General features: G+C 37.9%; 56 protein-coding genes (2 of these 56 only partly in view). 8 read left to right on the top strand and 48 right to left on the bottom strand.

Annotated elements, in window-relative coordinates:
• The 6 genes from C9J29_RS15615 to zapA all read right to left on the bottom strand — a co-directional run.
• On the bottom strand, positions 1-1,507 hold the 5' portion of the coding sequence (locus tag C9J29_RS15615) for a long-chain-fatty-acid--CoA ligase (protein WP_008179179.1). Its footprint begins 188 nt before the window's first position; the window shows 1,507 of its 1,695 coding nt (coding positions 1-1,507); its start codon is at positions 1,505-1,507; its stop codon lies beyond the left edge, outside the window.
• 426 nt (positions 1,508-1,933) lie between these two features.
• On the bottom strand, positions 1,934-2,347 hold the full coding sequence (locus C9J29_RS15610; RefSeq protein WP_008179180.1) for a DUF350 domain-containing protein: 414 nt from the start codon (positions 2,345-2,347) through the stop codon (positions 1,934-1,936).
• 22 nt (positions 2,348-2,369) lie between these two features.
• Entirely contained in the window at positions 2,370-4,736 is a 2,367-nt protein-coding gene (locus tag C9J29_RS15605; protein WP_089985734.1) for an endonuclease MutS2, read from the bottom strand.
• Between the two features lie 18 nt (positions 4,737-4,754).
• On the bottom strand, positions 4,755-6,464 hold the full coding sequence (gene polX, locus C9J29_RS15600; protein WP_090002295.1) for a DNA polymerase/3'-5' exonuclease PolX: 1,710 nt from the start codon (positions 6,462-6,464) through the stop codon (positions 4,755-4,757).
• Positions 6,465-6,523: 59 nt separating this feature from the next.
• Entirely contained in the window at positions 6,524-7,063 is a 540-nt protein-coding gene (locus C9J29_RS15595) for a CvpA family protein (protein WP_012295574.1), read from the bottom strand.
• 5 nt (positions 7,064-7,068) lie between these two features.
• Positions 7,069-7,329, bottom strand: coding sequence for a cell division protein ZapA (zapA, locus tag C9J29_RS15590; protein ID WP_008179187.1), 261 nt, complete (start codon positions 7,327-7,329; stop codon positions 7,069-7,071).
• Positions 7,330-7,463: 134 nt separating this feature from the next.
• Here zapA and rnhC point away from each other — a divergent pair, with 134 nt between their 5' ends.
• Entirely contained in the window at positions 7,464-8,390 is a 927-nt protein-coding gene (gene rnhC / locus C9J29_RS15585; protein WP_090002297.1) for a ribonuclease HIII, read from the top strand.
• A 203-nt stretch (positions 8,391-8,593) separates the two neighbouring features.
• Here the strand turns inward: rnhC and pheT are convergent, their stop codons facing one another.
• From pheT to C9J29_RS15570, 3 genes are all read right to left on the bottom strand, one after another.
• The gene (gene pheT / locus C9J29_RS15580; RefSeq protein WP_107922404.1) at positions 8,594-11,011 is read right to left on the bottom strand and encodes a phenylalanine--tRNA ligase subunit beta; all 2,418 of its coding nucleotides are present in this window, start codon (positions 11,009-11,011) and stop codon (positions 8,594-8,596) included.
• Between the two features lie 12 nt (positions 11,012-11,023).
• Positions 11,024-12,061: a phenylalanine--tRNA ligase subunit alpha gene (pheS, locus tag C9J29_RS15575; RefSeq protein WP_089985730.1), complete on the bottom strand. Its 1,038-nt coding sequence runs from the start codon at positions 12,059-12,061 to the stop codon at positions 11,024-11,026.
• 393 nt (positions 12,062-12,454) lie between these two features.
• Positions 12,455-13,219 carry a TrmH family RNA methyltransferase gene (locus tag C9J29_RS15570; protein ID WP_107922403.1) on the bottom strand — a complete coding sequence of 255 codons (765 nt, stop codon included), beginning with the start codon at positions 13,217-13,219 and terminating at the stop codon, positions 12,455-12,457.
• 196 nt (positions 13,220-13,415) lie between these two features.
• On the opposite strand from C9J29_RS15570, the gene C9J29_RS15565 reads away from it, so the two are divergent.
• Positions 13,416-13,811 (top strand): (deoxy)nucleoside triphosphate pyrophosphohydrolase, encoded by a 396-nt coding sequence (locus C9J29_RS15565; RefSeq protein ID WP_107922402.1) that lies wholly within the window; start codon positions 13,416-13,418, stop codon positions 13,809-13,811.
• Between the two features lie 7 nt (positions 13,812-13,818).
• Here the strand turns inward: C9J29_RS15565 and C9J29_RS15560 are convergent, their stop codons facing one another.
• The 3 genes from C9J29_RS15560 to C9J29_RS15550 all read right to left on the bottom strand — a co-directional run bounded on the left by C9J29_RS15560 (position 13,819) and on the right by C9J29_RS15550 (position 17,115).
• Positions 13,819-14,796, bottom strand: coding sequence for a sensor domain-containing diguanylate cyclase (locus C9J29_RS15560; protein WP_008179216.1), 978 nt, complete (start codon positions 14,794-14,796; stop codon positions 13,819-13,821).
• Between the two features lie 27 nt (positions 14,797-14,823).
• On the bottom strand, positions 14,824-15,615 hold the full coding sequence (locus C9J29_RS15555; protein WP_107922401.1) for an alpha/beta fold hydrolase: 792 nt from the start codon (positions 15,613-15,615) through the stop codon (positions 14,824-14,826).
• Between the two features lie 150 nt (positions 15,616-15,765).
• On the bottom strand, positions 15,766-17,115 hold the full coding sequence (locus C9J29_RS15550) for an FAD-binding oxidoreductase (protein ID WP_090002308.1): 1,350 nt from the start codon (positions 17,113-17,115) through the stop codon (positions 15,766-15,768).
• A 163-nt stretch (positions 17,116-17,278) separates the two neighbouring features.
• Here C9J29_RS15550 and C9J29_RS15545 point away from each other — a divergent pair, with 163 nt between their 5' ends.
• From C9J29_RS15545 to C9J29_RS15535, 3 genes are all read left to right on the top strand, one after another.
• Complete coding sequence (locus C9J29_RS15545; RefSeq protein WP_089985724.1) at positions 17,279-18,688, top strand: glycoside hydrolase family 18 protein; 1,410 nt, start codon at positions 17,279-17,281, stop codon at positions 18,686-18,688.
• A 117-nt stretch (positions 18,689-18,805) separates the two neighbouring features.
• Complete coding sequence (locus tag C9J29_RS15540) at positions 18,806-18,973, top strand: YfhD family protein (protein ID WP_107922400.1); 168 nt, start codon at positions 18,806-18,808, stop codon at positions 18,971-18,973.
• A 12-nt stretch (positions 18,974-18,985) separates the two neighbouring features.
• Positions 18,986-19,177, top strand: a complete 192-nt coding sequence (locus C9J29_RS15535; RefSeq protein WP_089985723.1) for an H-type small acid-soluble spore protein — start codon at positions 18,986-18,988, stop codon at positions 19,175-19,177.
• A gap of 50 nt (positions 19,178-19,227) precedes the next feature.
• Here the strand turns inward: C9J29_RS15535 and C9J29_RS15530 are convergent, their stop codons facing one another.
• Both C9J29_RS15530 and C9J29_RS15525 read right to left on the bottom strand, forming a co-directional pair.
• On the bottom strand, positions 19,228-21,378 hold the full coding sequence (locus tag C9J29_RS15530; protein ID WP_255319015.1) for a bifunctional diguanylate cyclase/phosphodiesterase: 2,151 nt from the start codon (positions 21,376-21,378) through the stop codon (positions 19,228-19,230).
• A gap of 190 nt (positions 21,379-21,568) precedes the next feature.
• Positions 21,569-22,159 carry an RNA polymerase sigma factor gene (locus C9J29_RS15525; RefSeq protein ID WP_170844094.1) on the bottom strand — a complete coding sequence of 197 codons (591 nt, stop codon included), beginning with the start codon at positions 22,157-22,159 and terminating at the stop codon, positions 21,569-21,571.
• A 188-nt stretch (positions 22,160-22,347) separates the two neighbouring features.
• Between C9J29_RS15525 and sspI the strand changes: the two genes are divergently transcribed.
• Positions 22,348-22,557 carry a small acid-soluble spore protein SspI gene (gene sspI / locus C9J29_RS15520; protein ID WP_008179231.1) on the top strand — a complete coding sequence of 70 codons (210 nt, stop codon included), beginning with the start codon at positions 22,348-22,350 and terminating at the stop codon, positions 22,555-22,557.
• Positions 22,558-22,635: 78 nt separating this feature from the next.
• On the top strand, positions 22,636-24,015 hold the full coding sequence (locus tag C9J29_RS15515) for an FAD-binding oxidoreductase (protein ID WP_090002310.1): 1,380 nt from the start codon (positions 22,636-22,638) through the stop codon (positions 24,013-24,015).
• A gap of 40 nt (positions 24,016-24,055) precedes the next feature.
• Here C9J29_RS15515 and C9J29_RS15510 read toward each other — a convergent pair whose 3' ends face one another.
• From C9J29_RS15510 to C9J29_RS15455, 12 genes are all read right to left on the bottom strand, one after another.
• Complete coding sequence (locus C9J29_RS15510; RefSeq protein WP_025114512.1) at positions 24,056-24,568, bottom strand: GNAT family N-acetyltransferase; 513 nt, start codon at positions 24,566-24,568, stop codon at positions 24,056-24,058.
• Positions 24,569-24,585: 17 nt separating this feature from the next.
• Positions 24,586-25,293 carry an amino acid ABC transporter permease gene (locus tag C9J29_RS15505; RefSeq protein WP_090002312.1) on the bottom strand — a complete coding sequence of 236 codons (708 nt, stop codon included), beginning with the start codon at positions 25,291-25,293 and terminating at the stop codon, positions 24,586-24,588.
• 11 nt (positions 25,294-25,304) lie between these two features.
• Entirely contained in the window at positions 25,305-26,009 is a 705-nt protein-coding gene (locus tag C9J29_RS15500) for an amino acid ABC transporter permease (protein WP_090002314.1), read from the bottom strand.
• 24 nt (positions 26,010-26,033) lie between these two features.
• Positions 26,034-26,858: a transporter substrate-binding domain-containing protein gene (locus C9J29_RS15495; protein WP_090002316.1), complete on the bottom strand. Its 825-nt coding sequence runs from the start codon at positions 26,856-26,858 to the stop codon at positions 26,034-26,036.
• Between the two features lie 19 nt (positions 26,859-26,877).
• Positions 26,878-27,156 (bottom strand): glutaredoxin family protein, encoded by a 279-nt coding sequence (locus tag C9J29_RS15490; protein WP_008179243.1) that lies wholly within the window; start codon positions 27,154-27,156, stop codon positions 26,878-26,880.
• A 12-nt stretch (positions 27,157-27,168) separates the two neighbouring features.
• Positions 27,169-28,182: an LLM class flavin-dependent oxidoreductase gene (locus C9J29_RS15485; RefSeq protein ID WP_090002318.1), complete on the bottom strand. Its 1,014-nt coding sequence runs from the start codon at positions 28,180-28,182 to the stop codon at positions 27,169-27,171.
• Between the two features lie 46 nt (positions 28,183-28,228).
• A complete protein-coding gene (locus C9J29_RS15480; RefSeq protein ID WP_043990573.1) occupies positions 28,229-29,557 on the bottom strand; it encodes an LLM class flavin-dependent oxidoreductase in 1,329 nt (442 codons plus the stop codon).
• A gap of 185 nt (positions 29,558-29,742) precedes the next feature.
• Positions 29,743-30,639: a LysR family transcriptional regulator gene (locus C9J29_RS15475; protein ID WP_008179249.1), complete on the bottom strand. Its 897-nt coding sequence runs from the start codon at positions 30,637-30,639 to the stop codon at positions 29,743-29,745.
• Between the two features lie 304 nt (positions 30,640-30,943).
• Positions 30,944-31,909, bottom strand: a complete 966-nt coding sequence (gene argF / locus C9J29_RS15470) for an ornithine carbamoyltransferase (RefSeq protein WP_043990574.1) — start codon at positions 31,907-31,909, stop codon at positions 30,944-30,946.
• A gap of 313 nt (positions 31,910-32,222) precedes the next feature.
• Positions 32,223-33,734, bottom strand: coding sequence for a thiol-activated cytolysin family protein (locus tag C9J29_RS15465; RefSeq protein ID WP_107922399.1), 1,512 nt, complete (start codon positions 33,732-33,734; stop codon positions 32,223-32,225).
• 213 nt (positions 33,735-33,947) lie between these two features.
• The gene (locus tag C9J29_RS15460; protein ID WP_008179256.1) at positions 33,948-35,036 is read right to left on the bottom strand and encodes a M42 family metallopeptidase; all 1,089 of its coding nucleotides are present in this window, start codon (positions 35,034-35,036) and stop codon (positions 33,948-33,950) included.
• 97 nt (positions 35,037-35,133) lie between these two features.
• The gene (locus C9J29_RS15455) at positions 35,134-35,619 is read right to left on the bottom strand and encodes a dUTP diphosphatase (RefSeq protein WP_008179258.1); all 486 of its coding nucleotides are present in this window, start codon (positions 35,617-35,619) and stop codon (positions 35,134-35,136) included.
• A 105-nt stretch (positions 35,620-35,724) separates the two neighbouring features.
• Here C9J29_RS15455 and C9J29_RS15450 point away from each other — a divergent pair, with 105 nt between their 5' ends.
• A complete protein-coding gene (locus tag C9J29_RS15450; protein WP_008179260.1) occupies positions 35,725-36,117 on the top strand; it encodes a hypothetical protein in 393 nt (130 codons plus the stop codon).
• Positions 36,118-36,144: 27 nt separating this feature from the next.
• On the opposite strand, the gene C9J29_RS15445 is transcribed toward C9J29_RS15450, so the two are convergent.
• The 22 genes from C9J29_RS15445 to icd form a co-directional block, all read right to left on the bottom strand.
• Positions 36,145-36,408, bottom strand: coding sequence for a DUF1294 domain-containing protein (locus C9J29_RS15445; RefSeq protein ID WP_008179262.1), 264 nt, complete (start codon positions 36,406-36,408; stop codon positions 36,145-36,147).
• Between the two features lie 132 nt (positions 36,409-36,540).
• On the bottom strand, positions 36,541-36,900 hold the full coding sequence (rplT, locus tag C9J29_RS15440) for a 50S ribosomal protein L20 (protein WP_004226314.1): 360 nt from the start codon (positions 36,898-36,900) through the stop codon (positions 36,541-36,543).
• Positions 36,901-36,955: 55 nt separating this feature from the next.
• Positions 36,956-37,156 (bottom strand): 50S ribosomal protein L35, encoded by a 201-nt coding sequence (gene rpmI / locus C9J29_RS15435; RefSeq protein ID WP_004226312.1) that lies wholly within the window; start codon positions 37,154-37,156, stop codon positions 36,956-36,958.
• A 31-nt stretch (positions 37,157-37,187) separates the two neighbouring features.
• Positions 37,188-37,691 carry a translation initiation factor IF-3 gene (infC, locus tag C9J29_RS15430; RefSeq protein ID WP_008179268.1) on the bottom strand — a complete coding sequence of 168 codons (504 nt, stop codon included), beginning with the start codon at positions 37,689-37,691 and terminating at the stop codon, positions 37,188-37,190.
• Positions 37,692-38,105: 414 nt separating this feature from the next.
• Positions 38,106-40,037 (bottom strand): threonine--tRNA ligase, encoded by a 1,932-nt coding sequence (thrS, locus tag C9J29_RS15425; protein ID WP_089985712.1) that lies wholly within the window; start codon positions 40,035-40,037, stop codon positions 38,106-38,108.
• Positions 40,038-40,466: 429 nt separating this feature from the next.
• Positions 40,467-41,396, bottom strand: coding sequence for a primosomal protein DnaI (gene dnaI / locus C9J29_RS15420; protein WP_225316173.1), 930 nt, complete (start codon positions 41,394-41,396; stop codon positions 40,467-40,469).
• A 27-nt stretch (positions 41,397-41,423) separates the two neighbouring features.
• Positions 41,424-42,788 (bottom strand): replication initiation and membrane attachment family protein, encoded by a 1,365-nt coding sequence (locus tag C9J29_RS15415; RefSeq protein ID WP_008176875.1) that lies wholly within the window; start codon positions 42,786-42,788, stop codon positions 41,424-41,426.
• Between the two features lie 16 nt (positions 42,789-42,804).
• Positions 42,805-43,275: a transcriptional regulator NrdR gene (gene nrdR / locus C9J29_RS15410; RefSeq protein WP_008176873.1), complete on the bottom strand. Its 471-nt coding sequence runs from the start codon at positions 43,273-43,275 to the stop codon at positions 42,805-42,807.
• A gap of 182 nt (positions 43,276-43,457) precedes the next feature.
• Positions 43,458-44,480, bottom strand: a complete 1,023-nt coding sequence (locus tag C9J29_RS15405) for a glyceraldehyde-3-phosphate dehydrogenase (RefSeq protein ID WP_008176871.1) — start codon at positions 44,478-44,480, stop codon at positions 43,458-43,460.
• A gap of 205 nt (positions 44,481-44,685) precedes the next feature.
• Positions 44,686-45,279 carry a dephospho-CoA kinase gene (gene coaE, locus C9J29_RS15400; RefSeq protein ID WP_089985710.1) on the bottom strand — a complete coding sequence of 198 codons (594 nt, stop codon included), beginning with the start codon at positions 45,277-45,279 and terminating at the stop codon, positions 44,686-44,688.
• A 13-nt stretch (positions 45,280-45,292) separates the two neighbouring features.
• Positions 45,293-46,165, bottom strand: a complete 873-nt coding sequence (gene mutM / locus C9J29_RS15395; RefSeq protein WP_008176868.1) for a bifunctional DNA-formamidopyrimidine glycosylase/DNA-(apurinic or apyrimidinic site) lyase — start codon at positions 46,163-46,165, stop codon at positions 45,293-45,295.
• Positions 46,166-46,177: 12 nt separating this feature from the next.
• Positions 46,178-48,805: a DNA polymerase I gene (gene polA, locus C9J29_RS15390; RefSeq protein WP_090002322.1), complete on the bottom strand. Its 2,628-nt coding sequence runs from the start codon at positions 48,803-48,805 to the stop codon at positions 46,178-46,180.
• 436 nt (positions 48,806-49,241) lie between these two features.
• On the bottom strand, positions 49,242-49,658 hold the full coding sequence (locus C9J29_RS15385) for a DNA polymerase I (protein WP_225316117.1): 417 nt from the start codon (positions 49,656-49,658) through the stop codon (positions 49,242-49,244).
• 185 nt (positions 49,659-49,843) lie between these two features.
• Positions 49,844-50,854: a protease modulator HflC gene (gene hflC / locus C9J29_RS15380; protein WP_008176863.1), complete on the bottom strand. Its 1,011-nt coding sequence runs from the start codon at positions 50,852-50,854 to the stop codon at positions 49,844-49,846.
• On the bottom strand, positions 50,854-51,816 hold the full coding sequence (gene hflK, locus C9J29_RS15375) for an FtsH protease activity modulator HflK (RefSeq protein ID WP_089985707.1): 963 nt from the start codon (positions 51,814-51,816) through the stop codon (positions 50,854-50,856). The genes hflC and hflK overlap by 1 nt, the downstream gene beginning before the upstream one ends.
• A 99-nt stretch (positions 51,817-51,915) precedes the next feature.
• Positions 51,916-52,629 (bottom strand): LrgB family protein, encoded by a 714-nt coding sequence (locus C9J29_RS15370; protein ID WP_008176859.1) that lies wholly within the window; start codon positions 52,627-52,629, stop codon positions 51,916-51,918.
• On the bottom strand, positions 52,626-52,994 hold the full coding sequence (locus C9J29_RS15365) for a CidA/LrgA family holin-like protein (RefSeq protein WP_036119530.1): 369 nt from the start codon (positions 52,992-52,994) through the stop codon (positions 52,626-52,628). Before C9J29_RS15365 ends, C9J29_RS15370 begins: the two co-directional genes overlap by 4 nt.
• 381 nt (positions 52,995-53,375) lie before the next feature.
• Positions 53,376-54,908, bottom strand: coding sequence for a two-component system histidine kinase PnpS (gene pnpS, locus C9J29_RS15360; protein WP_089985705.1), 1,533 nt, complete (start codon positions 54,906-54,908; stop codon positions 53,376-53,378).
• A complete protein-coding gene (locus C9J29_RS15355) occupies positions 54,905-55,621 on the bottom strand; it encodes a response regulator transcription factor (RefSeq protein ID WP_008176854.1) in 717 nt (238 codons plus the stop codon). Before C9J29_RS15355 ends, pnpS begins: the two co-directional genes overlap by 4 nt.
• A 53-nt stretch (positions 55,622-55,674) precedes the next feature.
• A complete protein-coding gene (locus C9J29_RS15350) occupies positions 55,675-56,115 on the bottom strand; it encodes a MaoC/PaaZ C-terminal domain-containing protein (RefSeq protein WP_008176852.1) in 441 nt (146 codons plus the stop codon).
• 285 nt (positions 56,116-56,400) lie between these two features.
• Positions 56,401-57,339 carry a malate dehydrogenase gene (gene mdh, locus C9J29_RS15345; protein ID WP_008176851.1) on the bottom strand — a complete coding sequence of 313 codons (939 nt, stop codon included), beginning with the start codon at positions 57,337-57,339 and terminating at the stop codon, positions 56,401-56,403.
• Positions 57,340-57,522: 183 nt separating this feature from the next.
• A protein-coding gene (gene icd, locus C9J29_RS15340) for an NADP-dependent isocitrate dehydrogenase (protein WP_025114483.1) crosses the window boundary here: on the bottom strand, positions 57,523-57,671 show its 3' portion. 1,114 nt of this gene lie beyond the right edge of the window; 149 of the gene's 1,263 nt are visible here — the last part of the coding sequence; its start codon lies off the right edge, out of view; the stop codon is at positions 57,523-57,525.

The following is a 57,671-nucleotide window of genomic DNA, read 5'->3' as shown; positions in this document are numbered from 1 at the left end:
AAACGATATAAGCTTTTACCGTTTCTCCTCGATAAGGATCAGGTATACCTGCTACAACGCATTCTTGAATTTCCTCACGCTCGTATAACACTTCTTCAACCTCACGAGGGTATATATTAAAGCCCCCTGCAATAATCATATCTTTTTTACGATCCACTACATAGAAATAGCCTTGCTCATCCATATAGCCAAGATCTCCTGTTAAAAACCAGTCATCTGTAAATGTAGCGGCCGTATCCTCTGGGCGATTCCAATAGCCCTTCATCACTTGTGGTCCTTTAACTGCAATTTCACCAACTTCACCAACTGGCAATTCTTCCGTATCCCCTGTCCGCAAAATAATCGCTTCTGTATTTGGCCAAGGTAATCCTATTGAGCCAATCACCCGCTTGCCCCAAATTGGAGTAGCATGTGTCACTGGTGATGTTTCAGTTAATCCATAACCCTCTACTAATTTTCCACCTGTTACCTCTTCAAACTTCTCTTGCACTTCAATTGGCAATGAAGCAGAGCCACTTAGGCAGGCCTTAATAGATGATAAATCGTAATTAGCAATGTCTGGATGATTTAATAAACCGATGTATAGGGTTGGCGCACCAGGGAAAAGTGTTGGCTTTTGCTTATCAATTGTCTTTAATGCAGTTTCAGCATCAAATTTCGGTAACAGCACCATTTTATTTTGAGTGAAGACTGATAAAAGCATAACAGTTGTCATACCATAGACGTGGAAGAATGGTAGGATACCCATAATGACCTCATCACCGTGCACACATTTATACATCCATGCATCACACATTGTCGTATTGGCGATTAAATTTTTATGGGTTAGCATGACTCCTTTAGGGAATCCGGTTGTTCCACCTGTGTATTGTAGTAATGCTAGGTCTTCTTCAAAATCAAAAGGAATATGATCCATTACCTTGATTGGTGCAGAACGCATTATTTCTGAAAACAAATGATTTTGTCCACTATGTTCAACCTTGACACTAAAGCCATATTGCTTTTTTTGAATAAATGGATAGACTAAATTTTTTGGGAATGGTAAATAATCTTTGATGGCTGTCACAATGACATTTTCTAGGGCGGTTTCTTTTATAATTTTCATCACTCTTGGGTACAAAATATCCATCACAAGAATAACTTTTGCACCCGAATCTGCCATTTGATATTGAAGCTCACGTTCAGTATAAAGTGGATTTGTTTGTACGACAACAGCACCTGCATACATGGCACCGTAGTAAGCGATTACACTTTGAGGCGAGTTAGGTAACATAATTGCCACTCGGTCTCCCTTTTCCACACCTAATGATTGTAAATAGTTTGCGAATCTTAAAGCAGACTCATATAGTTCGGTGTACGTCAAATCCTTCCCCATAAAATGAATCGCTACTTTTGATGGATTCTTCTTATAGGCGCGTGTCAAAAACTCTTGCACTGGAATTTCCTCAAACGTTAAAGACGATGGTACTTCTTCAGGATAATTTGCTAGCCATGGTTTTGCTGTCATACGTCCTCTCCCCTTTGTCCCAAACTTTGTCAATTCTTAATTTTATTATAATGAAAAAGAAATGCACTTTCAAACAGAAAATAGAAAATAAACGCATTTTCGATTAATTATTATGCATTTAACAACATTATTATGACTAATTCTAAATAGGATTTGTATGGGTAGATACGATGAATACTCATTCATTCTCTCGTTTTTCAGATTAGAAATAACCTATATATTGCTATATTTGAAAAACAATTTTTCCTATCAGGGCTTTAATAGGTTTAGTTGAAGCCACCTGCTATAAGCTCAATAAAAAACGCATCCTTTAAAAAGGATGCGTTAATGTGCTTAAATAGTCATCATATAATAGACGCCCACTGCCAAAAATGCGATACAGACAATGATTAGTACCTTTGCTAATTTTTCCATGTCATGACACTCCTATGCAATACTTGCCCCAATTACAAACGATAGACCAACTGAAATGGTAAAGGAAATGAAACCAACTGAGCGATTATCATTGGCAATCTCTTGATCAACATTAAAACGAGGTGTCATAAATTCAAATAAGAAATAGGCAACAATTAACAACGTAAAACCAAAAAGACCCCAGCCAATCATTTCACTTAATGTACTATGACGAGCAATAGAAAAACGAAAAATATTACAAATTCCTAGTATTTTTCCGCCTGTTGCAAGTGCCACAGCAACATTACCTTTTTTAATTTCTTCCCAATTTTTATACTTCGTCACGACTTCGAACAATGCCATCGACACGACTAAACATAACACAACAACACTAAAGTATCCTGCCGTTTCGATAATTGGATATCGCCAAAAGCCAGAATTCAGCATTTTTCTCCGTCCCCTTTATAGCTTATTTCAATTCAACAACTGTGACGCCTAAGCCCCCTTCGCCGGCTTCACCAAAACGGAAGGATTTCACACGCTTATTGTTTTTCAAATAGCTTTGAATACCTTGGCGTAAAGCCCCAGTACCAACACCATGGATAATAGATACCCGACCATAATTCGCAAGTAATGCATCATCAATATACTTTTCTGTTCTTAAAATTGCATCTTCATAGCGCTCTCCACGCAAATCCAATTCTAATTTCACATGGCCATTTCGATTTTTTACACCAGCTGTTCGTACAATAGGCTCTTTTTCAGGTTTAATATACTCCAAATCACTATCAGAGATTTTCATTTTTAAAATTCCCATTTGGACAACCCATTCAGTATTCGATACTTTTTCTAACAAAGTACCTCTTTGACCATAGCTTAACACCTTTACCTCGTCCCCGACAACTAAGTTTTGCGCACGGGCTTTTACTTGTGCAGCTTTTTTTAGTACTTTATTATTTTCAAGCGGTGTTGCTTCTTCCAAACGCTTACGCGCTTCAATTAGCTCATGCTCTTTAACAACTTGGTCGGCATTTTTTCGCATTTCTCTCAGCTCAGCAATAATGCCTTCCGCTTCATGTTTCGCTTCTTCTACAATTTTACGAGCTTTTTCTTTAGCTTTCTTATCAAGTGCCTCTTTACGCTCATCATAGGCTTGTAATTTATCTTGCAGCTCTTTACGTAAGCTCTCTGACTCTAACAATAATGCATGGGAACGCTCTGCATCATCTTCAGATTGACGACGTGTTTCCTCTAATGAAGCAATCATCGATTCAACCTCATGTCGATCTGTTCCTGTGAAGCCTTTAGCACGCTCAATAATGGTTTCAGGGAGCCCTAAGCGACTAGAGATTTCAAATGCATTCGAACGTCCAGGAACACCAATTAGTAGACGATAGGTAGGACTCAATGTTTCTATATCAAATTCTACACTAGCATTGGCAACACCAGGTCGATTATAACCGTATGCTTTGAGCTCAGGGTAGTGAGTCGTTGCCATCACACGTGCACCACGACCATGTACCTCGTCTAAAATAGAAATGGCTAAAGCTGCCCCTTCTTGTGGGTCTGTACCTGCTCCTAACTCATCAAAAAGAACAAGTGACTCATCATCAAATTTTTGTAAGATGTCGACAATATTGACCATATGAGATGAGAATGTTGAAAGCGATTGCTCTATAGATTGCTCATCACCAATATCAGCAAACAATTGTTTAAACACAGCAAGCTGAGATCCATCCAATGCTGGTACTGGTAACCCAGCTTGAGCCATTAATGTACACAAGCCCACTGTTTTTAATGTTACCGTTTTACCACCTGTATTTGGACCCGTAATTACTATTGCCGTAATGTCTTTCCCAAACTCAATATCGTTTGGCACAGCTGTATCTATTGGTAATAGTGGGTGGCGTGCACGAACAAGGCGGATATAGCCATCCTGATTCATTTTAGGCATTGTACACTTATTGGCTTGGCCATACTTGCCTTTAGCTAAAATGACATCGATATCCCCTAATACCTTTACTAAGTTAAATAAATCTGGTGCTACATCTTGCACCATTGCGCTTAATGCTAGTAAAATTCGTTCAACCTCAGCCTGTTCTTTCATTTTCAAACGATGAATTTCATTATTCGCTTGGACAATAGAATCTGGCTCAATGAATAAGGTTTGTCCAGAAGAAGATTGGTCATGAACGATTCCACCATAATGATGACGATATTCTTGCTTAACGGGAATAACAAAGCGATCATTCCGAATTGTAACAAGTGTATCAGATAGCATTTTCGATGCATTACTGCCACGGATTAAGCTCTCCAATTTAGAGCGTACCTTTGCTTCCTCCGAGCGTAAGGATTGGCGAATAGTTCGTAAAGTTGTACTAGCCGAATCTAAAACAGCTCCGTTATCATCAATACAGTTATTAATTTCATGCTGTAATCCCGTTAATACAGGCATTGTTTCCTTTTTGGCGATAAAATGGGGAATTTCAATCACTTCATCGGCTTCCAAATCCTCAATAAAATTGCGAAGAATTCTACTAGCTCGAATTGTACTAGAAATTTCCATTAGCTCTATCGCCGCTAACATGCCTCCTATTTGGGCACGTCTTGCAGATGGTCGAACATCAAATATTCCACCCATCGGTACATTACCTTTTACACGTAAAATGGATAAACCTTCGTCCATTTCTTCTAATAGTTGTACTACTTTATCAAAGTCAGTCTGTGGTACAAGCTCCTCGATGGCTGATTTCCCAATTGAAGAAGTACAATAGGTAGCCACTTGTTGCCGTACTTTATCGTATTCTAGTGTTTTCAATGCGCGTTCTGCAATCACTGAGAACACCTCCTCAACCTATTTATTTCGTCGTATGAACGCCTCAAATTGTTCACGCGTCCATGTATTCACAATCAAATCTTTTGGTATCCATGCTCTATTGGCATAGCGAACTCCAATATCCATAAAACGTAGATGTGCGGTATCATGCGCATCCGTATTAATCGCTATTGGCACACCTGCTGCTAAAGCCATCTCTAAATGTTCAACACATAAATCAAGACGATATGGATTAGCATTTAACTCTAAAATTTTACCATATTCCTTCGCCCAGGCAATTAACTGTTGCATATCAGGATTATAGCCATCACGATCTTCAATAATTCGCCCTGTAGGATGGGCAATCATATGGACATAAGGATTTTGCATAGCTGTCAGTAGACGTGCCATAATTTTTTCCTGTGTTTGTGTAAAACTTGAATGTATAGAAGCAATTACAAAATCTAATTCACGCAAAACTTGATCATCAAAATCTAAGCTACCATCCGGTAATATATCCATTTCTGTCCCTGAAAATAAATGAAATTCTGGGTGAGCTTCATTAAATGCCTCAATTTCCACTCGCTGTTTTTCTATACGCTCTGGTGTTAAACCATTTGCGACTTTTAGAAATTGGGAGTGATCCGTAATAACGCTATATTGATAGCCACGCGCTAGTAATGCCTGGCCCATTTCTGCAACAGAGTATGCACCATCTGACCATGTCGTATGCATATGCAAATCGGCCTTAATATCTTCTAGTCGGACCAATTTTTGGATATCCTCTGTTTTGTCAAATTCTACTGTCCCTGTACGCAAGCTTGGTGGAATCCAAGGTAAATCAAAATGAGCAAAAAATGCCGCTTCATCTTGAAATGTTAGAACAGTTCCATCTTCCTGCTCCACTCCATATTCACTAATTTTTTCACCTCGCGCTTTTGCAAGCTGGCGCATGCGTACATTATGGTCCTTAGAACCTGTAAAATGATGCAAGGCAGTCGCATATTCCGTATCCTTCACTAAGCGAAAATCAACGCTTACTGGCTCATCTAAGTCCAAGATCACCGAAATTTTTGTATCTCCTGCTGCAACGACTTCTTGGATGGCTAATGTATTTAATAATTGTTCACGGACTGCCTCAACCGCTTCTGTTACAACAATAAAATCAATATCTTTACTAGTTTCCACTGCACGACGGAAACTTCCAGCTACAGAAAAACGTTCCACTTCCTCCATACTATCTAGAAGGGCCTCTATTTGTAAAACCACAGGCTCTAGCTGCCAAATGGGTAGACGCTCAGAGCGATTAGCTAAATTGGCAAGTTCCTTTAAAATTTTCTCCTCTGTTTTGGCAGCAAAGCCAGCTAATTCACGTACTTTGCCCGCTTCACAAGCCGCCTTTAAGCTTTCTGCTGAGTCGATGCCTAGCTCTTGGTGAAGCTTGGCTATCTTTTTTCCACCTAAGCCTGGCAACTTTAACAATGGCAATAACCCTTTAGGGACAATCTCTTCAAGTTCCTTAAGCAAACTTGACTCACCTGTTACCATCAAATCCTCAATAACAGCAGCCGTCCCCTTGCCAATTCCTTTTAGTTTTGTCACATCATCCATTTCACTTAATGAACGCTCGTCTCCTTCAAGTGCCGCAGCTGCTTTTCGAAAGGCGGATACCTTGAATGGATTTTCACCTTGTAATTCCATATACAGAGCAATTTTTTCGAGCGTGCGAATAATGGTTTTTTTATTCACCAATAATTCCTCCTATCGTAAAAACACTTCTCTCCAAACAGAGAGAAGTGCATAGTTGACTATTGCATATAAATATACCACCAGTTTTGGAACATCTTTGTAATGACCGGTGTATGCTCTAAAATAAGACCACTTAACAATGACTTCGACATTAAATTTTGTATGCTATCAATCGGTAGCAGTGCGCATACATATAGCAAAATAAACATAATTAAATAGTTTTCAATCATGCCGAATAGCGCTCCAAGCCAACGATTTACTGTGTTCAGTACAGGTAAATAAGCAATAAAATCAAAAATCGATGCCACAATTTGCAATGTTATTTTTACGGCAAAGAAAATTACCGCAAAAGCAATTACACGATAGAATGTGCGGTCTAAATCTAGACTGTCTATCACGACACCAAGACTACCTGTATCAGTAACTCCTGGATACGGAACCCAAAATACAAATTTTTGTGCTAATGGCTTATAATAAATATACGCAACAATTAGGGCTACTATAAAGCTGACAATGTGCATCATTTGTACAATGAAACCACGTTTTGCACCGACACCAATTCCAGCTAACAGTACCACTAATATGATTAAATCTAACATTCTCTTCAACCCTTTAATTTTTTCAATTCTTCTTCCAGCTGCTCCAGCCGCTCTTTTAATAGTAAATGATCATGTACTGTATTTACTGCTGTCAGAACAGCAAGTTTTGTGCTATCAAGTGAGGGATTATGTACGTTCATCTCGCGCATACGGTCATCAACAATCGAAGCAACAAGTCGCATATGGCCAATGGATTCCAAGCCGACCATTTTATATGTATGACCATATATTTCCACAGAAATTTTATTCTTTTCTTGTTTTTCCATAGTCGCACCCTCCTATAAATTCGATACATGCAAGATTTTTTGGCTTGCTAGCACCATCACACAAAAAAGCTATTTATTATCATACCATGAAAGGTATAAAATTGTGAACAATGAGGACAGAAAGGATCGATTAAATGTCAAATATTGTACTTTCCATTTCAACAAATATTCAAAAAGAGGTGATGGCATACTATGCATCCAATTATATTGAACGCAAGGCTGCTGGTGTAATCTTCGCCGCAAAACTACCAGATACCTCCATAACCATGTATAAATCAGGAAAATTAATGTTTCAGGGTGGTGGAGCTGAACGTGAAGCTGCCCGCTGGGGGACCATTGAAAAAACATCGAACTCGAAAGCATCTAGTATTGGAGCAAAGGGTGATACACTACCCGACCAATTTGCAACGATGTCCGTATTAGGCTCAGATGAAACAGGCACTGGTGATTATTTTGGCCCTATTACAGTAGCTGCCGTATATGTACCTGCCTCCAAAATTGAACTGATCAATGAGCTTGGTGTCAAAGATTCAAAATTGTTATCGGATGATTACATGCGGAAAATTGCTCCTGATTTACGCGCAGCTTGCGTTCATAGTGTTCTCGTCTTACGCAATGAAAAATATAACAGCTTACAGGCAAAGGGCTACTCCCAAGGGAAAATGAAAGCCATGATGCATAACAAGGCACTGCAAAACACACTGACAAAAATGGCTCCTGAAAAACCTGAATGTATTTTAATTGATCAGTTTGCAGAACGAGGCGTTTATTACAATTACTTAAAAAACGAACGAGAAATTGTACAGGAAAGCGTGTACTTTTCTACTAAAGCCGAGCAATTACATGTAGCCGTGGCTACAGCATCCATTCTAGCTCGTGCTGCGTTTTTAAAGGAAATGGATCGTCTCAGTGAAATAGCGGGTTTAGAGTTAATGAAAGGGGCCTCCAACAAGGTAGATGTGCAAGCTGCACGTATTTGGCGTAAACAGGGCGAAGAATTTCTACGCTCCATTACAAAATGGCATTTTGCTAATACAGAAAAAGCGAGAAAGATGATTTAAAAAACATGAAGCTCCAAACGAAAAAGATTGTCTAGATGACAGTCTTTTTTCTTTACCAAAATAAAGTAAAGGCGTTATTTCCCATGAGAAAGTCATTATCCTTATGACCGTGTAAGAAAAATGACAAAAGCCATCGAGAGTAAACTTCTCGATGACTTTTGACTAAGTCTGAGACTATCTAGTACGACAGTCTTTTTATAATTTTAGCGTACTTCTGTACCATCGATTGTAGCAATTGCTTTTAGTACTTTATTGTGTGCAGCTACTACTTCTTCGTCTGTTAACGTGCGTTCTGGGTCGAAGTATGTGAGCGAGAATGCTACGGATTTTTTCCCTTGCTCCATTTTCTCACCCTCGTATACGTCAAATACGCGGATATCCTTCAATAATTTCACACCAGCTACATTAATAGCTTTTACGACTTCGCCTGCAGTTGTTGTACGATCCATAATAAGCGCAATATCACGAGACATCGCAGGGAAACGAGGTACTGGTTTGTAGGAAAGTGGCGCTTCTTGATCAGTTGCATTTAATAGAGCAACAAGGTTCATTTCCATAACATACGTATCTTTTACACCCCATGCCTTTTCCTCTGCAGGGTGCAGTCCACCAATAATACCCACTTGCTCGCCATCCAATACTATACTAGCTGTACGACCTGGGTGTAATCCATCAATTTGTGCTTTTTCAAATGAAATGCGATTTCCTAGGCCAAGCTTGCCAATAACACCTTCTATTACACCTTTTAAGACGAAGAAATCTACGGCTTTTTTCTCGCCTTGCCATGCGTGATCTAGCCATTTCCCTGTAAGGACTACTGCAAGATGCTCTTCTTCGAAAGGTTGCCCTTCCTCCGATTGACCAAGGAATACTGAGCCGATTTCATATAGAGCTACACTGTCTGCTTGGCGGGCAACATTATAGGCTGCTGCTTCAATTAAGTGTGGAACTAGGCTTTGTCGTAATGTAGAGCGTTCTTCACTCATAGGCATTAGTAAACGAGTGACTGGTTCAGCTTTCAATGCAAATCGTTGTGACAGCACATCAGATGTTAATGAATACGTCACAGCTTGATACAAGCCAGCACTCTCCATATAATTACGAACAACACGACGATTAGCTTGATAAGCTGTTAAACTACCTACTTGTGTAGCACCCTCTGGTAATGTCGTTGGAATCTCGTCGTAGCCATAAAGACGAGCAATTTCCTCTACGATATCCTCTTCGATTTTAATATCCTGACGACGTGTTGGTGCATCAATAATTAATAAACCATTTGCAGCTTCTACTCCGAATTTTAAGCGCTCTAAAATAGAAAGCATATCCTCTAATGCGATTTTCATGCCTAAACGTTCGTTAATAAAATCTGGTGATACGACAACACGCGCTGGTGTTTTATCTAAATCGTCTACCACACATGTACCTTCCAATACTTCACCACCAGCTAATGCAGCAAGTAATGTTGCAGCACGTTCAGCTGCAGGTAAAACACGATTCGGGTCTACCCCTTTTTCAAAGCGGGCAGATGCATCAGATCGAAGGCCAAGATGACGAGATGTTTGACGCACTGTTAAGTCGTCGAAATAAGCCGATTCAATGACAACAGTCGTTGTAGAATCTGTTACCTCAGAATTAGCACCACCCATTACACCAGCAATAGCAACTGGCTCTTTGCCATTCGTAATAACTAAATCTGACGCTTTTAAGGTACGTTCTTGGTCATCCAAAGTTGTGATTTTCTCACCCTCCGTTGCTTTACGAACAACGATTTCACCTGTTGCTAGACTATCATAGTCAAAGGCATGAAGTGGTTGACCATATTCCATTAACACATAATTCGTTACGTCCACTACGTTATTATGCGGGCGTACACCTGCTGCCATCAAACGATTTTGAAGCCACATTGGTGACTCCCCAATTTTGACGTTTTTCACAACTTTTGCGACGTACATTGGGTTTGCTTGCATATCTTCCACACGAAGCTTTAGTAAATCCTCTGCTTTTTCGCTGGCAGCTTGATAAGAAATATCTGGATACTTTACTTCCTCTGACAGGATAGCACCCACCTCATATGCTACACCTAGCATTGAAAGGGCATCTGATCGATTTGGTGTTAAACCAAGCTCTAGCACTGTATCTCGTAAGCCTAGAATAGCCAGTGCGTCCGTTCCTACTTGCGCATCTTCTGGAAGTACGTAAATGCTCTCAGAGTAAGCTTTAGGTACAAGCTTTCCTTCAATACCTAGCTCTTGTAATGAACAAATCATGCCATTTGATTCATGTCCACGAAGTTTAGCTTTTTTAATTTTAATACCGCCTGGCAAATGGGCACCTGGGCGAGCCACAATTACTTTTTGACCAGCATCTACATTGGGAGCACCACAAATAATTTGTTGAGGCTCTTCTTCACCAACATCCACTTGACAAATATTTAATTTATCGGCTTCTGGATGTTTTTCCTTTGATACCACATATCCGACTACAACTTTTTCCATTGCATTTGCACGATCAATGACTGCGTCTACTTCAATTCCTGAACGTGTAATTTTTTCTGCTAATAGCTCAGGTGCTAAGTCCTGTGTATTGACATAATCTTTTAACCATTCTAATGAAACTAACATGTTTTATCCCCCTTACGCCTCTGTTCGCTCGAATTGTGATAAGAAACGAGTGTCACTCGTATAGAAATGTCGAATATCGTCGACACCATATTTCAACATGGCAATACGCTCTGCACCAATACCAAATGCGAAACCAGAAACTTTCTTCGGATCATAGCCAGCCATTTCTAAGACGTTTGGATGAACCATACCTGCGCCTAGTATTTCAATCCAGCCAGTGCTCTTACATACGTTACATCCTGCACCACCGCATTTAAAGCACGAGATATCCATTTCAACAGATGGTTCTGTGAATGGGAAGAAGCTCGGACGAAGTCGAATTTCACGTTCAGCACCAAACATTTTTTTTGCTAAAGTATCTAAAGTTCCTTTTAGATCACTCATACGAATATTTTCGCCAATTACTAAACCTTCAATTTGCATAAATTGATGTGAGTGCGTGGCATCATCATTATCACGACGGAATACTTTTCCTGGACATATGATACGAATAGATTCACCTTTTTTAGCTTCCATAGTACGAGCCTGTACAGGCGATGTATGAGTACGTAATAATATTTCCTCGGAAATATAGAACGAGTCTTGCATATCACGAGCGGGATGACCCTTTGGTAAATTTAATGCTTCAAAGTTATAGTAGTCCTTCTCTACTTCAGGACCCTCTGCAATTTCATAGCCCATGCCAATAAATAAATCTTCAATTTCCTCAATGACACGTGTCAATGGATGGCGATTCCCTACTTTTATTTCACGTCCAGGTAAAGTAACATCAATCGACTCACTTGCTAATTTTTCAGCAATAGCCGCTTCTTCAAGTACAGCAACTTTTGACTCTAATACTGCCGTTACGTTTTCACGAACATTATTCACTAAAGCACCCATTTTTGGTCGCTCTTCAGCTGATAATTTACCCATTCCTTTTAATAAATCAGTAATAGGTCCTTTTTTCCCTAAATATGCAACACGCACTTCATTTAATTCTTTTAGACTTGCTGCTGCTTCAATTTTAGCAAGTGCTTCTTGCTCTAATTGTTTTAATTGCTCTTCCATGTTAAAACCTCCTTAGAAAATTAACGCCTGTTTTTAGGCATAAAAAAACTCGCCCCTAAAAAAGGGACGAGGACATATTCGCGGTACCACCCTAGTTATTGCAAGGCCAATATCCTTACAATCACTTCATTCACATAACGACTTGATAAAGCCGGCTTACCTTTACAGCATCAAGCTGGTCCCGGTAGCTGCTCGCGGGCTGAATTCAAAATTGCATCGGTACGGCGTTGGCTCTCAATCTCCGGCCACACGCTCCCTGTCGTCCATTCACAATCTTTACTACTTCCCGGTCATAGCATTTCATATTTAAACTTACATTTTAGAATTGATTATACAATAACGATCAGTTGCAAATCAAGGGGCAACTAGCGGAAACCCGCATGATTCTGTCAGTTATTTCACAAAACCATATAAAACTATACCAGTTGCTACAGCTACATTAAGTGATTCAGCCTGACCAAAAATTGGAATGATTATATTTTGGTCTGTCATTGCTAAAAGCTGTGGCTGAATACCACTACCTTCATTCCCCATAATAATCGCAAATGCACCAGTATGCTGAATGTCGCTATATGGCACGGCGTCTTCATCCAATGCCGTACCAAATACTGGAACTCCTTGATCCTGTAAAAAGTCTACACATTCCGTTAACTCTTCACGTACTACAGGGATGTGGAAATGTGAGCCTTGTGCAGCTCGTAACGTTTTAGGGTTGTAGACATCGGCACAGCCCTTCCCTAAAATAACGGCATCTAATCCAACTGCATCGGCTGTACGAATCATCGTCCCAATATTGCCTGGGTCTTGAACAGCATCGATCAATAACACTTTACGCCAGGATGCCTTTACTTCCTCCTCTAATGCAGGCTGTCTACAAATAGCAAAAACACCTTGTGACGTTTCTGTTTCCGCAAATTCCTTCGCTACTACTGACGTAACCTCTACAATAGCAATGCCATCAATTGGCCATAGCATCGGTAAATCTACACCTTCACGTACAATAATTTGCAGGACTTGCTCTTTATTTTTTAATGCTTCTTCTACAAGGTGAAAGCCTTCCACTATGAATTCACCTGATCGTTCCCGTTCTTTTCGTGTTGTCGCTAATTTTTTCCAATATTTCACTAGCGCATTTTGCGTAGATTCGATTCTCTTCATTGCTACCTCTTACCGCCTTTTTCCTATATATTGACCATTATTATACCTTAGTAAATACTAAATTTCATAGCTATGTGAGAAAACTGTTTTTTTCTAGGACAAGTGTAATTTTAATGCTGTGTCTAACAACTCCACCATGTTATAATGATACATACTTTGTAATAATTTTACAGTATCGAGAAAAAAGGTGATCAGGATGAAAAAAACAATACATGTAGTTGGTGCCATTATTGAAAATGATCAACAAGAAATTTTCTGTGCTTTAAGAAATGCCCATATGGTACTCGCTAATTATTGGGAATTCCCTGGCGGTAAAATTGAACCCGGCGAAACTCCCCAGCAAGCACTTTATCGAGAAATCCTTGAGGAATTCAACTGCGTCATTCAAGTTGGTGAGCCAGTGACCAAAACTCTTTATGAATACGAACAATTTTTTGTTCACCTAGAAACTTATCTAGCCACTATTATTAAAGGTACTCCACAAATATTGGAACACGCTGAAGCAAAATGGATTCCTCGTCAGCAATTGCTTAAGCTTTCTTTTGCACCTGCCGATTTACCTTCCATTGAAAAATTATTAGCGGAGCCATAACACATATTTACTTCATATCAAAAAAATGAGTCACTTGGTTACGACCATTTTTTTTCGATGCATACAAGGCATCATCCGCATTTTTTAGCAATGTCGTACCAGTATCTTCTGATGTGACGGTTGCCATTCCAATACTTATCGTCACCTGACCAGCTGGCCAATGATCTAACGCAACTGTTTTTCTAATTTGCTCCCCTAACTCTTTTGCTGCGGCAATCTCAGTTTCCGGTAAAATCATGACAAATTCCTCACCACCATAACGAGCAACGGTATCTTCTTTACGCGCTCGTTGTGTTAATAGCTGTGCCAATTGAGCAAGAACATCGTCACCTACTTGATGTCCAAACGTATCATTAACTTTTTTAAAATGGTCAATATCAAGAATACATAGTGAGAAAGGCTTAGCTGATTCATAATAACTATTGAGCTGTTGTTCAAGTTTATCTTGAAAGAATCTTCTATTTTTCAAACCCGTAAGTTTGTCTGTCTCCGACAATTCAATTAAAGTAGCATTCACGGCTAATAATTTTGCCTGTTGTTGTTCGATTTCTACATGAATTTGCTCCAAATTGGCTAATGCCTGTTCTTTTTCTTGGTAGGCTGCCTCTAGCAGCTTTTTAGCTGAACGTAACTCTTGTTCATAATCAATACGCTTTTGCATTTTGACTAAAATACAATCAATTCGCTCTACCGTATCTTCCTTGTACAATCTAGCATTCATTAGAAATGGTATAGCCATCCCTTCCTTATGTTTGAGATGAATAAACAATTCCTCTACTTGCTGTTCTAAATTTATCATCGGATAAAAATACGAGTGAAAAATTAATTTATTAGCAGTAGATAGAAGTACCTCTAGATGTTGTTGCAGCAAATCTACCTGCTCAAAGCCTATCCAATTTAATAAGGTGTGATTGACCTCTGCAATTACTCCTTCGTGAGTGATGGAAAGAAAACCACATGGCGCATCATTAAGTCGTTGTTCCATTTACAATAATCCTTTCATTATTCTTCCCTACAAAAAACCCGTAATACACTGGATGGTTTCATTTGGGTGACTAATGTGAGGGTAATGTCCTTTCGCTTCCATTAAGCTAAAAGTACTGCCTTTAATATGTTTATGTAAATAATCTCCTACACTTATAGGCACAATACTGTCCTCAGAGCATTGGATAATTAAAACTGGGACTGTTACCTTTGATAATTCATTTCGATGATCCGATAAAAATGTTACCTCGGCAAATTCTCTCGCAATGACAGGATCTGCAGATTTAAATGTTTGTTTGAGCTCATCCGTTAATGCTGGATTTTCAGGATTGCTCATTGCGATAGGAGCCATATAGCTTGCCCAACCAGCAAAGTTCATTTCCATCATATCTAATAATTCCGAAATATCACTACGCTCAAATCCACCCATATATTCACCATCATTTAAATAACACGGAGAAGGTCCAATCATAATCAATTTTTTAAAGTATTCAGGTCGTTTGATGGATGCAAGTAATCCAATCATAGAACTAATAGAATGCCCTACAAAAATACTTTGCTGTAATTTTAAAGATTCAATAACATCCAATAAATCTTGCACGTAGCCTTGCAAATTTTGATATTTCTCTGATGTATAGGCATTTTTATCTGAGCTTCCAGATCCGACATAATCGAATAATATAATTTTATATTTGTCCATAAATGCAGGCGTAATAAAACGCCACATGTTTTGATCACAGCCAAAACCATGTCCAAAAATAATCGGTTGATCTCCTTGTCCAATTACTTTCACATGATTACGAACAACAATATTTCCCATCCTGCTAACTCCTTTTTAGAAATATATGTAATAGTTTTATTGTGACCTTTGGTCCTGTAATTATCAAGATTAATTTCCACTTATAGATTGGACATGCTTTCACTATAAGAAGAGAGCAGCAATGCGTCCGCATACTGCTCATCTTATAGACTATAACCATTTGCTAATAGGCGGAATACTTTGCGGAAATTGAAATACATTAAATGGATCATATTTTGTTTTCACTTCTCTCAACCTTCTAAAATTACGACCATAATAGGCTGTTGGCCAATCTTGAATAAATCGATCGGGGAAATTGACATAATCGCCTGTGGTATATGGAGATAAAGCCCTCCGTATGTCCTCCACCCATTTTATATTTTGCCTTTCATCATCTGGGTTTTTCCAAGAGGTATTGTATTCTTGAGCCATTATGGCATTTCGGTAGAAATAGGCTGTGTGATTTGGAGCAATTTCACTGACGGCTCCTCTTAAGGATTGCTGCCAAATTGTCGTATTTGGATTAGGGGCATGCGTTAAAAATTCCTTCATTCTCTTAATGGCCTCAAAAGGAAGCGGTCTCTCAATAAAAGAACCTGATCTTTTATAGAGCATTGGTTGATTACCACTTGGTAGATCAAAAAATTCTACTGCCTTTATATAGGGTACTTCCTTTATCCATATATTTATTGGTGAACCTGCCTTTCTTAATGGTCGAAGAAGTTTTTTTAATTCCGCTGTGGAACCCACAAATTCTCCTTGAGATACGATCTCCCCAACTTCCTTCGTCTTTAATTCAATTTGTGATGTCAGACGACTATCAGTAAATGGAGCCCATTTTTGCCATGTATCAAAAGCAAGCTCAAAATCACTCCATCCCCATGTGATGGAAAAGAGCGAAACTTCACTGATAGCATGGAGCTTGAATGTTAATGAAGTGACAATACCGAAATTCCCACCACCGCCACCACAACTGGCCCAAAAAAGGTCATTATTGTGTTGCCTATTTGCTTGGATCATCTTGGCACCATCCTGTCCACTTGCAATCACTATCTCTATTTCGAGGAGATTATCACAAGTTAGCCCAAAAAGTCGTGACAGCATGCCAATCCCTCCACCAAGGGTTAAGCCAACTACGCCAACGCTACTTTCTGTACCAGCAGGTATCGTTACACCTTTTTCCCATAATTCTCTGTATACCTTTCCTAAATTGGCACCAGCCTCGATTTTGACCGACATGTCTTGGAGATTAATAGCGATATTATTCATGTCACTTATATCAATAACAAGACCCTTATTTAATAACGAAAAATTTTCATAGCTATGCCGACCACTGCGAACCCTGAAAGGTTCATTGTTTTCCCTTGCCCATTTTATGGCATTGACCACATCTTTTGTTCTTTGACAAAATACAATTAAACTCGGATACTTGGAATTATTTAAATTATTATTCGTCCGCGCTTGTTCATAATTCGGATCTTCAGGAGTAACGATTCTACCTGTAAGCTTCGCTTTCTTCACCTTAAACCCCTTCCCCATCACATCTAATTTATGTCATATCCTATGCTAGGTATCCTAGGGAAAGAATTTGAAGCTTTAAGCTTTTGCATATCTCTTATAAAATACTCATTTCATCATTTGAATCATATGATGCAGTAATGAACTATCATTTAGGAGGTGTTCTATGATTATTCATGTAGTAAGTGCTGGGGAAACGCTTTGGTATATTGCCAATCGTTATGGGGTATCTGTGCAATCTATTACCCTGTTAAATGCGTTAGCTACACCAGATCAATTAGCCATCGGACAATCACTTGTTATCCCTTCATCGTATACCACTTATACCGTGAAAAGCGGAGATACATTATGGTCGATTGCCCAACAATTTGGCGTTCCGCTACAAGCAATCATTGCAGACAATCATCTAACGAACCCTGATATGTTAACACCTGGCACTAAATTAATTATTCCACCAGTCGTTCATATTGTGCAGCCTGGTGAAACTTTATGGCAAATAGCTCAAAATTATGATACGACCATCCAAGCAATTATTGCTGCAAATCATATTAACAACCCTAATATGATTTATGTTGGTGCTCAATTAATCATCCCTAGAAAATTACCACTTATCGAAGTAAATGCTTATTCTTACCAACCACCTGAGGAAGCAATTGATTCCATTAATGCTGTTGGTCATCTACTTACTTATTTTAGTCCTTTTGCTTATAAGATGAAGGAAGACGGTACATTACAGCCTATAAATGATGAAAAAATGATAGCAGCTGCACAGGCTAAAAACATCATTCCTATGTTAACACTCACTAATTTTACTTCAACAGAAGAAGGCTCTAATTTGGCACATGTTGTCTTGTCCAATGAAGAGTTGCGTGTCAAAGTCATGAATAATGTTTTACAGGTGATGCAAGAGAAGGGCTATCAAGTTTTGAATATTGATTTTGAAAATGTTTTGCCTGCTGATCGAGAAAATTACAATGCATTTATCCAATTAGCAGTGGATATGCTACATCCAAAGGGTTATCTCGTATCAACTGCACTCGCACCTAAAACCAGTGCAACGCAAGTTGGAACGTTATATGAAGCACATGATTACGAGGCACATGGTCGAATAGCAGATTTTGTAGTTTTGATGACGTATGAATGGGGATATCGTTTTGGATCTCCTCAAGCCATTTCCCCCATTAATGAGATGAGAAGAGTTGTTGAATATGCACTTACAGAAATGCCTGCGGATAAAATTTTATTAGGCTTTGAGCTCTATGCCCGTGATTGGTTATTACCTCATGTCAAAGGTCAAGAAGCCGAGACATTTAGTCCACAGGAGGCTCTTAATCGAGCCATTAAATATGGTGCCACCATCCAATATGACCAAACAGCGCAATCCCCATTTTATCGTTATGTCGATGAACAAGGAAGAAATCATGAGGTATGGTTTGAAGATGCGAGAAGTGCACAAGCTAAATTTGACATGGTCAAACAATACAATCTTCGAGGAATTAGTTATTGGGCTTTAGGTTTCCCATTCCCACAAAATTGGGTACTTTTAAATGAAAATTTTTCTATAAAAAAGCCTTAATTTTTTTATTGTGCACGCAACTAATAAAGATATGCTACATTTCCCGATTTTTTCCCATGATAAAAAACTCATTTCAGAGCCATATTAAGATATACCAATTTGAAAGGAGCAACTCACATGGGAAGAGACAATAAACAAGGTCAAAGTAACAATAAAGGTTCATTACCTCAAACGCCAAAAAACCAGAAAATCGCCCCTAATAAGATTAGTGAGGAATTTTCTCAAGAGTTCATGGAGCTGATAAATACAGTAACGCAAAAACAGCACAATAAGAAGCAAAAATAAGGGGGGCTTCAGTTGGATTTTCAACGTGCACATGAAATTGTCGCCTCACCGTTAGAATATGAAGTGAGCTATAATGGCGTTTCCGTTTGGATCGATAAAATCCATGCTGATGAGAAAACAGCGACTGTTCTCCTACGTCGTTCTTTAGGGGAAAGTTCAGATGTGGATATATCCGAACTTAAGGAAGAATATCTCGTTCACTAGAAAGGAAAGAACCTGCTTCATTTTTACCTAAGCAGGTTCTTTGCATTACTTTACATACTATAATGTTCTTTATATTGAAGTTGCGTTAAGACTTCATCTACATGGTGGTGCAAATCATGAAAGGTTTCCGAAATTTGCTGAGGTGAAATCGGTCTACTAAATAAATAACCTTGAATATAATCACATCCACCTTCCATCAGAAACGACAGCTGCTCAACCTCTTCGATGCCCTCCGCCACAACCTTCAAGCGTAAATGCTTCGCCATCGAAATAATCATCGACACAAGAGCCTCATCATTTGGATTATGTTGAACATTTCTCACAAAAGTACGGTCAATTTTTAGACAATCAATGGGAAAATCCTTTAAATAGGATAAAGATGAATATCCTGTTCCAAAATCATCGACTGCAATTTGAATACCTAGCGCCTTTAATTCATGCAGAAGCTGTGTCATTTGATCAATATTCATTGTCATACTTTCCGTAATTTCTAATTGCAAATAATGAGCATCTAATTTCGAACGCTGTAATATTTCACCCACCATTTCAACTAAATCCTGTTGAAATAATTGTCCAAGTGAAAGATTAACAGCCACTTTGATTGGAGGTAATCCTTGTTCTTCCCATTGTTTCGCTTGCTGACAGGCCGTTTCTAATATCCATTTGCCAAGAGGAATAATGAGACCACATTCTTCTGCAATCGGAATAAATATTTCAGGTGACACAAATCCTCGATTTGGATGTTGCCAGCGCACTAATGCTTCAACTGACTCAATCGCACCACTTTTTAAATTTACCTGTGGTTGATAATCTAAATAAAATTCGTTATTGGCTAACGCATTATGTAAATCTTGCTCTAACAATATACGTTCTGCTATTCCTTTAGACATGTATGGCTTATAGAAAAGAAATCTTTGTGGTATTTGTCTAGACTCTCGCATCGCTAATTGGGCATGCATCAATAGCTCTTCACCCGTCCATTTTTCCTCCTGTAAGGCTATTCCCATATTTAAATTGCCATTTAACGAAAATAATTGTACCTGTAAAGGTTTTTTCATAGCACTTTTTAAATTCAAACAAAATTGTAATAGCTCTTCAATTGTCTTTACATGATTAATATAAATGACAAATTGGCCCTCTTGTAGTTTGGTCGCAAAATAATGCGGTGGTAAGATCGTTTGTATACGTTCTGCCACTAGCTTCATCATTTTATTAGAATGACTAATCCCTATGGAAGAACGAATGGCTGCAAACCGATCAATTTCAATGGCAATGACTGCCTTTTGATGTCCATTTTCATGTAATTTTTCTTTTAATGTTTTAAGTAATAAATGCTCATTTGGTAATAGTGTAATATCGTCATGATAGGCTTGGAATTGTAGCTCCCGTTGTGATTGTTCAAGATCCTTCTTTATTTTTAAAAGTTGTTGAAATGGTTTTTCAACAGATGTATAATAAATAGCCTTTAAGAAAAAGTAAAATGCTAAAAATTGATAGATAAGGGCGGAGAAATCCCATATCGCATGCGTATCTTGGCTTATAATGAAAAACGTATCACTTACAATGAGCGAGATAGCTGCACTGATGAGCCACATGGAACGCTTTGGCATTTTCTTCAAAAATCTACTAATAATGTTTATCGTTATCAGTTGAAGAACAATAGAAAATAGGTGTACGATATTATCAATATGATCTATCCATTGCACTGGCAATAATTTTGGTGAGATATATACTAGGAGAATACTTGCTATAACAAAAAGTAGAGAACCACTATAACTAAGGATTCGATGCTTCATTGTTAATTGTTTTTTAGGGTATAAAATAATGAATAAAAAGCCGAGTGATAAGTAAAAACGTATTAATATATGTAAAGTATCCTCCATAAAGGCCCATCTGATGGAATGATTATGGCTAAAAAATAAACTGACTAATTCAAGTAATGCTAAAATAAAAAACACATTTCCTATGTATAAAGTTTGATTTGATAGTAAGTGGGAAAAAACTAAATACGATTGTATGGCAATTGCCATCGTAAATACAATAATTAATACTTGTATAATCAATTTTAAATTTGTATAAATTTCACCTTGAAAAACACCGTATATTTGATTGCTAAAACTTAATAATGGTATCACCAGCAGTAATGGTAATACCATGTACCAAACCTCTTTTTTATCGATCTGATTAAACCATTTGCCCAACACAAACCCTCCATACTACTATGTAAAAAAATCGCTAGGTATTTTTAACTATCACAATTGAATAATTTATGTAAAATTGTATTTTTCTTTGACTACTTACAAATCATAACACTTTTATCGTAATTTGTATGCATTCAAGTGAAGTATGCTAATATTCATTTTATTACAATATTAGCATACTTTTGATATATTATTGCTTTTTTCTCACTTCAAAATCCTTATTTCTTAACTTCTTAATGATTCTTTGCCTTCTTTTTTTACTGGCTTCTACTGAAAAACCTAGTAGATTAGCGATGTCTTGATCACTGAGATCTTCTACATAATATAGGTATAAAATGCTCCTTTCTACCTGTTTAAACTGGCACATCAAACCTTCTAGAAAGTTGGAACTTTGTGGATAGTTATATTCCTCCCGCTCAAGCTCATTACGAAGAAAATCAAGGGTTTCATCATCCACTATTGCTATTTTCTCTACATAGTTTTTTTCCTTTATTAATTCATTTAATAGTTCTCCTTTTATTGCGGAATAAATATAACCAGATAATTGTCCTTTTGATGGATCTGCCTTTAGCCATGCCTTCCAAACAGCAATAGCCGCTACTTGACGATAATAATCATAATCTTTATAAATTCTCAAACTTGTAAGAATAGAGCTAATCATCGGTTGCACGCTTTCCAAGACTTCCTCAAATGATTGGGTAGTTGTGAGCTTTCGATTGTTACGAAGGGTCACTTGTCTCTTCCTATCGACTATGCACAGTCTAATATTCCTAGGTGACATTATCTTAAACTGGATATTTCTCGAAATCGAATGTTCACTTTTATCATTTAATCGCTTAATATGGTTCAAATTCCTCTCAGTATTCATCATAATTACAGCTTATTTTTGTAAATTTGATATATTTTCTTTGGCATTTCGTACATATTAAAACGATACTTGGACAAATTACTAGTAAGGAGGCGAAATAGATGAATTTTCAAATTAGAGATGCGATTACAGCCAATGTACACGGTCAATCTGCAGCAGAAATTAAAGACATTGTTGAAGATGCCATTAGCCGTGGAGAAGAGCATTTACTGCCAGGACTTGGGGTATTTTTTGAAAAATGGTGGAAGCAATCAAGCTCCACTGAACAGGAAGCATTCGTTCAAAAGTTAGAAAAAGCATTTGCAAACTGATTTTTTATAAGCAATGCATTCCATTTCCAATAAATGCATGATAATGTTTTACTTATCAGAAAATTTGGAGGGATTGGAATGACTGTTGCAGTAGAATTAATTATCAATCAACTCAAACAGGTATTATTAGAAGAACAAGTGTCAACAAACGAAACGGTACGACAGCTACATGGTAAGGATGAATCCCATCATCCGATGAGCTTACCTGATATCGTTGTTTTTCCCCGTTCCACCGCTGATGTCAGTGCCATCTTAAAAGTCGCGCATGCACAACGTGTTCCAGTTGTACCATTCGGTGTTGGCTCAAGTCTTGAAGGAAATGCAATTCCCATAGCAAATGGTATTTCAATTGATTTCTCTGAAATGAATGCTATTTTAGAAGTTAGACCTGAAGACCTTCTTGTAAAAGTACAGCCAGGCGTCACACGTTCACAATTGAATAAAGAATTAAAAAAGCATGGGCTACAATTTACAGTGGACCCGGGTGCAGATGCCACACTAGGTGGTATGGCAGCTACTAATGCTAGCGGCACTACTGCAGTTCGCTACGGTGTGATGCGGGATCAAGTTCGCGATTTAGAAGTAGTACTGGCAGACGGCTCTGTCATCCATACAGGAAATTTGGCAGCGAAGTCCTCATCTGGCTATCATTTAAACGGTTTATTCGTTGGCTCAGAAGGTACGCTTGGTTGCTTTACAGAACTTACACTGAAAGTATATGGAATACCTGAATTTGTGACCGCAGGGCGGGCTGTCTTTAATACAGTCGGTGATGCTGTCAGTTCCGTCACAGCATTATTACAAACAGGAATATCAGTTGGTCGGGTGGAATTGGTCGATGAGGCCTCCATTCAACAAGCCAATATTTATAATGACACTGCCTTTAGCGAAAAGCCGACACTCTTTTTAGAGTTCCATGGAAATGAAGCAGGTATGCATGCAGACATAGCATTTGCTACAGAAATTTTTGAGGACTTTCATTGCCTATCTGTTGAGTTTGAACACGATAATGCTGGACGTAATAAGCTTTGGGAAGCACGCCATTCATTGGCCTATGCTTATATGCATGCTCATCCTGGTAAAAAGCTTATGTCGACAGATGTTTGTGTTCCTATTTCCATGCTTGCAGAAACTATTTTATATGCTAGGGAGCAACTAAATACTGTTGGACTAGCAGGAGGAATTGTCGGGCATGTAGGAGACGGTAACTTCCATGCGCTGTTAATGTTAAATCCCGATGATGCGGAGGAGCAGGCAACAGCCGATCGCTTCAACGAGCACATCGTTCAATATGCTCTACTTCGTGGAGGCACATGTACAGGAGAACACGGTGTTGGAATTGGCAAGATGAGATATCAGGCAACTGAACACGGTAGCTCCCTTGCTGTCATGAAAAGTATTAAGATAGCACTTGACCCCCTTAACATCATGAATCCAGGGAAAATTTTCTCCCTATAGCCATAAGAAACCGCTGATTCCAATAATCAGCGGTTTTTATTTATAAATCATAACGGAAGCTCTTTACTAATATATCTCCCTTATAAAATTCCTTCGACTCGTCTCTTACAAAACCTAATGATAAATAAAGATTAATGGCAGCCTGCATAATATCTCCTGAATGCAAATATAGGGCTTGATCCTGTCTCTTTCTTGCAAAGGAAAAGCTTTCCTGTAATAATTTCTTGGCCACTCCCTGCCCTCTCCCTTTTGGATGGACCCCCAATAAACGCACGATGGTCGATTGAATATTAAGCTCAGGCAGCCCATATGCTTTCTCCGCATCGGTAAATAATTGTAGTCCTCCTAAAATCTCATCCCCTCGCTTTGCAACTAGTATCGTTTCGGCGTTTGGATTGCCAACGGATGCTCGAATATCATTTAAATACGAAGCCCAGTTCTCTGGGTCCTTATAATCCTTTTCATATTGCCCATAGCTTTCTACTAAAACCTCAAGATAATTTGCATAATCTTCCTCTTGTAAATGTTCAATAACAATTTCCGCTATTGTCATATATTATCCCCTTTCTACTATAAGCCACTTTTACTATAGGCCGTTACTCTTTTTTCAATACGATGTGAGATCCATTCTGTAATAATTGAAATCCCCCAATAAATGATACCAACCGCAATGAAAGCCTCTAAAAACTTCAAGTTCACAGAAGCAACAATGTTCGCCACTCCTGTCAATTCTTTAATCGACAGAAAAAAGGCTAATGATGTAGCATGTAAAAAACCAATAAAGACATTCGTAAAGTTAGGAATGGACTTACCAAATGCTTGGGGTAAAATATAACGTCGCATTGCTTGTGTAAAGGTTAAACCTATTGCATACGCCGCTTCCAATTGCCCTTTCGGTACACTTAAAATACCAGAACGAATAATTTCCGATGCATAAGCACCTGCACTGAATGTTAGTGCAAGTATGACAAAAAATAATATTGGAATGGAGCTGGATTGAAATGATAAGTGGAAAATATTGGACACAACATCGACTAGCATGGGTAATCCAAAATAAACAAGCATGATATGCATTATAATAGGTGTGCCTCTGAAAAAGGAAACATAAAAATTTAAGAAGGGTGTCAAAAATATTATTTGTTTTATCCGCACAAAGGCTATAAGTATTCCTATTACAATACCTAATAAAACAGGTGTAAATGTCATGAATAGAGTTAGCGGTATTACTCTACTAATTTCTCGTAAAGCCACCAACACAAATGCAATATCAATGGTCATAGTACTTCCCCCTAATGAGTGGCAACTTCTTTTGGCATATAGCGGTTGAAATAACGTTCATTGAATTTGAATATTTTTTCAAGAATTATGACAATCGCAAAGTAAACGATCGATAATGCCACATATATTTCAAATGCCCGAGTTGTGGACGCGATTAAAGCTTCTCCACGCCCAACCATATCCATTACACCTATGGAAAAAGCGAGTGATGTATCTTTTAACGAACTAATCATTGTGTTCGCTATATTTGGAAAAGCAACGCGGATTGCTTGTGGGAAAACAATTCGCAGAAAAGCCTGAGGACCGCTTAATCCCACACAATAGGCTGCCTCCATTTGCCCGCGGTCAACAGTTAATATAGCTGCACGAAATATTTCAGCAAAGGCTGCCGCATTGCTCAAAGTATACGTAATAATGACAAAATACATCGCATCCATTCGAGTAACATCAATATGAATGAGCTTGAGGAGTGCTGGTACACCATAAAATACTAAAAACAACTGCACTAAAATGGGTGTGCCACGAATAAATGAAATATAAATTGTAATAAGTTGCTTTAATCCCGCTACGTTTAGAAGCTTTGGTATAGCTAGCATAATTCCAAGCACCATACCAAAAAGTATGGAGAACACTAGTATTTCAGCTGTTACTGGTAAATACTGAAGCAATGTCGGAAGTACTTTCGCAATAAGTACGAAATCAAAATTATTATCCATACTTCTTTCTTCCTTTCCTGATTGTTAGAAGTCTACTGTGTAATCATCTCCTAACCATTTCTTACTTAGATCGCTAATCACTCCCTCTTTCTTTAGCTCAACAATGGCCTCATCTAGACGCTCTTGTAACTTCACTTCATCCTTATTTAATAAGAAATAAACCTTCGAATTTAATAATGCATCCCCAACGACCTTTTGCTGTGCCTCATTGCTTTCGTTATAGTATTTCACCGCAAAGGGTGTCGTAATAATGGCATCAATACGGCCACTTGCCAGTTGATTATTCACATCGACTGAACCTGAAGAATAAACGATATTTGCGCCTAAATGATGGTCCTTATTATATTTTTCAATAAAGACAGCGGAGTTACTTGTTGGCGAAACGCTAACATTCTTTCCTTTCAAATCTTCAATAGATTGAATCTCATTATTCTTTTCATTAACGGTCACCTTTAATGGGAAAACGTTATAGGGTTCTTTATTAAATAAAAATTTTTCTTCTCGTTCACTATTAACTTCCATTTGATGGGCAATAAAATCTATTTTTCTTGTTTCTAAACTTAGTAATAAATTTGAAAATTCCATTGTTTTCAATTCGAATTCATATTCAGGTAGCTTTTCATCGATTGCTCGAACTAGTTCTACATCATAGCCAGTTAAGTTTCCTTTTTCATCTATAAAACAAATATTTGGAAATTGTGTACCTGTACCGACAATAATTTTTTGGACATCTTTCCCACCTTGTGCTGTTTTTTGTTCATTTGAACCTCCGTCCGATATTTCTGAACTCGCACATGCTGTTAATAGCGTCATCAGTAAAAGTAACAGCAAAAACAATATTTTTTTCATATATTTCCCTCTCCTTCTTCTATATATGTGAGGGTAAGCCCACGGCAAGTGCATTCTTTACATGCTCTAATCCAATTTCTGTTATGGCTCTATAGACACCACTTTCACTCGAGCCAATTTCCACAATCGGCACATAACGAACGCCATATTTTAAGTCAAGAATGTCTCTAAATGTATCATTATTAGTTACATCGACTGTTTTATAAGGAATATGCTGTTCATGTAAATACGCTTTTATATCATCACAATAGCTACATCCCTGCTTCGACCAAACAATGATATCTCTTGTCACTGTCATTAATTTTCCTCCTTAGCTTACCGTTACTTGTTGCTGTAGCTTTAAATGAATAGGACTTAAAAGCTCAAAGGAGCGTTGCCGTTCAAATTCCTTTCGTACAGGCGTGTGCAAAATGAATTCATCTATTTGATATTGCACGTGAAAATGATCTAGTAGATCTTTAATTTCTTCTGGCGACCCATAAACAATATCCGCATCATATTGTTTGACCGTATATGCCTCTCCAGATTCCTGCCCAAATTTTTCTGCTAGCTCTACTGATTGTAAAGTCAATGTCCTACCGCTTGCTAAATGAACTTTTGTAATTTTTTGGTCTTCTATCAAGCCTTTTGCCTCTTTATTTGTCGGTGCTGCAACGGCTGCAATCGAGACAGCAAAGTGACCATTTGGATGATGTTCACGATAAATACTAGACGACTGTGCCAATAATTCATTGTCGCTATTAATAAATCGGGCAAAGACAAATGCAATACCAAGTCTCCCTGCAAGTTCTGCACTTTGCGGACTTGCCCCTAATAAGAATAGAGCCGGCTTTATTTTTGGAATGGGTGTTGCTTGCACGCCATGAAGATCATGATTCGTAGGTACATTTTGTTCAATTAATTGCTGTAAAAATGTTAGTCTCTCCTCAAAGTCCTCTCCTTGATTGAGCGTGCCATATTGTAAAGCTTTTGTAGAAAGCGGTAAACCACCTGGTGCCTTCCCAATGCCTAAATCAACACGCCCCGGCTCTAATGATGCAAGAACATGAAAGTTTTCAGCTACTTTGTATGGACTGTAATGCTGAAGCATGACTCCACCAGACCCAATGCGAATAGACGCGGTTTTTGCAAGTAAATAGGATACTAATACTTCTGGAGATGACCCTGCTAGTGCATCCGTATGATGATGCTCCGATACCCAAAAACGTGAGTAGCCTAACTGCTCCGCTTTCTGTGCCAATGCGACGGTTTTTTGTAAGGTTTGCTCATTTGTAGCTTCATCAATAATTGGACTTTGATCTAATATGCCTAATGTATAACTCATACACAGCCTCCTTAATTTCACTTATTCAAATAAATTTACTCGGTTTTTAGACAGACTGTTTGATGTATCGGCTTTCTTTAAATGGCAAACCTAAATTCCCACGCAATGTATCTGCTTCATAGTCTTCTCGATAAAGTCCTCTAGCTTGTAATATCGGTACTACTTTATCAACAAAATCTTCTAAGGCACCTGGTACCGTTACACCGATTATGAAGCCATCTGCGGCCTCCTGCTCAAACCATTCCTGTACAAGATCTGCCACCTGCTCTGCCGTTCCAAAAAATGCTGTTTTAGGAGTCGCCTCACGTAAAGCGACTTGACGTAATGTAAGTCCCTCCTGCTTAGCATAGCTTTTAATATAATCAGTCGTACTTCTAAAGCTATTGGCTCCAATATCACCTAGCTCAGGAAACAGTGCGTCCACATCATATTGTGTAAAATCATGATGATCAAAATAACGTCCAAGATAAGCCAAAGCACGGTCAATGGAAACTAATTCAACAATTTCCTGGTATTTTGCCTCTGCTTCCTCAACTGTATCGCCAATGATTGGGGAAATACCTGGAAAAATCTTTACCTCATCTGGATTTCGCTCAAATGCTGCAATCTCTGCTTTTACTCTTTTATAAAATTTTTGAGATTCTTCAATAGATGCTCCATGTGTAAAAATGGCATCTGCATCCTTGGCAGCCAACCGAATCCCGGCATCAGATGCACCAGCCTGGAATATAACTGGCTGACCTTGCTTTGTTCGTCCAATATTAAGTGGACCTTGGACTGAAAAATACTGCCCTTTATGATGTAGCGTGTGCAATTTTTCTGGATCAAAAAATTGGTCGTTTTCGGCATCTGCGATAAAGGCATCATCTTCCCATGAATCCCATAAACCTTTGACAACCTCTAAATATTCTTCAGCGATTTGATAGCGTTCTGCATGACTAGGATGTTGTTCAATCGTTTTATTGTAGTTCAAAGCAGTACTTTCTAAAGGAGTAGTGACAACATTCCAGCCTGCACGCCCTGCACTAATATGATCTAAAGAAGCAAACTGGCGTGCCACTGTGAATGGTTCGCTATAGGAAGTCGATACCGTTCCAACTAACCCAATATTGTTAGTTGCTACAGCCAATGCTGATAATATCGTAATAGGCTCAAAACGATTTAAAAAATGAGGAATCGATTTATCATTAATAAATAAGCCATCCGCAATAAAAGCAACATCAAATTTCCCTTCCTCTGCCTTTTGTGCCTGTTGAATATAAAAAGGTAGGTTGACACTTTGATTGCTCGCTACCTTGGGATGACGCCAACTTGAAATATTACCACCTACCCCGTGAATAATTGCTCCAAAACGAATTTTGTCTTGTCTAGCCATATCCATTCCTCCTCATTTTTATTTTTTACTAAACATAGTGGTTAAGTATGTTTTAGTGTTAAAAAAATATTTATTTACGATCACTCATAAATAAATTTGGATTGAGAATGATATTACAGTTCATTCAGACAATTTGCAATAGGTTCAGTAATAGAAAAAATTTAGCGTTTATATAAAAAATTTTATCACTCCACCATTTGTACCCTTTCAAAATCCTTCGCTGTATGACAGATTGTCTCCCAAAAAGCTGAAGTCAATGCATCTTTATTTTTATAAGTTAGGAAGATATGTTGATTCATATCCAGTAAATGCTTGATATCTACTTCAATAAATTCGCCGCTTTCAAGTTCATTTTTGACACAAAGCTGTGGTAAAAAGCTAATATAGTTTTTTGTGCGAATGAAAGCCTTAGCGACCTCTAAATGGTCGGTTCGAACCTCTATATTGGCTGCTACACCCTTTATGTCGAACATTTTATGCACATAATTCCAATCAAACGCTCCACACTCAAAAAACACCAGCTTCTGTTGTGCCAATTCTTTCGCTTCGATGCATTCATATTGTGGTAATGGGTGTTCACAATGCTTCACAAGCTTCACCGCATTATCTAATAATAACTCGTTGAATATCCCTTCTCTGTGCACATACTGAATAAAAGCTACATGAATTTGGTGACTCTCTAATTTCTCTAATAGAGTAGCTGTTGAACCTGTCACCAATTGAAAACGTAAATTAGGAAATTGTTCTTTCCATTTAGGCAACGCATACGCTAAAAAATATTGGGCTGTTACGCCATTTGCACCAATACATACATCATCTGTTTCCTGTGTCTTTTCCAATTGCTTCTTTCCTTGCTGAAATGTTTGTACGATTTGAGTCGCAAAAGGTAAGAAATCTTTGCCTTTATCTGATAAGGTTACACTTCGTCCCTCTCGATAAAATAACTCAACCCCTAGCTCCCGCTCCAATGATTTGATGCGTGCAGTCACAGTCGGTTGAGAAAGAAACAAGGCGCTGGCTGCCTTATGCGTACTCTTATAATGGACAACATATAAAAAAGCCTCGATATGATCTATATTCATGTGAATTCCATCCCTTCACTCCTTAGTTACTCTATTATATAAATAATTCTTTATATTCTCTATATTTTATAGGAAAACTTAGTTTTTAGTCCTATACCCCTCGATACAAAAGAAAAAAGTAACCCAGCGTCTCCCAGGTTACTTAACTATGTAGCGATGTAGCCATCCATCTTGACAACAAGCATCGCGCGTGGTGAACATCCCTCTGTCTGTCAGCCACTGTATGTTATTCACATAGGCACCCTCTGTTGCCCATGTAAACTCTATTTATTGTACTTCTCACCCCGAAAATAAAGGTCACATTTTACGCTAGAATCGATGCAAGAACTGCTTTCTGTGCATGAAGTCGGTTCTCAGCTTGCTCAAAAATATAAGAATTAGGGCCATCAATAACAGATGTTGCCACTTCTTCCTCACGATGTGCTGGCAAGCAGTGCAGAAACATGTAGTTCGGTTTTGCATACGCTACAAGCTCATCATTAATTTGGTAATCTGCAAAATCTTGCAAACGTTTTGCTGCTTCTTCCTCTTGCCCCATTGATGTCCAAACATCTGCATAAACAACATCTGCATTTAATACCGCTTCCACAGGGTCATGTGTCACCAGAATCGTGCTGCCATTTGCCGCGGCAATTGCTTGTGCTTTAGCGATAACTTCCGCATCACATTCATAGCCCGCTGGTGTCGCCACAGCTACATTCATCCCAACATGTGCTGAAGCAACTATTAAAGAATGTGCTACGTTGTTGCCATCTCCCACATAGGCAATTTTAAGCCCCTTTAAAAAACCTTTGTTCTCTGCAATTGTTTCTAAATCCGCTAAAGCTTGGCATGGATGATAAATATCTGTTAATCCATTGATAACAGGAATAGTTGCATGCTCTGCTAGTTCCCTCACCATTGCATGGGAATTTGCTCGGATCATAATGCCATCCAAATAGCCTGATAAGACATGTGCTGTATCGTAAATGGATTCACCACGACCTATTTGTAAATCACGCGCATGCATAAACATACTTTTTCCACCTAGCTGATTCATACCGACTTCAAATGAAATACGAGTACGCGTTGAATGTTTTTCAAAAATCATACCAAGTGTTTTGCCTTCTAATAATCTTGGGCATTTCCCCTCTTTGGTAATCATTTTAAGCTGTGTTGCTAATTCAATAAGTTCTGCAACTTCTTGACTTGTATAGTCTAGCAAAGTTAATAGGTCTTTTCCTTTTAAACTAGAAACTAACTTTAGCTGTACTTCTTCGAGTAATTTCATGGCCTTCGCTCCTTGTATCATTGCTGTTGAAATCAGTATAACATGCATAAATATAAAATCAAATGAATTTTTATAATTTTATTAAGGAAATATTAAATGTGACAAAAATTCGTCAATTTGAATATTTATTCATATCAACCATTTTTACGATTGAATTCTTTGTAGAAATTCACTGAAAGAAAGGGGTTAAGAATAAAGAAAGAAAAGGGAGAGCAGTTATTGAAAGAATTTGAAAGCGTTAAAAACCTCCTAACAATAATTTGTTAGGAGGTAAAATTTCTTTATACATGTCATTACCTTTATATATTGCTACTTACTCGATACTACCTGTTGGGTATAATGTAGTTCCTCCAATGGAGACTTTGATTTCATTAGACATTGGAACATTATATTCATCAATAACCGTTCTCCACCATTCCCATGCAAGACCTGTACATTCTCTTGCATAAATTCTTATATTTTTTGAATTAGCCGGAAGCGGTATGACTGTAGAGAAATGAGCGGTTTTGTCCTTCCAATTGCCATCCCAAGTTTTATGGGTTAATACTTCATTTCCATTTTCATCATATGAGAATTCGTCCCAAGCTACTTCAAATTGAGCAACGTATGCACCATAATGATCGAGGATGATCTTTCCTTTAGAATATTCCGTAGCTGTCGTCTCGATATAATCTGTATTATTATGAACAGCAGCAATTGAATGATCCTTTAAGAAAACACTTGTATATGAGATTGGATAGCCTGGATTTTTAAGACTAAATTCTCCATTATCTTTAATTACTTCTCTAATATCATTAAAGTCCTTTGAGACAATTTGATTATGCTTTTGTGAATCTCCGCCTAATACTACAGCCGTAAAGGAACTTTCCTCAAAAATATCCTTGTATTGTGCACTAGTTTCTACATTCGTATTAGCATTCTTCAGTAATGCTTTAAAAGCAGCTTGTACATCCTTACTCTTTGAGCTTGTTTCTAATTTCACATAAATGGTTCTCCCATAGGCTACATTCGACACCATAACAGGAGGGGCATCATTGTTTACTCCTTTACGAGTTAACTCTGCAAAATTAACGCTATCATCGAAAAGGTCTGATGGATTGTTAGGCAATTCAGCACTTACGGTATAAAAAATCTGTTTGTATGCCGCAACCATCACTTTTTTCTCTCCATTCGCAATCGCATTAAAGTCAATCCCCAGCGAATTGTCGAGAACTTGAGCGTTTACATTCAAAGCGCTTGCTATTTGAGATTTGCTATAAACCATAGATTCTGAATATTGTAGTCTTGCAGGCAAAGTATGTGTTGTGGAATACTTCTCACTCCAAGTAGACACTAACTCATCCACTGCACCAGATACATTTCCATATGTCGGATTATCCACAGTCAAAGTATTTTCCCTTTTCATACCAGGTAAATCAATGCTAATATTTAATGGTTTTCTTTTAGCCACCAATAAGTTAGGTTGATTGTCTACAAAAGCTTGGTTGGCAAGTTGTAATGCTCCTGGATATGTTCGATTCGCCATAGAATCAATAATTGATATATCCACTGGTGAGGTTGTCAGTGATTTCTTGTTACGTTCCACCACTATAAATTTATCATTTGAGCTAACTCCTTCTTTAGGAACAAAGCTATCAACCCTGTCACCATTGACTGCTAATATTTCCCTGTTGTTGTAATTCAAGTTTGCTATACCCGTATCAATATCACTAGAACTATTAGTATCAAGTGTTTCAGCTAATGAAATACTTGGATAAGTTAGAAGGCATAAACTAATAGATAAACATAGTAAAAACTTGATTGTTTTTCGAATTCCCAAATAAATCCACTCCTTTTATAGGAAATTATACCATATAAAAATAATTTTTAAATATAGTATTTTCGTTTCATTTTCATCGTACTCATAACATGTACTTATGATTAATATTCATAACTATTATGTTAAATCGTTGCGATTCCTTTTTTAATAAAAAAAGCCTCCTAACATTTTAGTTAGAAGGCAAACCGCATGTAATTCTATTTAGTTTTTTCCATTCAATTAATCGAATGTAATTTTATTGACTGCATCTCGATCTAATTTTTTAATGACTTCCACCATTAATTTTACGGCATTATCATAATCATCACGATGTAGGATACCTGCATGTGAATGAATGTAGCGTGTCGCAATACCGATGGATAATGCTGGTACGCCATTTGCTGTTACGTGGATAGAGCCAGCATCTGTACCACCGCCAGCCATTGCTTCAAATTGGTATGGAATATTGTTCTCGTCCGCTACGTCTAATACGAATTCACGTAAGCCACGGTGTGATACCATAGATGCATCATACACAACGATTTGAGGGCCTGCCCCCATTTTACTAGTTGATTCTTTAGCTGTTACTCCTGGAGTATCTCCCGCTACACCTACATCAACTGCAAATCCAATATCCGGTTGGATTTTATGTGTTGCCGTTTTAGCTCCACGAAGTCCAACTTCTTCTTGCACATTTCCTACTGAATAAAGAATATTAGGATGTTTTTCATTTTGTAAAGCTTTCATTACATCAATAGCAATGGCACAACCAATGCGATTATCCCAAGCTTTTGCTAATAGATATTTTTCATTTTTCATCACATTAAATTCGAAATATGGTGTTACCATATCGCCAGGACGTACGCCCCACTCAAGCACTTCATCTTTAGAAGCGGCACCAATATCAATAAACATATCTTTAATGTCTACTACTTTATTGCGCACATCAGCAGGTAAAATATGAGGTGGTTTTGAACCGATAACCCCAATTACTTCATCGCCTTTACGTGTCGTAATTGTAACGCGCTGTGCTAGCATAACTTGGCTCCACCAGCCACCAACTGTTTGGAATTTGATAAAGCCTTTGTCATCAATTTGTGTAACCATGAAGCCTACTTCATCTAAATGTCCTGCCACGACGATTTTAGGACCGTTTTCATCGCCTACTTTTTTAGCAATTACACTACCTAAGTTATCTGTTTCTACAGTATCTGCATATGGTGCAATATATTTTTTCATGACCTCACGTGGTGCACGTTCATTGCCTGCAATACCATTTGCATCTGTTAAATCTTTAAACATTTGTAATGTTGGATCTAGTTGTGTCATCCTTTTGCCTCCTACGTCTTGTATCTATTTTATTATACTTCGTTTACCGAAATATTCCTAGCTTAATCGTCTGAAAATTGGTGTATTTCTTAATTATTTAATATCCTGTCCGTTGACGATTATAATTTTCCTCGTTTTTTTCAATATACGCACGAACTACATCTTCGAAGGTAAAACCAAGATTGTACGCAAGTAAACCATAGCATTGCCAAATTGCTAGATATCGATCCTCTGTCGGTTGTTGGATAAATGCTAAAATAGCACCTTGTGTCTCTAAAAATGTTGCTGTTAAATGTCTCTGTTCTTCTATCACTGGCCACTTTTCGATTGTTGTATAGTTCTTTAATAAGCCTAAGGAAAGGATAAAATGAATAGAATCCACATATTCTTCTAAAATGACTTCTCGTGCTGATGGCCCTTTTGTGCTCCAAAATTTAAAGCAGCGCGTTTCATTGGCTAGCTCAGCTAGCTCTACCATTAATGCTAGTCCTTTTTCTTGAAATACATCTTGCTGAATATTTTGAGTTTGCTCAATAAAATCATCCAGCTCTTTTTGCATCATAAACAATTGTTGTATATTCATTTTTTTCTCCTAAATTTCTAAAAAATATTTAAATAAAAGTGAAACTATTTGACCTCCCTAATCGTATAGGAAAGAATAACCTTTCTTCAAGGGGGAAATTTAAACATGTTGCCGTTACTTATTCGACTTGCTGTAATTGCGCTTATTATTTATGTATTTTATAAAGCGATTCGTTATATAACTGATCCTAAACGCAAACTTGATGAAGCCTATGAAAAAGGCCAATATTACTTTTATGATGACGTTAAAAACGTCCGGAAAAATTTCTTTATTTCCTATAAGGGTGCTCTTTTTGAAGGCGAAAAATACTTAGGCACCACTGAGGATGCCTTCGAGGTTGTCACTATTTTTGTTGGTGCACGTGATACTGCAACATTGCAGGGCTTTACAAAAGGCGACTTTGAATATTTACAGCAAGAAATTCTATTGAATTATCCAAGTGCGAAAATCAATTGGAAGCAGCCCATTGAACAGCTTATGCGTAACACATCCTCTTGATGAGGATGTGTTTTAAAATGTTTTCATTTATATCCAAAGCTGTACGATAATAAATATTTGGATGGCTGCAAGTAGAGGAAATCCAAATGCAAAACTATTATGGCGTGTTTTATGACGGAATAAATACATGCCAAGCACTCCGCCTACTGCCCCTCCTACGATGGCTAGTGTAAACAAAGTACGCTCTGCAATACGCCATTCATGCTTTTTAGCACGTGATTTGTCCATACCCATTAAAATGAGTAACACCATCGATATAATACTCATATAAGCTAATAATGCTTGTCCCATTCTCTACTCCTTTATTAACAAACGTATATTATTAATCTAACACAAAAAAGACTGATGGAAAAATCCATCAGCCTTTTTTACACCTGTCGCATCCGCTTTCGGTGGAGAAATAATATTTAACTGGGTCAAATATTATTTAGCTACAGCTTTTTTAGCAGCGTCTGCTAATTGAGTGAATGCAGCAGCATCAGTTACCGCAAGGTCAGCTAACATTTTACGGTTAACTTCGATACCAGCAACTTTTAAACCGTGCATTAAACGGCTGTAAGAAAGACCGTTCATACGAGCAGCTGCGTTAATACGAGTGATCCATAATTTACGGAAATCACGTTTTTTCTGACGACGGTCACGGTATGCATATTGACCTGACTTCATTACTGCTTGGTTGGCAACTTTATATAATGTATGTTTTGAACCATAGTAACCTTTAGCTAATTTTAATACTTTTTTACGACGTTTGCGCGTCACTGTTCCGCCTTTTACGCGTGGCATATGAATTACCTCCTGCTTTTCATTAAAAAATGAATGTTAGTATTTTTGTAGTCAATTATTTCATGTAAACAAGTAAAGATTTGATGCGTTTGAAGTCACCAGATGAAACGATGTTTGCTTTACGTAGGTGACGTTTTTGTTTCGTAGATTTGTTAGCGAATAAGTGGCTTCCATAAGCACGGTCATATTTTAATTTACCTGAACCCGTTTTTTTGAAACGTTTCGCAGCTCCACGGTGAGTTTTCATTTTTGGCATGTCGAATTCCTCCTAAACTGTTCGTCTAATATTATTTCTCGTTCTTTGGTTGAAGAACTAAGAACATGCTTCGGCCTTCCATCTTCGGTTTTTGTTCTACCGTTGATACTTCAGCACAAGCTTCAGCAAAACGATCTAACACACGTTGACCAATATCTTTGTGTGTAATCGCACGACCTTTGAAACGTAGGCTACATTTTACTTTATCGCCTTTTTCAAGGAATTTAATCGCATTACGTAACTTCGTTTGGAAATCATGTTCATCGATTGATGGGCTCAGACGAACCTCTTTCATTACGATGACCTTTTGATTTTTACGAATTTCACGGTCTTTCTTTTGCTGTTCAAACTTAAATTTACCATAGTCCATGATACGAGCGACTGGCGGCTTGGCTTGAGGGGCCACAAGGACAAGATCCAAGTTTACACGAGCGGCGATTTCTAGCGCTTCATTACGTGTCTTTACACCAAGCTGGTCACCATTGTGATCGATTAATCGAAGTTCACGTGCGCGAATGCCTTCGTTTACATACATGTCTTTGCTAATAGTAATCCACCTCCAAGTAGTTGTCGCGAATACATGGTTTGGGCAAAGCCTTGCCCGGTTGAACGGTACATCCTCTTGTCATGTCCATAAAAAAAGGACGGACATTTTTGAAGATGTCCGCCCGCTATATGTGCATGCGCAAGTCTACGCAAAACAATTCAACGTGTCATACCTGTTCACAGCCTTTAAAGCGTTGTATCAGGTGAGAAGCGGGCAGCCTCTACTTCAACCACAAACTTTGTATTCATTAACCTTAATTATATTAGCATGTATATGATAAGCTGTCAAACACTAATTTTCTTATCATACCTAGATTGACCTAATCTTAAATAATTTATACAACAGCAAGATTCATTTTATACAAAAAACCTCACTTATGCAAGTGAGATTTTTTATGAAAGATTATTTTGTAATTTCCGCTTTTATAGCTGCTAGGAAATTCTCAAAGCTAATTGTTTCGGAATCTTTAGAGCCATAACGGCGAACATTTACACCATTAGCTTCAACTTCTTTATCACCAATGACAAGCATATACGGAATCTTTTTCATTTGTGCTTCACGGATTTTATAGCCTAATTTTTCTTCACGATCATCCATTTCCACACGTAAGCCCGCTGCTGTTAATTGCTCTTCAATTTGTTTTGCATAATCGAAGTGAGCTTCATTCGATACTGGAATGACTTCTACTTGCACTGGAGCTAACCAAGTTGGGAATGCACCTTTATATTCTTCAATTAAGAATGCAACGAAACGTTCCATTGTTGAGACAACGCCGCGGTGAATTACGACTGGACGATGTGGTTTGCCATCTTCTCCAACGTAACTTAAATCGAAACGTTCTGGTAATAAGAAGTCTAGCTGAACAGTTGATAAAGTTTCTTCTTTACCAATCGCTGTTTTTACTTGCACATCCAGTTTAGGGCCATAGAATGCTGCTTCACCTTCTGCCTCGAAGTAATCTAAGCCAAGCTCATCCATTGCTTCTTTTAACATGCTTTGTGCTTTTTCCCACATAGCATCATCATTGAAGTATTTTTCAGTATCTGCAGGGTCGCGATACGATAAACGGAATGAATAATCATTTAAATCGAAATCTTTATACACCTCTAAGATTAACTGCACTACTTTTTGGAACTCTGCTTTAATTTGGTCTGGGCGAACAAAGATATGTGCATCGTTTAAAGTCATTCCACGTACACGCTGTAGGCCAGAAACTGCTCCTGACATTTCATAGCGGTGCATTGTACCAAGCTCTGCAATGCGTAATGGTAAACTACGGTAAGAATGCATGCTATTTTTGTAAACCATCATATGGTGAGGACAGTTCATTGGACGCATAATTAATGTCTCGTTGTCCATTTCCATTGGTGGGAAAATAGAATCTTGGTAATGATCCCAGTGACCTGAAGTTTGGTAAAGCTCTTTTGAACCTAATACAGGTGTATAAACATGCTTATACCCAAGAGATAATTCTTTATCGACGATATAACGCTCAATAACACGACGAATTGTTGCACCATTTGGTAACCAAAGTGGTAAACCTTGGCCGACCTTTTGAGAAGTTGTAAATAGCTCTAATTCCTTCCCGATTTTACGGTGATCACGTTCTTTTGCTTCTTCTAGCATTTGTAGGTGATGTTTTAATTCTTCTTTTTTGAAGAACGCCGTACCATAAATACGTTGTAGCATTTTATTATCAGAGTTTCCTCTCCAATAGGCACCTGCTAATGATAACAGCTTGAATTCGCGAAGTTTACCAGTAGATGGTACGTGAATACCACGGCAAAGATCGAAAAATTCCCCTTGATAATAAATGGACACTTGCTCATCTGCAGGGATTGCTTCTAGTAATTCTAATTTATATTCATCGCCAATTTTTTCATACATTGCTTGTGCTTCCGCACGACTTACATTTTTACGTTCTACCTCTAGATTTTCAGCAATAATTTTTTTCATTTCCTTTTCAATTGCTGGTAGATCTTCGGCAGTGATTGGTGTAGGAGAATCAATATCGTAGTAGAATCCACCATCGATAACAGGACCAATACCAAGCTTTACATCAGGGAATAAACGTTTAATTGCCTGTGCAGTTAAGTGGGCTGTTGAGTGACGTAAAATTTCAAGTGCTTCTGCATCATCTTGTGTGATAATGGCAATGGCAGCATCTTCTTCGATTGGTGTTTTTAAATCTACTAATACACCATTAATTTTACCTGCGTAAGCTTTTTTTCGTAAGCCAGGGCTGATTGATAAGGCTACGTCATCTGTTGATGTACCTTTTACAAATTCCTTTACAGCACCATCTGGGAAAGTTAATTTAATCATTTCTGACATATTCGTTACACTCCTTTGTTATGGTTGAATACATAATGATTGATGAAATGTTGACTAATGAATCAAGTGATACGGCTGCTTATATGAGCGCTCTTCAACTCGAATTGAGCAAGATCTCTCCACAAAATAAAAAAAAGCCCCGTCCCTCAGGAAAGGGACGAAGCGTATGCTCGTGGTTCCACCCTTCTTCCTTCCGACTTATCAAGTCAGACGAAGCTCAAGGCTAGCTAACGGGCTAGGGACCGGCGAAAGATTATCCCTTTCGCTGCTCAGTAGGTAGTAAATGATGCGTTCATACTAGGAAGCTTTCAGCCGTTGACTTCCCTCTCTAGAAGCTGATACACAAAATTCATGTCCTCATCAATGCATATTGATATTTAGTATATGAGTCAGTATACGCTCGATTGTCGAAAAATGCAACTACCAATGTTACATCCTACGGTTATTGCCACGCATTTCAATTGGCTCTGTTAAGGCTTTAATACGCTCCATTATACGGCCCGCCTTGACAACCTCAATATCACCTTTTTGCGATTGGGCTAAATGGTGCTCTAATTCTCCATAATTAAAATTAGATGTAATAAACGTTGGCAATTGTTCAGCCATTCGATAATGGAAAATAGTCCCTAAAATTTCATCCCTTGTCCATGCGGTCATTGTTTCTGCCCCTAAATCATCGAGCATTAAAACAGGAGCCTTTTTAATATAGTCTATTTTTTCATTCAATGTATTATCGCCAATAGCATTTTTCATTTCCCGTAAAAATTCTGGCACGAAGACAACAACTGAACGTATTTTAATAGACGCTAATTCATTGGCAAGTGCACCAAGTACAAAAGACTTCCCTACGCCGAATTTACCGTATAAGTAAAAACCTTTTGATGGTAAATGACCTGATTCTTTTGTCGCTTTAACAAATTGCGCTGCTTTTTGGGCAATCATCACTCGAGACTCATCATCAATACTTAAATCGTGAATCGTTGCTTGAAGCACATCTTTGGGCATATGCATACTAGCAATCATATTCGCGACATCCCGACGCTCTTCTTCTCTAATTTTTTGCTCACAGCGTACATAATCAATTTCAACTGTATTCCGAACTACCCTTAAAGTAGGAAGGAAGCCTTTTAAATAGTTTGTACAATGTTCTGTGTTATCACAACCACAGCATTCCGTAGATTGACTAATAAATTCATGAAGTTTAGGTAAATTTCGTTCAATATTATCATAGCTTAATTCATCTGCATGACGTGCTAGAAATTCTTGTACGCGCGGATTTTCTAAAATTTCACGTCGCATGGCTTCATAGCGTTCTTGAAACGAGGGTACATTAATAGCTCGTTTTAATGGTCCATTTATAGGTTCGATTGTTGCTCACCTTCTTTACTATTCACTTTTCCCTAGCATCTCTAATATTTTTTGACGTTCTTTTTCAAAATCTATCGTGCTAGAAGTACTTTCCTCTTGTTTCTCATCACGTTTATAAAACCACTCGGGGACTTTTTCTTCTCGTTGATGTCCTGAACGTCCCTTAGTTCGCTGGCTCGTTTTAGTGGTTGTTTGTGGTTTGTTTTTCCAAGTTGTATATTTATCATGCTCTTGGCGTGCAAGTTCCATTGCTTCTTTAGCAGTTTGGATATTTTTACGAACCCAATGATCCGCAATTGTTTCCACATATTTTTTAGGTAACTTCATATCCGTTGTTAACATAACATACTCAAGTAACGCATTGACTACCCCAATCGGCATGCCGTGCTGCACAATTAAACTTTCTGCAAGTTGTACAGAGGTTTGCAAAGGTTCTTTCCCATTATTAATGTCACGCAACACTTGAATAGGAGCCGTAGTCTCTAAATAGTGTTGTAGCTCCTGATCCTTTGATTTTTGTCCAGTTTCTTCTACTGGCAACGGCTCGCTAACTCTCGCTATTTTTGGTGGCTCTTTTGACATCGTTAACTTATAGAAATCAGCAGCTGCCTTGCGTAAGCGCTCTTGTGAAATCCCTAAATCATCGTCCAAAGCAAGAATCACTACTTTTTGCATATCAAGCGCTGTTAAATGATATAAAAATGCCAGCTTAGCAATAGCCTCACGAACTTCTAATGTCAGTAAATTGGATGGCACCAATTGCTCAGATAAACCTGCTTGCAACAGATCGAAGTCAAATTGCTCCAAATAAAAAGGATACACCCTTTGTTGTTTATCCTTACGATTCGTATCCACTTGTAAATCTGATGGAATATTGGAATGAACGGGCTTATAGACATCTATAAAGGCACGAGATACATCTTTAAAATCCGCGTCCCTCACAGGGTATATAAAACGTTGACGTAAATTACGATATGCCTGCTCTCCAATTTTGCTAAATAAAAACATCGACAACAACGGGTCTTTCATAAAGCTTTCCGCATCTAATGGGCGCTGTAGCTCATATAAAAAACTTCGCTCACCAGCATTTTCTTTTTTCCATGTACGTAGTAAACCAATCGCTTCAAGGGCTATACGTGCCTCAAACACTTTACCAATAGGCAGACCGAGCACATTCATTAAATAATAATGTGTCATTTGCGTCTTTGGTATCTGTTCTGCTTCTGCCCATAAAGTTAAATAAAGGCTAATAGGGTCTGAGCCCGTTAACGGTTGATAGAATAATGTTACTAATTGACGCTCTTGAGTAGAAAATGCATGAGGTAGACGAATGTCAAAAGGATCGCCAGGCTGCAATTCCTTAAATAAATGAATCAACGTCATTCATCCTCTCTATTTTCTATGATTTCTGCTCCGTTTGACGTTGAATAATATCTTTAATCTCCTCAATAAAGACATTGATATCCTTAAACTGTCGGTAGACCGATGCAAAACGGACATAAGCCACCTCATCAATTTTGGCTAAGCGATCCATTACCAATTCACCGACATCTTCTGAGCGTACTTCTGAATTTCCAATACGACGAAGATCTTTTTCAATCGATAGGACAAGTTGCTCCAGTATATCAAGCGCAACTGGGCGTTTCTCACAGGCACGAATAAGTCCACGAAGTACCTTTTCACGGCTAAATTCCTCTCGTGAACCTTCTTTTTTCACTACAACTAATGGGGTCTCTTCAATTTTTTCAAACGTTGTAAAACGGAAGCCACATGACTCACATTCACGACGTCTACGAATTTCTTTATTATCATCTACTGGCCTCGAATCCACAACACGCGTTCCGTTAAATTGGCAAGATGGACATCTCATATAATTACTCTCCTGGTTTACAACAATTTAATATTTCTATTATAACAAATTTCCTACATATAAGAAAAGTGCATTCACGTAGTGAGCTCATGATAAACCTAATGCACCTAAAGTACAAGGAAAGTTTTTTAAAAAAAGCACATTGAAACCAGTTAGATTTCAATGTGCTCAAAATGAAAATATTATGCGTTTACCGTTTCTAATGCATTAGCCACTTTTTTCACTAGGTCAACAACGCGTGCAGAGTAACCCCACTCATTGTCATACCAAGCAAGTACTTTTACTTTACGGTTACCTAATACCATTGTGGAAAGTCCATCAACTGTTGATGAGTAAGTCGTTGTGTTGTAATCAGAAGATACTAGTGGCTCAACTGAGAAATTTAAAATGCCTTTCATTGGACCTTCTGTTGCAGCTTTTACAAATGCTGCATTAACAGCATCAACTGTTACATCTGTATTTAAATCTACTACAAGGTCAACTAAAGAAACATTTGGTGTTGGAACGCGAAGTGCCATACCATGAATTTTACCTTCTAACTCAGGTAAAACTAATTTTAATGCTTTGGCAGCGCCTGTAGATGTAGGAATAATTGATTGTGCACACCCACGTGCACGACGTAAATCTTTATGTGGATTATCTAAGTTCTTTTGATCGTTTGTATAAGCATGAACAGTTGTCATTAAACCATTTTCAATACCAAATGTATCATTTAATACTTTTGCAACTGGTGCTAAGCAGTTTGTTGTACAAGAAGCGTTTGAAATTACATCATGTTTAGCAATATCAAGTTTGTCATCATTCACACCTAAAACAATTGTTACATCTTCGTTTTTACCAGGTGCTGTTAAGATAACTTTTTTCGCGCCAGCTTCTAAGTGCATTGCTGCTTTATCACGCTCATTAAATTTACCTGTAGCTTCGATAACGATATCAACACCCATTGTAGCCCAAGGTAATTTTAATGGATCTCGTTCGCTAATAATTTGAACACGTTTACCATTTACAACTAAAGCATCGCCTGCTGGTTCTACTGTACCTTCAAATGTTCCGTGATTTGTGTCATACTTAATCAAATGTGCTAACGTTTCTGCTGGATAGCTAGCGTTAATAGCAACAATATTTAAATTTTCTTGTACGATCGCTTGGCGGAAAACCATACGTCCGATACGTCCGAAACCATTAATAGCAATTGATACTGTCATTTAAAAATCCTCCTGTGAGTACATACTCAGATTAATTATATACTTTATGGTGATTAGTATAACACAATTTTAAAAAAGATGAACATTAAATAGTCATATTATAAAAGTTCTTATTTTCTGAAAAATTATCTTTTATTATGGCATTTGCCCATAAAAAAAATGTGTAGCAAGATTTACTTGCTACACATTTTTAGCTTGAAACACTTTAAATTACACCCCAGAAAGCTAGAATTTTCTTTAGTTGTTCCTCTGTATTTTCCAGATTCTCATTATTATAAATGACCGCATGAGCTCCCTTTTCTTTGACAGACATAGGCAACTGTGAGTGCATGCGTGCTAAGGCATCCTCTTTTGATAAATGATTGCGTTCCATTAAGCGTCGAAGCTGAACCTCTTCACTTACCGACACTACAATGATACGCTCTACAAAATGCTGAAGCTTACTTTCAAATAACAGGGGAATATCCATGACAACATGCTCATGGCCATCCTCTAAATAGGCATCACGTTGTCGTAGCATTTCCTTTCTAATGGCCGGATGCATAATATCATTTAAAATTTTGCGTTTGGCAGGCTCATGAAAAATAATATCTCCGAGCATTGTCCGATTTAAATTGCCATCCTCTAGTAAAATATCTTGACCAAAGTTTTCTGCAATAAATGCCAGTGTCTCTGTTCCTGGCTCGACGACATCTCGCGCTACAATATCTGCATCAACAATCGGTAATCCTAGTTCGAGCATCATTTTTGCTACTGTACTTTTTCCGCTTGCAATACTTCCTGTAAGTCCGATAATCATTGTTAAATCCCCTTTAATGTTGACAATTTGGGCAAAAAACCGATGTTCGCCCACCAATCGTCATTTGACTTGTTGCCGTTTCACATGCTGGGCATATCTTTTTCCCATACATTTTCAAACGATTCTGCATGCTCCCAGCTTCCCCATTAATATTTCGATAATCAGAGATGGTAGAACCACCTGCTTCAATACTTTGACGCAAAACAGCAACGATCTCCTCAAATAATGCTCGTTTACGCTTCTCACTAATACGGTTCATTTTTCGAGCAGGATGAATTTTTTGAGCAAACAGCGCCTCTGTTGCATAAATATTGCCACAGCCCGAAACGACTTGCCCATCCATAATCACTTCTTTTACGGCCTTATTCTCATATTTTGGTAATGTTGATTTTGTTATAAAAAAATCACACGCTAATTCATCAAACGGCTCTGGCGCCATTTTTGTTAATGGTACATGATCTTCAATTTTTGCCAGAAATCGTAGTTCACCAAAGCGTCGTATATCTGAATAAATTAAGTAACCACCATCAGCCATCTTAAAGGTGGCATGTATATGCTTTTGGAATTTTGCTTCATCGATGTCTTCTGGTGAATTCACAACAAACCATGCACCTGTCATTCCTAAGTGACTAACAAGTACATAAGGAACCTCATCTTTGAATAAGTGAAAGAAAATATATTTTGCACGTCGTTCAATTTTTGTAATCGTCATTTCAGACAACGTTAATTCAAATGCATCAGGCTCTGCTTGCTTAACAATACATTGTTTCCCCTCACTAAAAGAAAAGTGTACCCTTTCAGATAGCTGTACATGTTGAATTGTACGTCCTTCAACCTTTGGCTTCAATGCCTGGACGACACCTTCTACCTCTGGTAATTCAGGCATTTGAACCCCTCCTTATTTTGCTTCATACCATGTCGAACCATGGTTAAAATCTACTTTTAGCGGTACGGAGAGCTCGATTGCATTTTCCATTACCTCTGGCACAATTTTTTCTAGCAACGCAATCTCTTCCTTAGGTGCTTCAAAAATCAACTCATCATGCACTTGTAAAAGTAGCTTTGCCTGCATATTTTCCTTTTTTAGTCGAGCATCCATATCAATCATCGCTTTTTTAATAATATCCGCAGCACTTCCCTGAATCGGGGTATTCATCGCCGTACGCTCAGCAAAGCTTCTTAAATTAAAGTTTGAGCTCGTAATATCTGGTAAATAACGACGTCTATTTAAAATTGTTGTAACATAGCCATTGAACTTCGCATTTTGCACAATATCATCCATATACTGTTTAACACCTGGGAAACTAGCGAAATATTTATCAATAAAAGTTGCCGCTTCCTTACGGGTAATATCTAAATTTTGTGATAGACCATAATCACTGATACCATAAACAATCCCAAAGTTAACAGCCTTCGCTGCACGACGCATATTACTATCAACTTCATCTTCGGATACATGGAATACGTCCATCGCTGTTCGTGTATGAACGTCCATCCCTTCACGGAAGGCCTCTACAAGGTTTTTATCCTCCGACATATGTGCGAGTACACGTAATTCGATTTGCGAATAGTCCGCTGAAAACAGTATCCAATTCTCATTTGAAGGGACAAATGCTTGACGGATTTTACGTCCCTCCTCTAAACGGATAGGGATGTTTTGTAAATTTGGATCTGTTGAGCTTAGTCGTCCTGTAGCAGTTAAAGCTTGTTGGAAACGAGTATGCACCTTGCTATCCTTTTCATGGATTTCCTTTAGCAACCCTTCAATATAAGTAGACTGTAATTTACCAAGCTGACGATATAACAGAATATATTCAATAATGGCATGCTCAGATTTTAACTTCTCTAATACATCAGCAGCCGTTGAATAGCCCGTCTTCGTTTTTTTAATAACAGGTAAACCTAATTTATCGAATAAAATAACACCTAATTGTTTTGGTGAATTAATATTAAACGTTTCTCCTGCCTCCGCATAAATTTCTTGTTCAAGCACGACAAGCTTTTCATTAAGCTCTTGGCCCATTTTTTCTAGCGTAGCACGGTTAACGGTAATGCCTTCACTTTCCATCTCACCTAAAATGGCTGCCAGTGGCAATTCCAAGTCTTTATAAAGATCAAATTGTTCATTTTCCTTTAATAATGCCTCTAGCTTCGGCTGTAATGACCAGACAGCATAAGCTTTTCGGCTAACATGCTGTGCAAGCTTATCTATTTCAGGTATAGCACGTTTAGCCCCCTTGCCATAGACCGTTTCATCTGCTTGTACATCATAATACCCAAGCTCCCTTGCAAGAGTGGCAACATCATCCCCACTAAGTCCAGGATTATTAATATACGAAGCAAGCACTAAATCAAAATCAACGCCAGCTAATTGAATACCTGCTCGTTTTAATGCTGCTTGAGACGCTTTGGAATCAGACATGTATTTTATTTTTGAGGAGTCCTCTAACCAGCAACGTAATATATCTGATTTTGCCGCAATATCAAAAGGAATGTATTGAGTCTTGGTCCCATCAGATAAGGCAATTCCAAGTAGCGCACAAGTGTGGTAATGTTCATTCTCTAGCTCAACATGCACAGCCATCACATCTTGTAAGTCTTCTTGTCGAACTTCTTGAATTTGTTCAAAATCAAAAGGTGTTTGCTCTTGCTCCTGCACAGTAAAATCACTTTTCTCGAGCAATGATTTAAAGCCGAGCTCACGCCATACATTGATCAATTCTTCTTCATTCGGTCCATGGTACGCGAGATCAGTTAATGAAATGGTAATTGGGGCATCTGTAAAAATCGTTGCCAGCTTCTTACTCATCTTAGCCTGCTCTTCATTGGCTACCAGCTTTTCTTTCATCTTAGAAGCTTTCAATGTATCCATCGCCTCGTAAAGTGCCTCAACGGAGCCATGCTCTTTTAATAGTTTGACAGCCGTCTTTTCGCCAACACCTGGCACACCAGGAATATTATCTGAAGAATCCCCCATTAAGCCCTTCATATCAATAATTTGTAAGGGCGTTAAACCGTATTTTTCTGCAATAAAGGCTGGCGTATTTCTCTCAATTTCCGTAATCCCTTTTTTCGTAATATAAACCGTAACTTGCTCTGTCGCAAGCTGTGTTAAATCGCGGTCTCCAGATACGATGATAACATCCATATCCTGTGATGAAGCCTCTTTTGCCAGCGTCCCAATAATATCATCCGCTTCATATAGGTCTTGTTCATATTGCTTAATTCCATAAGCATCAATTAGCTTGCGTATATAAGGGAATTGCTCCGATAATTCTGGTGGCGTCTTTTGTCGTCCACCTTTATATTCTGTAAAGGTTTCATGGCGGAAAGTTGTTTTTCCAGCATCAAAAGCCACTAAAATTTGCGTTGGTTGCTCTTCCTCTAATATTCTTTGTAGCATCGTTGTAAAGCCGTACACAGCATTAGTATGAATTCCACTATCATTCGTCAACAATGGCAACGCAAAAAACGCGCGATATGCTAAACTATTACCGTCCAATAATAGTAATTTTTCCTTTGTCATAATATTATCCTCCTGCGTTGTCTTCTACTTCCTTCTACTTTATCATAACAATACATTTCAAGTAAAAAAAGCAGACGGGTCCTCCCTAAGGTTATCCGCTACTTTTGACTCGCTATCCGTCACTCTCTCGGTTTTATCCGTCACTTTTGGCTCGCTATCCGTCACTTTCTTTGTTTTATCCGTCACTTATAACATGCTATCCATCACTCCTGCATTTCAACCTATAGCGAATGTGAGCCCTTTATTGTGAAAATCCATAGCAGCAGGTAATGAGGTTTCTCCTGTCACAGGATCAGTGTATATTATTGCTTCATTTAATGTAATAGCAACTTGTTCGCCTCAATAGTAAAGGATTCCTCGTATTCAACGCATAAAAACGTAAAAAAACTCCCATTCGCGGAGAAAGTCCCAGTGAATGAAAGTTCTATTATAGATATTATTGATTGGCTGTTCGATGAAAAATTTCTTCATATATAATCGTTAAAATAAAGGCATTCATAAAGGCAAATACTAAAAATAATGGCATTCCACCCAGTTGTGGCTGTGTTAACTCTTTACTAAATACCATTACAGCACTAATTTGCGCTAAAAAGAAAATGAAGCCAATACCGACTTGCCAAATAGGACGCTTGACCTTACGTTTTTCATACCAAAACAACCTTTTAAACAGATTTCTTACATCATTTGCAATAATAATACTAACTAAAAAGATACTTACAAAAAATACAGGTATATGATAAACACTCTTTGTCATCCATGCAAAATCAGATAGGCGGAAGAACAGAGTCAATAACGATGCTATACTACAAGCAATTCCTACATTTTGGAGCCAAGTGCTAATTCGCAATTTCACAGCTATTACCCCCAACAGTTCTTTTTTAAACATTATCATTCTATCAAATTATAGGCTGTTGGGGAATAGAAATTTGTATGTTTCTATTATTTTCACAATATAACAAGTCAATTGTAGGGATATTTATAATTTTCATAGTAACCAAAAAGTCGCCTTCCTAATAGGAAAGACGACTTTGCTATCTATTATTTTAAATAACCAGATAAAATTTTTGCATAAGGTGATGATGCTGGCAAAATAATGACCGTATCCTCTCCAACCGTTTTCTTATAGGATTCTAACGTACGGTATAAAGAGTAAAATTCAGGATCTTGAGAGAATGATTTATTGTATATTTTCGCAGCTTCTGCTTCTCCCTCAGCTTGAATAATGGATGCCTCCTTATTCGCTGTAGCTAACATTTCCTGCACTTGTTGATCCGTTTGGGCTTCGATACGTCGTTTATCTGCATCCCCTTCAGAAAGATATAATTGAGCCGTTGATTCACGCTCTGAAATCATGCGGGTAAATACAGACTGTTCATTTTCTGCCGGTAAGTCTGTACGACGAATACGTACATCCACTACTTCTACACCATACTTGTCGTTTTGTAACAGTTCATTAACTCGCTCTGTTACACGATCATTGATGCTTCCTCGTGAAGATTTTTCATCATTAATAATTTCATCGTATCGCAGTTGGCCAAGCTCTGTTCTTATGACGGAGTAAATAAACTCCTCCATTCGAGTCTCTGCCTTGCTAAGTGTACCTGCATTCGATATTAAAGCTTTTGGATCTGTAATACGCCAAACAGCATAGTTATCGATGATAATTCTTTTTTTATCCTTTGTATTAATTTCTTCTTCTGAAATATTATAGGTCATCTGATTTTTTGGTAATCGTGTAACACTTTGAATAAAAGGTATTTTCATTTTTAAGCCTGGATCTCGTTCAAATTTCACTACTTCTCCAAACTGGCGAACCACGGCATATTCAGATTCCTTTACAATATAAACATTCGCAAAAATAATGATAGCTGTAGCAAAAACAACTGTTAATGTGATGACAATAGACAGATATTTTTTAGGGTTGAGCGGGCCTTTTTTCGCCATTTTCACGACATTGTCTCCCGAATCACTGTCTGTTGGAGCCGCTTTTTTGCTTTTTCCTGATAAAAAATTGAGGAATTTGTCAAGGTCCTTATTTTTTTGGTCCATTAATTACTGCTCCCTTCTTTTTTATCTGATTGTGCCTGCTGAGGCTGTAATGGCTGTAGTGGTAAGTACTTCATCGTACTGCCATCATCATTCATAATGTATATTTGCGCCTTCGGTAAGACGTTTTCAAGTGTTTCTAGAATTAATCGCTCTCGTGTAATTTGTTGATTTCCTCTATATTGCTCATACATCTTATTAAAGACAGCTACATCACCTTGAGCTTGCTCGATACGTGCTGTTTTTGCACCTTGTGCCTTGGAAATAATAGCATCTTTTTCACCTTCAGCTTCACTTTTACGCTGATTCATATACTTTTGTGCTTCATTCGTTTTTGTATTCTTTGTTTCACGTGCATCCGTTACTGCTGTGAAGGCAGCACGCACTTCCTTGTTTGGTAATTCAACGTCTTGTAATTTCACACCTAATACGCCAATACCAATATCATATTTTTCGATTAAGGACACTAGTAAATCACGTGTTTTTGCTTCAATTTCAGCCTTCCCATCTGTTAATGCTGCATCAATTGTAGAGCTACCAATAATTGAACGAATGGCGCTTGATGTGGCGCTATGTAAAATTTCTTCGGGGCTTTGTGCGTTAAATAAAAATTTACGAGGGTCGGTAATTTTCCATTGTACAACAAGATCAGTTAATACAATATATTCATCTCCTGTAATCATCTTTGTCTCAGCATCATAGGCTTCTAGCTCTCCTGCCTTATTTTGCTTATAGCCAAACTGTAAACTGAACGTTTCTTTCGATAAAATTTCAACTGATTGAACTGGCCAAGGTAATTTAAAATGAAGTCCTGGGTTTGTAACCATTTCATCGGCACGGCCAAATGTAATGACAACCGCTTGTTCTGATTCATCTACTGTGTACCAAGATGTAAATACGGTAATAAGTGCAATAACTCCAAAAATCCCAAGTCCAACCATCATTAGTGTCCTTTTCACACTCATGTCTGTTCCTCCCTTTTATTGATTACTATTGTTTACGGAAGAGTTTTATAAAAAGTTTCAAAATATAGTGAATTTAGCATAAAAAAATCCTGCTACCTTTTATGGTAACAGGATATTAATAACTAGATGTTCAAAGACTGGGAAAATGGTTGTGGTTAATACAATGCTAATTAAAGCAGCAACAATCATTGCTAAGCTGGCAAATGTACCCTCTAGTTCACCAAATTCAAATGCTCTAGATGTACCTGCCCCATGCGCGCCCATTCCTAACATTAATCCTCTAGACGATGGGTTGTGGAATCGACATATTTTAATAACAATAGGTGCTAATAGGCTTCCTAAAATGCCTGTCGTCATAACAAAGACAGCTGTTAAAGTAGGAGAGCCTCCAATCATATTTGAAATGTCCATTGCAATAGGTGTTGTCACTGAACGTGGCACTAAACTATGCACAAGCTCATTGTTTAACCCTACTACTAAGGCCATTATAAAAGATGAAATAATGGCGACTGTGGAGCCAACCGCAATACTTATAAAGATTTCGAAGGCATGTTTTTTTAATAAATTGACATTTTTATAGATAGGAACCGCAAAAGCAACCGTTGCTGGTCCTAGTAAATTCGTTAAAACACTAGCTCCTGCATTATAAGTTGTATACGGTATACCTGTTAGTAATAGTAAGATAATAATAACGATCGGCGTCACCAGCATAGGTGTCAGCCATTCCTTTTTATATTTCTTATAGATTATTTTACAAATATAAAAAATAATAATTGTTCCAAGTAAGCTACTACCAGCTATCCATAAACTCATACTGCATCACCCTTCTTTCGACGCCCTAGCCATTGTGCTGTGTAGCCCGTTACAAACATCACAATAATCGCACTTCCAACAATGACCAACACAACCTTCATGCCTTGCACACCGAATAATGCATCATAATCGATGACACCAATGGCAGATGGAATGAAGAAAAGTAAGAGTTCACTTAGTAATAATGCTGCCCCTAGCTCAATCCATTCAAGCTTAATAATATGAAACTGTAAAAGTAAAAATAATAGAACGAGTCCTATTATGCTCCCTGGAATCGGCAAGTGAAGTAGGCGTGCAATACTATTCCCAATCAATAATAGGAAATAAAGAAAGCCGATTTGCACGATACTTTTGACGATTTTCATGGTCATCCTTCTCTCATTTTTTTCTCTGCTTCAACAGTCAGAAAAACACGATTCAAATGAAAAGAAGTTATGATTTCACTGACTGTTCAAGCTTTAGTTTGACAAACTATCTACTACAGATTGATGTTAAACTTTTATGCTACTATACTTTACACCTATTTATCCTCTCTGTAAAACAGAAAAAGAATCTAGTGCCTAATAATTAGACAATAGATTCTTCTGTGGAGAAAATAAAACAGTTATTAAAAAATCTGTCATCACCAAATAAATTGATGAGCGCGATTTTTTAGTTTATAGTCTTAACAATCATATAAGGGGGTTTCTAGTTATAAGTATAGTTCCCAAATATGAATGTAACATTTTGTTCATGTAAAGGATTTGTTAATTTTTCGGAATCATCACAATCATTATTGTCCCTACGCCCACTTCACTTTCTACTTGAATACGTCCATGATGGGCCTCTACAAGATGCTTGACAATTGCTAAGCCTAAGCCTGTTCCACCTGAATTCCGGCTTCGTGCGCGATCAACACGATAAAAGCGCTCAAAGACTCGGGCTATTTCATGCTTTTCAATTCCAATTCCTTGATCTTCAATTTCAATAATACCATGTGTTTCATTTTCCTTTAAACGAATAGACACTGTTGTATTTTCTGGAGAATAGGTGATTGCATTGGTAATTAAATTCGTCACGATCTGAATAATACGATTGGCATCACCCATTACTTGTACGTCACGGTCAATATCCACTTGGAAGCTCATATTTTTTTCATCTAATCGTGGCGCTGTTAGCTCTGCTCCACGAATCAGCACATCCTGCAAGCCCATTGGCATAATGTTGACCGTGAAGCCATGTTGTTCAATTTTAGAAAGCTCTAACAAATCCTGAATGAGCATTTGAAGACGATTACTCTCTTTATAAATAATTTCCAAGAAAGATATTAACATTTTTTCGTCTTTATAGGCTCCATCCAATAAGGTTTCAGAAAAACCTTTAATAGAGGTAATAGGTGTTCGCAATTCATGGGATACATTGGCAACAAAATCTTTGCGAATTTGCTCTAAACGGACAAGCTCCGTTATATCATGCATAACAATAACAACGCCTAGCCATCGTCCATGGTCCCCAATAACAGGTGCTCCATATACTTCTTTATTATAGAGCTCCTGCTTTATCTCCATTTTAATTTGCTGTCGATAAGGCATCTCTGTAAGAAATACGTGATCGATAAACTGCTCTAATGATTTTGGTAAGCCAATTGTCCGGAATACCTTTCCCTGAACTTCATCAATCTGCATCCCAAAACGTTCTAAAAATACGCGATTCACAATAGAAATATTGCCTTCACGCCCAATCATCATGAGAGAGCTACCCATATTTTCGATTAACGTTTTCAGCCTCTCTTCCTCTACTTCACGAACAGTCGTAATATCCTGGAGATTACGAGCCAAAATATTAATGGAATGACTTAATGGAATCATGCGTTCATATTCATTTTCCTGGGCACGTGCACGATAGTTCCCCTTTGCAAGTTCAAGAGCCGTTTCCGTAACATTATCGATTGGTGCTGTAAAATTCCGTATCATATAGCGACTGACAATCCCGATTAAAATCAGGGTAATCGTGAAGAGGATGGCCAATATGATATAGAGTCTGGCACGTACAAAGGTCAAAGAATCTTCTAGATCTAAGCTCTGTGATGCAAATAATGCTTCTTGATCTTCCTCTGAAAGCTGGAGCTTGCGTTCATCTATTACTTGAGTCATTGATGCTTGTTTATGAGTATTTGCATCCTCATTGTATTGCTTAATATAAACAGGAAAAAGCTGACCTATAACAATCATTAGGACAGCTAATATCGTTCCAAGTAAAAGCATGAATGTCAAAAATAAGCGGTTGCTCATTGATTTCATGACGTTTTCGGCTCCTCAAATTTATAGCCAAGCCCCCTGATTGTTTTAATAAACATTGGCTTACGGCTATTTTCCTCAATTTTATCGCGAAGGTGGCTAATATGAACATCCACAATTCGAGTATCGCCAGCAAAATCATATTTCCATACAGCACTTAATAGCTGATCGCGTGTTAATACACGATTTTTATTTTCAAGTAAGTAAATGAGTAATTCAAATTCCTTTGGCGTAAACTCCAGTGCCTCATCTTGTAAAAAGACTTCAAAGCGTTCTGGAAATACACGCAATTGTCCAAACTCAAACATTTTCTCTTGCGGCTCATCTTTCTCATCTGATACAACATTTTGAGTAAAACGTCTTAAAACTGCCTTAACGCGTGCTAGTACTTCCCGTGGACTAAAGGGTTTAGTCATATAATCATCTGCGCCTAATTCTAGACCAAGTACTTTATCAAATTCGTCATCTTTTGCTGTTAACATTATTATAGGCGTATTCATACGCTGCTGACGTATTTGTTTACATACTTCCATACCATCTAGTTTAGGTAGCATCAAATCTAACAGAATTAAATTAGGCTGTATCTCAATTGCTTTTTCCAGACCTTCTTGTCCATCTGCAGCTGTTTCCACTAAATAGCCAGCCTGTTCTAAATTATATTTCAATAATGTTGCGATTGAAAATTCATCTTCAATAACTAATATCGTTTTTGTCATAATATAATGCCTCCGTTAGTGATTTGAAACCCCCATTTCAAACCTCAAGACGTCTATAATGCAAGTGGTGGTGTCACCAACAACATACCTTCAATCACAAGCTGCTTTTGCTCATTATAAGAGTGTACAGACACAGTAATCGTATTTTCATATTTATTGACTGCTGTTACCTCTAAAAGCGTATCAAACAATTCATAATGATAGAGAGGCCCTAAATATTTTAAATGTTGCTCAATAATTCGTGCACCCGGTCCTGGAATATACTTTGACACAGCTGATGTAATAATACCATTTAACATGATGGTCGGGACAATCGGCTTTTCAAAAGGTGTCATCGCCGCATAATCATGTTGAATATAAAGTGGATTACTATCATTCGTGAGCCCTAAATACAGCAACAGATCTCTATCCTCAATCTTTTCAGTTATATGGATCTTTTCGCCAACTGTAATTTCATCGATTGTCAGACCAAGTTTACTATTTTTTTGAAGCAAAGATACGCCAACCCCTTTTCTATCATACTACATTCATAGTATCAATTTTATGCCAAAAGTACAACGAAAAGCCGAAGTACCTTAACCCTATCACACTTATGCACAAAAAAACGAGCAGGAGTTACCTACTCGTTTTCTTAATTCAGCAAATACTCATGTACCGATATTGAAACTTCAGATATAGAGACATTGCTTATATATTTTTTCGATAGCTGAAATAGAGAGAGATCGACATGCTGCCCTAAAGACTCTGGCGAAAAGCACCTTGAGTCGGACATCGTTAATCTACACTAAAATTTTCATTACGTTGCGTACTGCATCTGCCGATTGGTCTAAAGCTGCTTTTTCTTTGTCTGTTAACTCAAGCTCAAAGATTTTTTCAATACCATTTTCGCCAAGTAATGTAGGAACACCCAGATATAAATCGCTATAGCCATATTCACCTTCTAAATAAGCAATAGATGGTAGAATACGCTTTTGATCTTTAATAATAGCTTCAGCCATTTCAATCAATGCTGCAGCAGGTGCATAGTAGGCTGAACCGTTTCCAAGTAAGTTAACGATTTCAGCACCCCCATTACGAGTGCGATCAACGATAGCTTCTAGACGTTCAGCAGGGATTAATGTTTCTAATGGAATACCACCTGCAAATGAATAACGTGTTAAAGGCACCATCGTATCTCCATGACCACCTAATACAAAACCAGTAATATCTTTTACTGAGACATTCAACTCTTCTGCAACAAATGCACAGAAGCGCGCCGTATCAAGAACACCAGATTGACCGATAACACGATTTTTTGGGAAACCAGTTTCCTTATAAACTGTGTAGGTCATGGCATCAACTGGATTAGTAAGGACGATAATTGTGGCATTTGGTGAATGTGCGGCAATCTCTTTGGACACTGTTTTCATGACGCCCTGGTTGATTTGTACAAGATCATCACGACTCATACCTGGTTTACGGGCTACCCCAGCTGTAATAATGACTACGTCAGAATTAGCTGTATCTGCATAATTTGATGTACCTTTTACATAAGCATCAAAGCCTTGTATTGGCGCTGCCTCCCACATATCTAGAGCTTTTCCCTTTGTAGGATTTTCTGCTTGTGGGATATCTACTAATACAACGTCACCAAGTTCTTTCTGAGCTGCTAAAAAAGCTGCGGTAGCACCTGTAAATCCTCCACCGATTACTGATAATTTTTTTCGTTTCAGAGACATTTGAATACGCTCCTTTAAAATGGGGTTATATATTTTAAAAGAGGGAGGAGAAATACATCTCACTCCCTCGATTAAACAAGTTCATCGTAAATATTTTATTTAACGAAAATTCACTTTTACCCTAATTATATCGGCATATAAAAGTATACTTTCACGTGAAAATTTCTATATCAGAATAGAAAATTATAAGTTTTTGATTAACTCATTAGCGAATTCTGAACATTTCACTTCTGTAGCGCCGTCCATTAAACGAGCAAAGTCATAAGTTACAACTTTAGAAGAAATTGTATTCTCAACAGATTTAGTGATCATGTCAGCAGCTTCTTGCCATC

It is taken from the genome of Lysinibacillus fusiformis (assembly GCF_003049525.1).
Lineage (GTDB): Bacteria > Bacillota > Bacilli > Bacillales_A > Planococcaceae > Lysinibacillus > Lysinibacillus fusiformis.
The sequence above is the reverse complement of the archived record's forward strand: the minus strand, read 5'-3'. Positions and strand labels throughout refer to the sequence as shown.

What these genes read in the sequence shown, in the direction of transcription:
- thrS (WP_089985712.1), bottom strand. Translation starts at nt 40,037, where the DNA reads ATGTCAGAAATGATTAAATTAACTTTCCCAGATGGTGCTGTAAAGGAA.
- C9J29_RS15495 (WP_090002316.1), bottom strand. Translation starts at nt 26,858, where the DNA reads ATGAAAAAAATATTGTTTTTGCTGTTACTTTTACTGATGACGCTATTA.
- polA (WP_090002322.1), bottom strand. Translation starts at nt 48,805, where the DNA reads ATGACAAAGGAAAAATTACTATTATTGGACGGTAATAGTTTAGCATAT.
- C9J29_RS15525 (WP_170844094.1), bottom strand. Translation starts at nt 22,159, where the DNA reads ATGTCACCTAGGAATATTAGACTGTGCATAGTCGATAGGAAGAGACAA.
- pheT (WP_107922404.1), bottom strand. Translation starts at nt 11,011, where the DNA reads ATGTTAGTTTCATTAGAATGGTTAAAAGATTATGTCAATACACAGGAC.
- C9J29_RS15560 (WP_008179216.1), bottom strand. Translation starts at nt 14,796, where the DNA reads ATGGAACAACGACTTAATGATGCGCCATGTGGTTTTCTTTCCATCACT.
- C9J29_RS15405 (WP_008176871.1), bottom strand. Translation starts at nt 44,480, where the DNA reads ATGACAGTATCAATTGCTATTAATGGTTTCGGACGTATCGGACGTATG.
- C9J29_RS15545 (WP_089985724.1), top strand. Translation starts at nt 17,279, where the DNA reads ATGATTATTCATGTAGTAAGTGCTGGGGAAACGCTTTGGTATATTGCC.
- C9J29_RS15515 (WP_090002310.1), top strand. Translation starts at nt 22,636, where the DNA reads ATGACTGTTGCAGTAGAATTAATTATCAATCAACTCAAACAGGTATTA.
- pheS (WP_089985730.1), bottom strand. Translation starts at nt 12,061, where the DNA reads ATGGAAGAGCAATTAAAACAATTAGAGCAAGAAGCACTTGCTAAAATT.
- rnhC (WP_090002297.1), top strand. Translation starts at nt 7,464, where the DNA reads ATGTCAAATATTGTACTTTCCATTTCAACAAATATTCAAAAAGAGGTG.
- C9J29_RS15505 (WP_090002312.1), bottom strand. Translation starts at nt 25,293, where the DNA reads ATGACCATTGATATTGCATTTGTGTTGGTGGCTTTACGAGAAATTAGT.
- sspI (WP_008179231.1), top strand. Translation starts at nt 22,348, where the DNA reads ATGAATTTTCAAATTAGAGATGCGATTACAGCCAATGTACACGGTCAA.
- C9J29_RS15455 (WP_008179258.1), bottom strand. Translation starts at nt 35,619, where the DNA reads ATGAATATACAACAATTGTTTATGATGCAAAAAGAGCTGGATGATTTT.
- C9J29_RS15460 (WP_008179256.1), bottom strand. Translation starts at nt 35,036, where the DNA reads ATGACACAACTAGATCCAACATTACAAATGTTTAAAGATTTAACAGAT.
- C9J29_RS15415 (WP_008176875.1), bottom strand. Translation starts at nt 42,788, where the DNA reads ATGACGTTGATTCATTTATTTAAGGAATTGCAGCCTGGCGATCCTTTT.
- C9J29_RS15370 (WP_008176859.1), bottom strand. Translation starts at nt 52,629, where the DNA reads ATGAGTTTATGGATAGCTGGTAGTAGCTTACTTGGAACAATTATTATT.
- C9J29_RS15485 (WP_090002318.1), bottom strand. Translation starts at nt 28,182, where the DNA reads ATGAGTTATACATTAGGCATATTAGATCAAAGTCCAATTATTGATGAA.
- C9J29_RS15355 (WP_008176854.1), bottom strand. Translation starts at nt 55,621, where the DNA reads ATGACAAAAACGATATTAGTTATTGAAGATGAATTTTCAATCGCAACA.
- C9J29_RS15595 (WP_012295574.1), bottom strand. Translation starts at nt 7,063, where the DNA reads ATGTTAGATTTAATCATATTAGTGGTACTGTTAGCTGGAATTGGTGTC.
- C9J29_RS15500 (WP_090002314.1), bottom strand. Translation starts at nt 26,009, where the DNA reads ATGGATAATAATTTTGATTTCGTACTTATTGCGAAAGTACTTCCGACA.
- C9J29_RS15445 (WP_008179262.1), bottom strand. Translation starts at nt 36,408, where the DNA reads ATGGGACAAGCATTATTAGCTTATATGAGTATTATATCGATGGTGTTA.
- argF (WP_043990574.1), bottom strand. Translation starts at nt 31,909, where the DNA reads ATGAAATTACTCGAAGAAGTACAGCTAAAGTTAGTTTCTAGTTTAAAA.
- C9J29_RS15490 (WP_008179243.1), bottom strand. Translation starts at nt 27,156, where the DNA reads ATGACAGTGACAAGAGATATCATTGTTTGGTCGAAGCAGGGATGTAGC.
- pnpS (WP_089985705.1), bottom strand. Translation starts at nt 54,908, where the DNA reads ATGAAATCAATGAGCAACCGCTTATTTTTGACATTCATGCTTTTACTT.
- rpmI (WP_004226312.1), bottom strand. Translation starts at nt 37,156, where the DNA reads ATGCCAAAAATGAAAACTCACCGTGGAGCTGCGAAACGTTTCAAAAAA.
- C9J29_RS15540 (WP_107922400.1), top strand. Translation starts at nt 18,806, where the DNA reads ATGGGAAGAGACAATAAACAAGGTCAAAGTAACAATAAAGGTTCATTA.
- C9J29_RS15475 (WP_008179249.1), bottom strand. Translation starts at nt 30,639, where the DNA reads ATGAATATAGATCATATCGAGGCTTTTTTATATGTTGTCCATTATAAG.
- mutM (WP_008176868.1), bottom strand. Translation starts at nt 46,165, where the DNA reads ATGCCTGAATTACCAGAGGTAGAAGGTGTCGTCCAGGCATTGAAGCCA.
- C9J29_RS15565 (WP_107922402.1), top strand. Translation starts at nt 13,416, where the DNA reads ATGAAAAAAACAATACATGTAGTTGGTGCCATTATTGAAAATGATCAA.
- hflK (WP_089985707.1), bottom strand. Translation starts at nt 51,816, where the DNA reads ATGAGTGTGAAAAGGACACTAATGATGGTTGGACTTGGGATTTTTGGA.
- C9J29_RS15365 (WP_036119530.1), bottom strand. Translation starts at nt 52,994, where the DNA reads ATGAAAATCGTCAAAAGTATCGTGCAAATCGGCTTTCTTTATTTCCTA.
- C9J29_RS15510 (WP_025114512.1), bottom strand. Translation starts at nt 24,568, where the DNA reads ATGACAATAGCGGAAATTGTTATTGAACATTTACAAGAGGAAGATTAT.
- C9J29_RS15450 (WP_008179260.1), top strand. Translation starts at nt 35,725, where the DNA reads ATGTTGCCGTTACTTATTCGACTTGCTGTAATTGCGCTTATTATTTAT.
- infC (WP_008179268.1), bottom strand. Translation starts at nt 37,691, where the DNA reads ATGTATGTAAACGAAGGCATTCGCGCACGTGAACTTCGATTAATCGAT.
- C9J29_RS15570 (WP_107922403.1), bottom strand. Translation starts at nt 13,219, where the DNA reads ATGAAGAGAATCGAATCTACGCAAAATGCGCTAGTGAAATATTGGAAA.
- C9J29_RS15480 (WP_043990573.1), bottom strand. Translation starts at nt 29,557, where the DNA reads ATGGCTAGACAAGACAAAATTCGTTTTGGAGCAATTATTCACGGGGTA.
- nrdR (WP_008176873.1), bottom strand. Translation starts at nt 43,275, where the DNA reads ATGAGATGTCCATCTTGCCAATTTAACGGAACGCGTGTTGTGGATTCG.
- mdh (WP_008176851.1), bottom strand. Translation starts at nt 57,339, where the DNA reads ATGTCTCTGAAACGAAAAAAATTATCAGTAATCGGTGGAGGATTTACA.
- rplT (WP_004226314.1), bottom strand. Translation starts at nt 36,900, where the DNA reads ATGCCACGCGTAAAAGGCGGAACAGTGACGCGCAAACGTCGTAAAAAA.
- hflC (WP_008176863.1), bottom strand. Translation starts at nt 50,854, where the DNA reads ATGGACCAAAAAAATAAGGACCTTGACAAATTCCTCAATTTTTTATCA.
- C9J29_RS15610 (WP_008179180.1), bottom strand. Translation starts at nt 2,347, where the DNA reads ATGCTGAATTCTGGCTTTTGGCGATATCCAATTATCGAAACGGCAGGA.
- coaE (WP_089985710.1), bottom strand. Translation starts at nt 45,279, where the DNA reads ATGATTATCGGACTTACAGGAAGTATTGCAAGCGGAAAAAGTACAGTA.
- C9J29_RS15555 (WP_107922401.1), bottom strand. Translation starts at nt 15,615, where the DNA reads ATGGGAAATATTGTTGTTCGTAATCATGTGAAAGTAATTGGACAAGGA.
- zapA (WP_008179187.1), bottom strand. Translation starts at nt 7,329, where the DNA reads ATGGAAAAACAAGAAAAGAATAAAATTTCTGTGGAAATATATGGTCAT.